This window comes from Streptomyces sp. NPDC002537, assembly GCF_053594975.1.
Genome location: NZ_JBSFWT010000005.1, coordinates 112,347 through 170,017, shown reverse-complemented (window position 1 = coordinate 170,017; position 57,671 = coordinate 112,347). Strand labels below are relative to the sequence as shown.

Annotated in this window: 45 protein-coding genes (2 of these 45 cut by a window edge); 26 read left to right on the top strand and 19 right to left on the bottom strand. The window is 72.7% G+C overall.

Going from position 1 to position 57,671, the window contains the following annotated elements; genetic code table 11:
* Window positions 1–1,991, bottom strand: the 5' portion of a protein-coding gene (locus ACWD4A_RS04270; RefSeq protein WP_451189317.1) for a PIG-L family deacetylase. It extends 148 nt beyond the left edge of the window; the window shows 1,991 of its 2,139 coding nt (coding positions 1–1,991); it begins with the start codon at window positions 1,989–1,991; its stop codon lies off the left edge, out of view.
* 237 nt (window positions 1,992–2,228) lie between these two features.
* On the opposite strand from ACWD4A_RS04270, the gene ACWD4A_RS04265 reads away from it, so the two are divergent.
* From ACWD4A_RS04265 to ACWD4A_RS04245, 5 genes are all read left to right on the top strand, one after another.
* The gene (locus ACWD4A_RS04265) at window positions 2,229–2,705 is read left to right on the top strand and encodes a cupin domain-containing protein (protein WP_451189314.1); all 477 of its coding nucleotides are present in this window, start codon (window positions 2,229–2,231) and stop codon (window positions 2,703–2,705) included.
* A gap of 58 nt (window positions 2,706–2,763) precedes the next feature.
* Window positions 2,764–3,744, top strand: coding sequence for a hypothetical protein (locus ACWD4A_RS04260; RefSeq protein WP_451189312.1), 981 nt, complete (start codon window positions 2,764–2,766; stop codon window positions 3,742–3,744).
* Complete coding sequence (locus ACWD4A_RS04255; RefSeq protein WP_451189309.1) at window positions 3,737–4,372, top strand: hypothetical protein; 636 nt, start codon at window positions 3,737–3,739, stop codon at window positions 4,370–4,372. The genes ACWD4A_RS04260 and ACWD4A_RS04255 overlap by 8 nt, the downstream gene beginning before the upstream one ends.
* Window positions 4,354–5,289 carry a hydroxymethylbilane synthase gene (hemC, locus tag ACWD4A_RS04250; protein ID WP_451189306.1) on the top strand — a complete coding sequence of 312 codons (936 nt, stop codon included), beginning with the start codon at window positions 4,354–4,356 and terminating at the stop codon, window positions 5,287–5,289. The genes ACWD4A_RS04255 and hemC overlap by 19 nt, the downstream gene beginning before the upstream one ends.
* A 170-nt stretch (window positions 5,290–5,459) precedes the next feature.
* Window positions 5,460–6,620: an alpha/beta hydrolase gene (locus tag ACWD4A_RS04245; RefSeq protein ID WP_451189303.1), complete on the top strand. Its 1,161-nt coding sequence runs from the start codon at window positions 5,460–5,462 to the stop codon at window positions 6,618–6,620.
* 122 nt (window positions 6,621–6,742) lie between these two features.
* On the opposite strand, the gene ACWD4A_RS04240 is transcribed toward ACWD4A_RS04245, so the two are convergent.
* Together ACWD4A_RS04240 and ACWD4A_RS04235 are read right to left on the bottom strand one after the other, a co-directional pair.
* Window positions 6,743–8,119 carry a M14 family zinc carboxypeptidase gene (locus ACWD4A_RS04240; RefSeq protein ID WP_451189299.1) on the bottom strand — a complete coding sequence of 459 codons (1,377 nt, stop codon included), beginning with the start codon at window positions 8,117–8,119 and terminating at the stop codon, window positions 6,743–6,745.
* A 126-nt stretch (window positions 8,120–8,245) separates the two neighbouring features.
* Window positions 8,246–8,563 carry an ArsR/SmtB family transcription factor gene (locus tag ACWD4A_RS04235; RefSeq protein ID WP_451189297.1) on the bottom strand — a complete coding sequence of 106 codons (318 nt, stop codon included), beginning with the start codon at window positions 8,561–8,563 and terminating at the stop codon, window positions 8,246–8,248.
* 109 nt (window positions 8,564–8,672) lie between these two features.
* On the opposite strand from ACWD4A_RS04235, the gene ACWD4A_RS04230 reads away from it, so the two are divergent.
* The 3 genes from ACWD4A_RS04230 to ACWD4A_RS04220 all read left to right on the top strand — a co-directional run bounded on the left by ACWD4A_RS04230 (window position 8,673) and on the right by ACWD4A_RS04220 (window position 11,812).
* On the top strand, window positions 8,673–9,404 hold the full coding sequence (locus ACWD4A_RS04230) for an SDR family oxidoreductase (RefSeq protein ID WP_451189295.1): 732 nt from the start codon (window positions 8,673–8,675) through the stop codon (window positions 9,402–9,404).
* 180 nt (window positions 9,405–9,584) lie between these two features.
* Window positions 9,585–10,121 (top strand): hypothetical protein, encoded by a 537-nt coding sequence (locus tag ACWD4A_RS04225; protein WP_451189293.1) that lies wholly within the window; start codon window positions 9,585–9,587, stop codon window positions 10,119–10,121.
* Window positions 10,122–10,252: 131 nt separating this feature from the next.
* Window positions 10,253–11,812 carry an alpha/beta hydrolase gene (locus ACWD4A_RS04220; RefSeq protein ID WP_451189291.1) on the top strand — a complete coding sequence of 520 codons (1,560 nt, stop codon included), beginning with the start codon at window positions 10,253–10,255 and terminating at the stop codon, window positions 11,810–11,812.
* A gap of 3 nt (window positions 11,813–11,815) precedes the next feature.
* Here the strand turns inward: ACWD4A_RS04220 and ACWD4A_RS04215 are convergent, their stop codons facing one another.
* Together ACWD4A_RS04215 and ACWD4A_RS04210 are read right to left on the bottom strand one after the other, a co-directional pair.
* Window positions 11,816–12,865 carry a polyprenyl synthetase family protein gene (locus ACWD4A_RS04215; RefSeq protein ID WP_451189289.1) on the bottom strand — a complete coding sequence of 350 codons (1,050 nt, stop codon included), beginning with the start codon at window positions 12,863–12,865 and terminating at the stop codon, window positions 11,816–11,818.
* Window positions 12,866–12,918: 53 nt separating this feature from the next.
* Complete coding sequence (locus ACWD4A_RS04210; RefSeq protein WP_451189287.1) at window positions 12,919–13,950, bottom strand: tetratricopeptide repeat protein; 1,032 nt, start codon at window positions 13,948–13,950, stop codon at window positions 12,919–12,921.
* A 371-nt stretch (window positions 13,951–14,321) separates the two neighbouring features.
* On the opposite strand from ACWD4A_RS04210, the gene ACWD4A_RS04205 reads away from it, so the two are divergent.
* Window positions 14,322–15,938 carry a phospholipase D-like domain-containing protein gene (locus ACWD4A_RS04205; RefSeq protein WP_451189285.1) on the top strand — a complete coding sequence of 539 codons (1,617 nt, stop codon included), beginning with the start codon at window positions 14,322–14,324 and terminating at the stop codon, window positions 15,936–15,938.
* A gap of 73 nt (window positions 15,939–16,011) precedes the next feature.
* On the opposite strand, the gene ACWD4A_RS04200 is transcribed toward ACWD4A_RS04205, so the two are convergent.
* Window positions 16,012–17,202 (bottom strand): serine hydrolase domain-containing protein, encoded by a 1,191-nt coding sequence (locus ACWD4A_RS04200; RefSeq protein ID WP_451189283.1) that lies wholly within the window; start codon window positions 17,200–17,202, stop codon window positions 16,012–16,014.
* 519 nt (window positions 17,203–17,721) lie between these two features.
* Between ACWD4A_RS04200 and ACWD4A_RS04195 the strand changes: the two genes are divergently transcribed.
* Both ACWD4A_RS04195 and ACWD4A_RS04190 read left to right on the top strand, forming a co-directional pair.
* Window positions 17,722–18,513: a phosphatase PAP2 family protein gene (locus ACWD4A_RS04195; RefSeq protein WP_451189281.1), complete on the top strand. Its 792-nt coding sequence runs from the start codon at window positions 17,722–17,724 to the stop codon at window positions 18,511–18,513.
* A gap of 159 nt (window positions 18,514–18,672) precedes the next feature.
* Window positions 18,673–19,860 (top strand): acyl-CoA dehydrogenase family protein, encoded by a 1,188-nt coding sequence (locus ACWD4A_RS04190; RefSeq protein WP_451189278.1) that lies wholly within the window; start codon window positions 18,673–18,675, stop codon window positions 19,858–19,860.
* Window positions 19,861–19,889: 29 nt separating this feature from the next.
* Here ACWD4A_RS04190 and ACWD4A_RS04185 read toward each other — a convergent pair whose 3' ends face one another.
* Window positions 19,890–20,678: a LysR family substrate-binding domain-containing protein gene (locus tag ACWD4A_RS04185; RefSeq protein ID WP_451189276.1), complete on the bottom strand. Its 789-nt coding sequence runs from the start codon at window positions 20,676–20,678 to the stop codon at window positions 19,890–19,892.
* A 58-nt stretch (window positions 20,679–20,736) separates the two neighbouring features.
* Between ACWD4A_RS04185 and ACWD4A_RS04180 the strand changes: the two genes are divergently transcribed.
* Complete coding sequence (locus tag ACWD4A_RS04180) at window positions 20,737–21,120, top strand: DUF5997 family protein (RefSeq protein ID WP_451189273.1); 384 nt, start codon at window positions 20,737–20,739, stop codon at window positions 21,118–21,120.
* 28 nt (window positions 21,121–21,148) lie between these two features.
* Here the strand turns inward: ACWD4A_RS04180 and ACWD4A_RS04175 are convergent, their stop codons facing one another.
* Window positions 21,149–22,090, bottom strand: a complete 942-nt coding sequence (locus tag ACWD4A_RS04175) for an alpha/beta fold hydrolase (protein ID WP_451189270.1) — start codon at window positions 22,088–22,090, stop codon at window positions 21,149–21,151.
* Window positions 22,091–22,249: 159 nt separating this feature from the next.
* Here ACWD4A_RS04175 and ACWD4A_RS04170 point away from each other — a divergent pair, with 159 nt between their 5' ends.
* From ACWD4A_RS04170 to ACWD4A_RS04140, 7 genes are all read left to right on the top strand, one after another.
* Window positions 22,250–28,159 carry an SDR family NAD(P)-dependent oxidoreductase gene (locus tag ACWD4A_RS04170; protein WP_451189266.1) on the top strand — a complete coding sequence of 1,970 codons (5,910 nt, stop codon included), beginning with the start codon at window positions 22,250–22,252 and terminating at the stop codon, window positions 28,157–28,159.
* A gap of 13 nt (window positions 28,160–28,172) precedes the next feature.
* Entirely contained in the window at window positions 28,173–30,098 is a 1,926-nt protein-coding gene (locus tag ACWD4A_RS04165; RefSeq protein WP_451189263.1) for a 3-hydroxyacyl-ACP dehydratase, read from the top strand.
* On the top strand, window positions 30,095–31,636 hold the full coding sequence (locus ACWD4A_RS04160; RefSeq protein WP_451189260.1) for a PfaD family polyunsaturated fatty acid/polyketide biosynthesis protein: 1,542 nt from the start codon (window positions 30,095–30,097) through the stop codon (window positions 31,634–31,636). The genes ACWD4A_RS04165 and ACWD4A_RS04160 overlap by 4 nt, the downstream gene beginning before the upstream one ends.
* Window positions 31,637–31,727: 91 nt before the next feature.
* The gene (locus tag ACWD4A_RS04155) at window positions 31,728–32,657 is read left to right on the top strand and encodes an oxygenase MpaB family protein (protein ID WP_451189257.1); all 930 of its coding nucleotides are present in this window, start codon (window positions 31,728–31,730) and stop codon (window positions 32,655–32,657) included.
* On the top strand, window positions 32,639–34,924 hold the full coding sequence (locus tag ACWD4A_RS04150; RefSeq protein ID WP_451189254.1) for a tetratricopeptide repeat protein: 2,286 nt from the start codon (window positions 32,639–32,641) through the stop codon (window positions 34,922–34,924). The genes ACWD4A_RS04155 and ACWD4A_RS04150 overlap by 19 nt, the downstream gene beginning before the upstream one ends.
* 75 nt (window positions 34,925–34,999) lie before the next feature.
* On the top strand, window positions 35,000–36,127 hold the full coding sequence (locus tag ACWD4A_RS04145; RefSeq protein WP_451189252.1) for an NAD(P)H-dependent flavin oxidoreductase: 1,128 nt from the start codon (window positions 35,000–35,002) through the stop codon (window positions 36,125–36,127).
* A 228-nt stretch (window positions 36,128–36,355) separates the two neighbouring features.
* Window positions 36,356–37,906 carry an acyl-CoA synthetase gene (locus ACWD4A_RS04140; RefSeq protein ID WP_451189249.1) on the top strand — a complete coding sequence of 517 codons (1,551 nt, stop codon included), beginning with the start codon at window positions 36,356–36,358 and terminating at the stop codon, window positions 37,904–37,906.
* On the opposite strand, the gene paaK is transcribed toward ACWD4A_RS04140, so the two are convergent.
* The 6 genes from paaK to ACWD4A_RS04110 all read right to left on the bottom strand — a co-directional run bounded on the left by paaK (window position 37,907) and on the right by ACWD4A_RS04110 (window position 47,851).
* Window positions 37,907–39,199: a phenylacetate--CoA ligase PaaK gene (paaK, locus tag ACWD4A_RS04135; RefSeq protein WP_451189355.1), complete on the bottom strand. Its 1,293-nt coding sequence runs from the start codon at window positions 39,197–39,199 to the stop codon at window positions 37,907–37,909.
* A gap of 72 nt (window positions 39,200–39,271) precedes the next feature.
* The gene (locus ACWD4A_RS04130; protein WP_451189245.1) at window positions 39,272–39,994 is read right to left on the bottom strand and encodes a hypothetical protein; all 723 of its coding nucleotides are present in this window, start codon (window positions 39,992–39,994) and stop codon (window positions 39,272–39,274) included.
* Window positions 39,991–41,850, bottom strand: a complete 1,860-nt coding sequence (locus ACWD4A_RS04125) for a hypothetical protein (protein ID WP_451189242.1) — start codon at window positions 41,848–41,850, stop codon at window positions 39,991–39,993. The genes ACWD4A_RS04130 and ACWD4A_RS04125 overlap by 4 nt, the downstream gene beginning before the upstream one ends.
* Window positions 41,851–43,851, bottom strand: coding sequence for a hypothetical protein (locus ACWD4A_RS04120; protein ID WP_451189239.1), 2,001 nt, complete (start codon window positions 43,849–43,851; stop codon window positions 41,851–41,853). It abuts the gene before it with no gap.
* Window positions 43,852–44,169: 318 nt separating this feature from the next.
* Entirely contained in the window at window positions 44,170–46,086 is a 1,917-nt protein-coding gene (locus tag ACWD4A_RS04115) for a phosphocholine-specific phospholipase C (RefSeq protein WP_451189236.1), read from the bottom strand.
* A 142-nt stretch (window positions 46,087–46,228) separates the two neighbouring features.
* Entirely contained in the window at window positions 46,229–47,851 is a 1,623-nt protein-coding gene (locus ACWD4A_RS04110) for an acyl-CoA synthetase (protein ID WP_451189233.1), read from the bottom strand.
* A gap of 174 nt (window positions 47,852–48,025) precedes the next feature.
* Here ACWD4A_RS04110 and ACWD4A_RS04105 point away from each other — a divergent pair, with 174 nt between their 5' ends.
* The 5 genes from ACWD4A_RS04105 (at window position 48,026) to ACWD4A_RS04085 (ending at window position 52,356) form a co-directional block, all read left to right on the top strand.
* Complete coding sequence (locus ACWD4A_RS04105; protein WP_451189231.1) at window positions 48,026–48,826, top strand: crotonase/enoyl-CoA hydratase family protein; 801 nt, start codon at window positions 48,026–48,028, stop codon at window positions 48,824–48,826.
* A 12-nt stretch (window positions 48,827–48,838) separates the two neighbouring features.
* Window positions 48,839–49,807 (top strand): Zn-ribbon domain-containing OB-fold protein, encoded by a 969-nt coding sequence (locus ACWD4A_RS04100; RefSeq protein ID WP_451189228.1) that lies wholly within the window; start codon window positions 48,839–48,841, stop codon window positions 49,805–49,807.
* Window positions 49,807–50,862 (top strand): lipid-transfer protein, encoded by a 1,056-nt coding sequence (locus tag ACWD4A_RS04095; RefSeq protein WP_451189225.1) that lies wholly within the window; start codon window positions 49,807–49,809, stop codon window positions 50,860–50,862. The genes ACWD4A_RS04100 and ACWD4A_RS04095 overlap by 1 nt, the downstream gene beginning before the upstream one ends.
* Window positions 50,859–52,025, top strand: coding sequence for a thiolase domain-containing protein (locus ACWD4A_RS04090; protein WP_451189222.1), 1,167 nt, complete (start codon window positions 50,859–50,861; stop codon window positions 52,023–52,025). The genes ACWD4A_RS04095 and ACWD4A_RS04090 overlap by 4 nt, the downstream gene beginning before the upstream one ends.
* A 76-nt stretch (window positions 52,026–52,101) precedes the next feature.
* Window positions 52,102–52,356: a DUF397 domain-containing protein gene (locus ACWD4A_RS04085; RefSeq protein WP_451189219.1), complete on the top strand. Its 255-nt coding sequence runs from the start codon at window positions 52,102–52,104 to the stop codon at window positions 52,354–52,356.
* A 142-nt stretch (window positions 52,357–52,498) separates the two neighbouring features.
* Here the strand turns inward: ACWD4A_RS04085 and ACWD4A_RS04080 are convergent, their stop codons facing one another.
* The 4 genes from ACWD4A_RS04080 to ACWD4A_RS04065 form a co-directional block, all read right to left on the bottom strand.
* Window positions 52,499–53,515 (bottom strand): isopenicillin N synthase family dioxygenase, encoded by a 1,017-nt coding sequence (locus ACWD4A_RS04080; protein ID WP_451189216.1) that lies wholly within the window; start codon window positions 53,513–53,515, stop codon window positions 52,499–52,501.
* Between the two features lie 162 nt (window positions 53,516–53,677).
* A complete protein-coding gene (locus tag ACWD4A_RS04075; RefSeq protein WP_451189352.1) occupies window positions 53,678–53,761 on the bottom strand; it encodes a putative leader peptide in 84 nt (27 codons plus the stop codon).
* A 157-nt stretch (window positions 53,762–53,918) separates the two neighbouring features.
* Window positions 53,919–54,314, bottom strand: a complete 396-nt coding sequence (locus tag ACWD4A_RS04070; RefSeq protein ID WP_451189349.1) for a rodlin — start codon at window positions 54,312–54,314, stop codon at window positions 53,919–53,921.
* A gap of 313 nt (window positions 54,315–54,627) precedes the next feature.
* Complete coding sequence (locus ACWD4A_RS04065; RefSeq protein WP_451189213.1) at window positions 54,628–55,107, bottom strand: DUF1453 domain-containing protein; 480 nt, start codon at window positions 55,105–55,107, stop codon at window positions 54,628–54,630.
* Window positions 55,108–55,177: 70 nt separating this feature from the next.
* Here ACWD4A_RS04065 and ACWD4A_RS04060 point away from each other — a divergent pair, with 70 nt between their 5' ends.
* Entirely contained in the window at window positions 55,178–55,783 is a 606-nt protein-coding gene (locus ACWD4A_RS04060; RefSeq protein WP_451189210.1) for a TetR/AcrR family transcriptional regulator, read from the top strand.
* Between the two features lie 280 nt (window positions 55,784–56,063).
* The gene (locus ACWD4A_RS04055; protein WP_451189208.1) at window positions 56,064–56,564 is read left to right on the top strand and encodes a hypothetical protein; all 501 of its coding nucleotides are present in this window, start codon (window positions 56,064–56,066) and stop codon (window positions 56,562–56,564) included.
* A gap of 75 nt (window positions 56,565–56,639) precedes the next feature.
* Here the strand turns inward: ACWD4A_RS04055 and ACWD4A_RS04050 are convergent, their stop codons facing one another.
* A protein-coding gene (locus tag ACWD4A_RS04050; protein ID WP_451189205.1) for an N-acetylmuramoyl-L-alanine amidase crosses the window boundary here: on the bottom strand, window positions 56,640–57,671 show its 3' portion. The gene runs 981 nt beyond the window's last position; only the last 1,032 of its 2,013 coding nucleotides appear in the window; the start codon falls outside the window, past its right edge; it ends in the stop codon at window positions 56,640–56,642.

Below are 57,671 nucleotides of genomic sequence, written 5' to 3'. Positions count from 1 at the left end.
TCGGTCACGCCCGCCGTGCCACGGTGCGGAATGCCCTCGTCCTGCCACGGGCCGGGCCGGCCGGAACCGGCCGACAGCCGGACGAGCCCCTTGCCGTCCCGGGCCGCGAGCACCGTCGTGTTCCCCGCCTGGGCGAGCGCGACCCGCCCGTAGCCGCTGATCGTGGGGCACTCCGCCGCGACCCGCCAGCTGTCGCCCTGCAGGTCGGCGACGACGATGCGGGAGGTGTCGGGCTGGCGCACGGCCACGCGCATGCCGCCGCCGGAGAGCGGGGCGAGCGTCAGCGGGCCGGTGGTGGCGGGCAGCCGGGTCGGCCCCGCCTGCTGCAGCGCGCCCGCGGAGCCCTGGGAGACCCAGTGGTGGACGGTCCTGGTGTCGGCGGCGACCAGGTGGATCCGGCCCTCGCCGTCGAGCGCGGCGTCGATGCCGTCCTGGATCTTCACGGGCGCACCGGCCGTCGGCAGCGGGGCCCAGCCCGACCAGTCCTTGCCGCCGGGGCCGCCGCGGAAGCTGATGCCGCCGTCCCAGTTGCGCACGAAGACGTGGACGGTGTCGTCCTTGGCGACGACGGCGACCGGGTAGCCGACCTCCATCGAGCGGCGCGGGTCGTCCTCGGGGGAGCCGAGGGACTGCCAGGGGCCGAAGGCCGGGGCGCCGCCGGGGCCCGTACCGGTCTGGAGCGCGGTGACGACCTCGCGCCGGTGGGCCTGGCCCTGCGCCGGGAGCACGGTGCGTATGGAGAACAGCTGCAGCTTGCCGTCCCCGTGCCGCACCGCCTGTATCTGGCCCTCCAGCATGGAGCCGCCCGCATTGGCCGGCGCGGACCAGATGCCGCTGCCCGCCGCGCGCTCGGTCCAGCACTGCGCGGCGCCGTCGAGGATGCCGAAGGCCGCGAGCCGGCCGTCGGGCAGCGGCTGCACCCAGCGCGTCGTACCGGGCGCGCGGTGGCGGCAGTTGCTCGACCAGCTGTGGTACTTGCCCGCGGAGCTCTTGCCGACCTTGCGGTCGCCGCAGCCCGCGGGGTCGCCGCAGCCCTTGCCGTCGCCCCAGCCGTAGATGTCGAGGAAGGTGACCTTGCGGTCGGTGGTGGCCGCGTCGAGGTTGCTGGTCAGCGTCCCGACCTCGTAGCCGAGGTAGCTCTCGACGGCGGTGGGCCGGGAGTGCTTGCGGCCCCAGTACTCGGCGAGCGCGGCCTGCGCGAAGAAGGCGGAGGTGGTGTGGTCCTGGTGGTCGTGGCTGTAGATCCCGTCCAGGACCGGCGGGACGTCGCGGTACTGCGGCTGCTTCGCCAGGTGCAGCGGGTTCGGGTCGAGGGTGCGGACCACGGTCGGCTGGTAGCGCTCGAAGACGGCGACGAGCGTGTCGATCAGCTGCTGGCGTCCGTACTGGAAGGTCCGCTTGACCGGGCCTCCCGCGGGCTGCAGCGTGGTCAGCCTCGGCGTCGCCCCGAGCCACAGGCCGCGCAGGCTGTCCTTGTGCGGGTTGCGCAGCGCCCGCGCCTCGATCAGCTCCACGAAGATCAGCTGGACGTGGGGCGCGGCACGCAGGGTCTGCAGCTCGACCTCGAAGCCGGGCAGGAGGCGGACCGTCTCCACGTCCCAGGGGCTGAGGGAGTTGCCGGTGGCCATCTGCGCGGTGGCCGCGCGGAAGCCGTTGACCCGGGCGCGGACGAACTCGGGCCGCTTCTCCGGCATGCGCTTGTAGCCGGGGGCGTCCGAGAGCGCGTTGCGGCCGTCCGACTCGCCGCCGGTGAGGCACACGGTGACGGCCGGGGCGCCGCTGACGATCGACTGCTCCAGCTCCGGGTTCATGAAGTAGAGCGAGTCGTCGGGGTGGGCGATGACATGGACGAACGACTCGGACGCCGACGCCTTCGCGGCGCGTACCGGGGCGCCCTCGTGGCCGTTCCGCTGGGTCTCGGGCGCGAACCACTGCCAGGCGCCCACCGCCCCCGCTCCCACGACGAGACCCCCGCCGGCCACCTGAAGCACGCGGCGGCGCGATATGTCCCCTGGCACAGGTCTCCCCCTGATTCTCCTGCGCCGAGCGCGCGCGATAGTCAAATGCTCAAGCAAAGCGGGTGATTCGAATAAATCACCCGCAGATCAAGGGTTCGATCCTATGAGTCGGCCTCTTCCGTTTCCCTGCTGTTGTGTAACAGCCATGCGTCGGCCGGATGTAGGTTGCCAGGCGGTTCCGCAACACGGCCGGGGGGAAGGGGTCCGGTCATGGCTGACATCTCCGAGCTCGTCGCGCTCCTCGACCTCCGGCCGCACCCCGAAGGCGGCTGGTACCGCGAGACCTGGCGCACCGAGGCCGAGGCACGCCCCGACGGCTACGGCGGTCCCAGGGCCTTCGCGACCGGCATCCACTACCTGCTGCACCCCGGCGAGACGTCCCGCTGGCACCGCGTCCGCTCGGACGAGCTCTGGCTGTGGCACTCGGGCGGGCCGCTGCGCATGCGCCTGGGCGGCCGGGGCGCGGCCCCGGACGAGGCGGACGGCGCCGAGGTGATCGTGGGGGCCGCGGTCGCCGAGGGGGAGCGGCCGCAGTTCCTCGTCCCCGGGGGCGTCTGGCAGGGCGCCGAGCCCGCCGGGGACGAGCCCGTGCTCGTGAGCTGCGTGGTCGCCCCGGGCTTCGACTTCGAGGACTTCGAGGACTCCGAGGGCCCCGAGGACGTCGGGAACTCCGCGGACCCCGCCTGACGGGGCCCGCCCGGACGCGCCCTGTTGTTCCGACATCATGTCGGTATCTACTCGGGTCATGAACGCAGTTGCCGGACGACCGTTGGCCACGCCCGGACCCGAGGGCGTCAACCCCTCCCGGGCGCGCCCGGCCGTACGTGATCTGTACGCACGGCCCGTCCTGGCCCCGGCCGACCTGAGCGCCCCGCTCCTCGTCCTCCCCGACGACCGCACCGGGGAGCAGCCGCTGCCCGGCGCGGTCCCGCTGTCCGCCGTCCCGGCCACCGTCGACCGATGGGCGCGCCTCGGCATCCGGGGCCTGAAGCTGTTCGCCCTCGGACACGACCGGGACGCCCGCGCCACAGGGGCGCTGGCCGCGGACAACCTCATGCTGCGCGGCATCGAGGCGGCGAAGCGGGCCGACCCGGGCATGGCCGTCACCACCGAGGTCTGCGGCTGCTCCTGGACCGACCACGGCCAGTGCGTGCTGCGCACCGACGCGGGCGGCATCGACCTGGACGGCACCTTCGACCTCATGCGGAGGATGGCCGTCCAGCATGCCGGGGCGGGTGCCGACGTGGTCTCGCCCACGGCGATGCTCGACGGCTCCGTGCGGGCCGTGCGGGCCGCGCTCGACGAGGCCGGGCTGCGGGACGTGGGCGTGAACCCCAATCTGGCCATCCACAGCGCGCTGTACGGCCCGTTCAAGGAACTGATGGGCACCGACCCACGGGCCGGGCACCGGCGCGGCCTCCAGCTCGAACCCGCCCGCGCCGACCGCGACACCCTGGTCCAGGCGCGCCGCTGGATCGCCGAGGGCGCCGACTCCCTGACCCTCCAGCCGGTGCTGACCGCCGTCGACGTACTGGCCCGGCTGCGCGCCGATCAAGAGGTGCCGCTGGTCGCCTACTCCACCTCCGGCGAACTGGCGGCCCTGCGGGCCCTCGGCACCGAGGGGACCGTCGAGTACCACGCCATGCTCAAGCGGACGGGCGCCGACCAGATCCTGACCTTCGCCGCCGAAGAGGTCGCCACCCACCTGGAGGGCCGCCGTGGATGACCGGCCCCGGTTCCGGCCGGCCGCCCTCGACGGCATCCTGGCCGATGCCGATGCCGATGCCGATGCCGATGCCGATGCCCTCGGCTTCGCCATGTCCCGCGAGGAGCGCACCGGTTCCCCGCCGGCCACCCCCGCCGCCTCGAAGCCCGGCGGACACACGGTGGAACCGGGCACCGGCCTCGGCGCCGGTGCCGCCAGGCTGCCGCACGGCATGGACGCCGACGCCCGCCCGGAGACCGTGGAACTCGACTCGGCCCGGCAGGAGATCGCCGCCGCGCACCCCGGCGGCGACGAACGCGTCACCTTCGTCCCCTCGGGCGCCGACGCCTGGCTCGACGGCTGCGCCGGGCCGCCCGTCCCCCTCGCGTACGCCGACTGCGGACCGGGCACGTTCCACCGCCTCGACGATCTCCTCCAACTCCTGGAGCCCGGCGGCCTGTACGCCGCCGCCGGCCTCTTGCAGCAGGCCACCCGGCCCGAGAGCCGCGGGCCGCGCGTCGCCGCGTCCCTCGCACACCTGCCCGAGAACGCCAATCTCCTTGCCACACCAGCCAGATGGGCGTCAGGACTGGCCGTCGGCACACGTGTCCGACGGTCTATCGTGGGCGCATGTCCGCCCCTGAACTGATCCGCATCGTCTCCCGCGACTCGCCCATGGCCCTGGCCCAGGTGGAGCGCGTCCGCGGGGAGCTGGCCGTGCTCCACCCCGGCATCCGCACCGACGTCGTCCCCGTCAGAACGACCGGCGACAAGTGGATGGGCGACCTCGCCCAGGTCGAGGGGAAGGGGGCGTTCACCAAGGAGGTCGACGCGGCCCTCCTCGCCGGGGAGGCCGACCTCGCGGTGCACTGCGTCAAGGACATCCCCGCCGACCGGCCCCTCCCCGCGGGCACGGCCTTCGCCGCGTTCCTCGCGCGCGACGACATCCGCGACGCGCTCGTCCACCCCGGCGGCCGCACCCTCGACGAACTGCCCGCGGGCACCCGGATCGGCACCTCCTCCGTGCGCCGCACCGCCCAGCTCGCCGCCTCCCACCCGCACCTCGACTGCGTACCGATCCGCGGCAACGCCAACAGGCGGCTGGAGAAGCTCGCCGCGGGCGAGGCCGACGCGCTGCTCCTCGCCGCCTCCGGCCTGGAACGCATCGGCCGCACGGACGCGATCGCCGAGATCCTCTCCGTCGACGTGATGTGCCCGCCGATCGGCGCGGGCATCCTCGCCCTCCAGTGCCGCGAGGGCGACACCGCGCTCATCGACACCGTCAGCGCCCTCGGCGACCCCGGCACCTACCGCGAGGCCACCGCGGAGCGGATGTTCCTGCACGTACTCCAGGGGCACTGCAACAGCCCCATCGCCGGGTACGCCAAGTCGGAGCGCGGCGGCGACCTGTCGCTGCGGGCCCGGGTGTTCACCCCGGACGGCAAGAAGGTCCTCAACGCCCACGAATGGGCCGGACCCCTCGACCCCGCCACCCTGGGCACCTCCGTGGCCGTCGCCCTGCTGCGCCAGGGGGCGCGCGAGCTGATCGACGGCATCGCGCACTGACCCGGCGCCGCGCGCCGGCCCGGCCGCCGCCGCGGTGATCATCCACCCCCTACCCAGGTATCACCCACGGGTTGGCTCCCCGGTGTGACGCCCGGCCACAAGATCCCTTCCTACGTTTCTCCTCGTCGGACCACAGGACGGTCGGACCACAGGACGAGGGAGAAACGAACATGCGCCGTCTCAAGCGCACGCTGGTCGCCGCCGCGCTGGCCACGACCGTGATCGCGGGCACGGCGGGCTGGGCGGGCGGCAGCGAGCAGACCGCGGTCACCGGCCCGCCGCCCGGTGCGGCGTCGTGGCGCGCGGACCACTCCCTCCAGCGTGAGCTGCCGGACCCGGCGACCGCCACGCCCGGCGAGGTCGCCGCGTTCTTCGCGTCGCTCGACGACTCCCGGCGGCACGACCTGGCTGCTCGGCACCCGCTCGTCGTGGGCAACCTCGACGGCGCCCCGGTCACCCTGCGGTACGAGGCCAACGCGCGGGCGATAGCGGACGAGCGGGCCGCCGCGCTGTCCCGCGCCGCCGACCGGGGGCACACGGACCGCGAACGGAAGGAAGCCCGCGAGCGCGCCGAACGCTGCGCGGACCTGCTCCGGCCGGGCCGCCAGATCCTCGCCTTCGACCCGCGCGGCCGCGGCCAGCTCGCCGAGGTGTACGGGGACTGGACCGCCGCCCGGCGCACCGCGGTGGTCGTCCCCGGCTCGGACATCGACCTCGCCTCCTTCGACCGCGCGAAGGACCCGTACGGCACCCCGGCGGGCATGGCGCGGTCGCTGCGCGCCGAGATGACGCGGCTGGCGCCGGGCACCCCCAACGCCGTGATCGCCTGGGCGGGTTACACCACCCCGGTCGGCGTCGGCGTCGACGCGGCCACCGGCAGGCTCGCCGAGGCGGGCGCCCCGCGCCTGGCGCGCCTCCTCGCCGGACTGAGCAGCCTCGCCGGGCCGGGCGGTGCGCACGCTCCCGCGGTGTTCTGCCACAGCTACGGCTCCGTCGTCTGCGGCCTGGCCGCCGACGGCCTCGGCGCCGACCGGGCCGCCGACCTCGTCGTGCTCGGCAGCCCCGGCATGCGCGCCGACTCCGCCGCCGGCCTGCACACCGGGGCCCGTGTCTGGGCGGTCCGCCGCAACGGCGCGGACTGGATCGGCAACGTCCCCAACGTGGAGCTCTTCGGCCTCGGCCACGGCGCGGACCCCACGTCGGCGGAGTTCGGTGCCCGCGTCGTGTCCTCCACCGGCTCCCACGGCCACTCCGGATACTTCGCCCCCGGTACGGAGTCGCTCCGCAATTCCGCGGAGATAGCCCTGGGGAAGTACGCGGAGGTGCGCTGAGCGGGCTTGGGGAAGTCCGTACGGTTCGGCAGCGTCCCGAAGGGGCGCGGGGAACTGCGCGACCAGTCACGACGCGCCCGCGGATGACTCGCCGGACTTCCAGCGGAGCGCTTGGGCGCCGGTCAGCGGCCGCTCTTCACGGTGTCCTCCGCCGACTTGTACGGTGCGGCGGCGTGCTGCGCGGCGTACATCAGGGCGGGCTTCAGCTTGGGCCAGAAGTAGCCGTCCTGGCAGGAGTACGCCGGGGTGAAGCCGTCGCAGCCGCGGCCGTCGCTGTCCCCGACCTCGATGGTGAAGCTGGCCAGCCCGAGCTTGTCGTACGTCCAGTCGTCGGTGCCGCCGGAGGCGTCGTAGAGGATCTCCCCGGCCTGCCCGGACTGGTATCCGGTGAGCGAGCCCATGCGGCCGGCCAGGGCGCGCAGCGCGGTGTCGTTCCCGCTGTGCACGCGGTGGTCGGACGCCCAGGGGAAGAGGACCATGCTGGCGTCGCTGTGGAGACTGATCATCATGCCCCGGGCGTCGGCGGGCGCGGGGTCGCTGTCGCCGGTGCCGGTGCGCACCGCGGGGAACAGCTGCCGGAAGAGGCCCTCCAGCCCGGAGTTCTCCGGTTCCGAGTCCGCGCCGGGCCCGAGGTAGACCTCGCTGCACGGCTGCGTCGAGGTGCCGAGGCCGCCCCAGTGGCTGCCCGCGTTGCGGTTGAGGTCGACGCCGATCTGCCCGCTCCAGCCGCACGAGGCGCCCTGCGCGTCGTCGGCGTTCTTGCGGTGCAGCACGGGGTTGTCGCCGCCCTGGGCGACGATGTCGACGCCGTCCGGGTTGGCGATCGGCACGACCCACATCTCGGTGGAGTCCATGAGCCTGGTGACGTCCGGGTCCTTGCCGTAGTCGTTCGTCAGCTCGTCGATCCAGCGCCAGGAGACCTCGCCGGTGGTGAGCTCGCGGGCGTGGATCTGGCTCATGAGGAAGAAGCGGGGCTTGGGCGAGTTCGGGGTCATCCGGCAGTCGCCCTGCTGCTTCCTGGTGATGCAGACGGCCTTGAGGTCGTGGCCTCCGGAGCCCTGCTGCTTGCGCCAGGACTGGCCGTAGGGGACGACGGTGGCCATGTCCGGGTGCTGGGCGGCCACTTGGTCGAGGTGCGCGTAGTGGGCGTCGACGGTGTGGTAGCCGCCGTAGTAGGTGCCCGCGTCGGAGGCGTGCGCCTCGGGGGTCGGTCTCGGCATCGTCCTGACGGCCGTCGGCGCGAAGCCGAGACGGCGCAGGCCCGCGCCGGTCGTCGGGTCGCCCATGACGAACAGGTCGTCGCCCTGCCGCCGTTCCAGCAGGTCGTACCCGGCGTCGATCAGCTTCTGGGCGTCCTGCCGGTCGTGTGCGGGGACCCGGTAGACGACGACCGTGTGCCGCGGGGTGGGGCCGGCGGCGGCCGACGGGGTGTGCGGGAGCGCGGTGGCGGCGAGGGCCAGGGCTCCGGCGGCGATGGCTGCCATGCGTATGCGGGACATGAGACGTCCTTCCGTGGGGGGAGAGACACATGCGCCGCGGGTGAGGATGGCATGCACACACCAAGAAGAGAAGGGGTTCGGGCCGTGAAGGGAAGGGGTTCGGACCGTCGTCGGCGGATCGGGAACCTACGCGCGCCGGGTGGGGGCGGTCGCCGCGAGCACCGCCTCCAGCAGCCCGGGGAAGCGCGCGTCGAGGTCGTCCCGCCGCAGCGAGATCGCCTTGGCGCGGCCCGCCTTGTGCTCGCGAGTGATCCCGGACTCCCGCAGCACCCGCCAGTGATGCGTCGCGGTGGCCTTGGTGACCTCCAGCGGCAGACTGCCGCAGGTGCGCTCGCCGGCCGACGCCGCGAGCTCCCGCACGATGCCCAGCCGTACGGGATTGCCGAGTGCCGCCAGTACGTCCTCGACGAGCAACTGGTCGCGGTCGGGGTGGTAGGTGCTCATGGGGCGATTGTACGAGGCGTCTCGTACCGTCCGTTTTGACCGGCCTGTCTGTTCGATTGTACGGTTTATTTCATACCTTCGTATCGAAGCTCTCCGGAAGGCCCCGCCCATGACCCCTGCATCCGACATACCCGATACATCTGACGCACCCGTCGCCATCGTCACCGCCGCGGCCTCCGGCATCGGCCGTGGCATCGCGACCGAGCTGGCCGCCGCCGGACACCGGCTCGCGCTCCTCGACATCGACGACGGCGTGCACGACCTCGCCCGCGAGCTCGGCGGCACGGCCGTGACCGGCTCGCTCACCGACCCCGACGACCTGGCCCGCCTCGTGCGCGAGACCCTCGGACACCACGGCCGCATCGACGCGGTCGTCAACGGCGCGGGCCACGCCCGCAACGCCGACCTCCTCGACGTCACCGACGAGGACTGGCACGACGGCCTCGACATGCTGCTGCTCAGTGTCGTCCGCATGGCCCGCCTCGTCACCCCGCACATGGAACGCGCGGGCGGCGGCGCGTTCGTCAACCTCTCCTCGTACACGGCCTTCGAGCCCCTGGGCGCGATCCCCGTCAACTCCGGCCTGCGTGCGGCACTCACCTCCTTCACCAAGCTCTACGCGGACCGCTACGCGGCCCGGGGCATCCGCATGAACAGCGTCATGCCCGGCTACGTCGACAGCCGGCCCGAGGACCCCGCCTTCCTCGCCCGCATCCCGGCGGGCCGCTACGCCACCGTCGAGGAGATCGGCAAACTCGCCGCGTTCCTCGTCTCCGACGCGGCCGCCTACATCAACGGCGAGTCCATCCGCATCGACGGCGGGGCGGCCCGGTCGCTCTGAGCCGCCGGAATTTCCGACGAGGCCCGGCCGGAGAAAGCCTTCGCCAAGTAGCGGATGCGCCCGGAGTGATGGATGTCCGGTTCTCGGCTGTGGGGGAGTGGTGAAGGTCGTACAGACTGCTCGCCCTGACACCTGTGAACGGCGCCGGACATCCACCCCACCACCCCGTGAGGATCCGCCATGCGCTCCGTCAAGCTCGCTTCGCTGGCCGGTGCGGCCGCTCTGGCCGCGACCGCGCTCCTGTCCGTCCCCGCCGCGCACGCCGCGGCCCCCGCCACCCACCCCGGGCTGACCTGGGCCAAGCTGGGCGACGGCCCCGACGGCACCGTGCACGTCGGCGGTCCGGGCGGCAGTGGCAGCAACCCCTACCAGGGCGACACCCCGGCGAGCGCCGTGCTCCCGGTGCTCTGCCTCAAGGTCGACGGCAGCCCCGTCCCCGACGGCATCACCCCCGGCTTCTACGACGGCTGGGCACAGGGCACCGTGGCCGCCAGCAGACCCGTACGTGGGTCGCGCCTCAACAGCAGGAACGCCGCGGACAGCGTCTGCCAGGCCGACTTCGGCGCGGGCTGGCGGATGGCCGAGTTCCACGACGGTCACTACGGCCCGGACCTCAACGCGACCGGCGGCTGGACCTTCTGGGCCTACGGCACCCTGCCCGCCAACACCCGCCTGTGGACCGCCATCGACGACCAGCGCGCCAACCCCTGGGACTGACCCCGAGGACCCTTGGAGGACCCTTAAGGGTATAGCTGGTGCCACCCCCGGAACGGATACCAGCGGGATCGACCGCCGCCTCCCCCGCACAGGAACATCAAGGGCGTAGGGAAAACGCCCCAGGAGGAACGATGTTCGAGTTCAGGAAGTCGCGGTGGACCCGCTCCGCCGTCACCGGAGCGGTGGCCACGGCGATCGCGGCCGCGGTGCTCCCGACGGCCACCGCGGTCGCGCGGGACCGGCCCGTGCCGGAGCGGTACGCCGCGCAGAAGCTCTCCTGGCGGCCCTGCGCGCCGGGCGCCTCGCTGGAGTGCGCCGAGATGAAGGTCCCGCGCGACTGGCATCACGTCGGCACCGGCGAGGACCTCACCATCGCCGTGTCCCGGCAGCCCGCGAGCGACCCGGCGCGACGGCGCGGCGTGCTGATGATGGCCGCGGGCGGTCCGGGCGGCAAGGGGCTCCAGCGCCCCGCGACCCTCGCCGGGAAGTCGCCCGCGATCGGCGCGGCCTACGACGTGGTCAGCTTCGACCAGCGCGGCGTCGGGCAGAGCTCGCGGGTGCGGTGCGAGACCGACGAGGAGTTCGGGAGCTACTGGGACGGCGACTCCCGCGACCGCTCGCCCGCCGCCGTCCGCCGCGAACTCGACAACGCCCGCAAGTTCGTGGACAGCTGCCGCGCCCGCAGCGGCGACCTCATGAACTACATCACCACCGACCAGACCGTGCGCGACATGGACCTCTACCGCGCCCTGCTCGGCGAGAAGAAGATCTCCTACTACGGGGGCTCCTACGCCACGGTGGTCGGCGCCTACTACGCGACGGAGTTCCCGCAGCGCGTCGAACGCGCCGTACTGGACAGCAACATAGACTTCTCCGGCACCTGGGAGGAGCACGAGAAGGGCCAGCCGCTCAGCTTCCAGCGCCGCTTCGACCAGGACTTCCTGCCCTGGCTCGCCAAGAACGACGACGTCTACCACTTCGGCCGCACCGCCGCCGAGGCCCGCGCGAAGTGGGAGAAGCTCCGCGGCACCCTCCGGGAACACCCCCTGCCCATCGCCGGCGGCAAGGTCCTCCTCGACCCCAACCGGCTCGACAGCGCCGCGATCGGCACGGTCTACGAAGGGGACAACTTCCCCGGCTTCGCGGCCACCCTCGCCACCCTCGACCACTGGGACCGGGCCACCCCCGCCGAGCGGGCCGTCGTCGACAAGGCCTACGGACAGTCCTCCAGCGCCGACTTCTTCGCCGAGTTCTTCTCGGTGACGTGCAGCGACACCCCCTGGAACCGCGACACCGACGCCTGGGCACGGCACGCGGCCAAGGACGCCGTGGCCTACCCGCTGGCCGGGGCCCGCGAGCTCACCTACACCGCGGTCTGCGCCGACTGGCCGAAAATCGACGCCCCGCGCGTCAAGGTCACGGGCAAGGGCCTCCCGCCGGTCCTGATGGTCAACGGCCTGCGCGACCCGGCCACGCACTACGAGGGCGCCCTGCGGGCGCACAAGGCGCTGCGCGGCTCCCGGCTCGTCACCGTCGACAGCGGTGACCACGTCCAGTACCAGAACGGCAACGCCTGCGTGGACCACGCGGTCGACGGCTACCTCCTCGACGGAACGCTGCCCGCGCACGACATCACCTGCGCGGGAAAGCCGCTGCCCGTGCCGCCCCCGGCCGGGACGGACCGGCGCTAGCGGTCACACCTGACGGTCCAGCAAGTACGTGGAGAGCGCGGCGAATTCATCCGCCGCGCTCTCCACGACCGCGACCGCGGCGAAGCGCTCGCGCGCGGCGGCCACGTGGCGGCGGGCCTCCGCCAGCGCGAACTCCCGCCCGCCCGCGGCCTCCACGAGCGCGGCCGCGCGCTCCGCGTCGGCGGCGGACAGCGGCCCCGGAGCGCCGAGCAGCCCCGCCAGCCGGTCGGCCGCCGCGCCGCCCGAGGCCAGGGCGGCGAGCACGGGCAGCGTCTTCTTCCGGCGGCGCAGATCGCTGTGGACCGGCTTGCCCGTCGTCAGCGGGTCGCCCCAGACGCCGAGCAGGTCGTCGACCGCCTGGAAGGCCGGCCCCAGCAGCCGCCCGGCCTCCGACAGCGCCCCCACCTCGCCCGGGGACGCCCCCGCGAGGACCGGGCCCAGGGCCGTCGCGCACGCCAGCAGCGACCCCGTCTTGCGGGCCGCCATCGCCCGGTACTCGGGCAGGCCCACCGCCTCCGGGCCCGTCCACGGCCGTGTCTCGAAGAGCAGGTCGTCGGCCTGGCCGTGGACCAGATCGCCCAGCGCCTCGGCGAGCAGGCCCACGGCCGGGCCGACGTGCCCGCCACCCGCCGCGGCCAGTGTGCGGACCCCGAGCGCGAACAGCGCGTCGCCCGCCAGGACCGCCGGGCCGGTGCCGAACGCCTTCCACGCGGTGTCCCGGTGCCGCCGCCGCTCGTCGCCGTCCATGATGTCGTCGTGGACGAGCGAGAAGACGTGGATCAGCTCGACGGCGACGGCCGCGGGCACCGCGAACCCGCCGGGCGCGCCCACCGCCTCCGTCGCGAGGACGGCGAGGGCCTGCCGCACCCCCTTGCCGCCGGAACCGGCGCACGGCGTGCCGTCGGCCTCGCACCAGCCGAAGGAGAACGACGCCATCCGGCGCGGTTCGGGATGCAGACTTCCCACGGCGGCTCTGAGCGCGGGTTCGACCAGGGCCCGGCTGCGCGCGAGGGCGCTGGGCGCGGTCGTCCGGAATCCGGCGTGCGTGGTCATCGAAACTCCTGTAATGGACCGGGTCGGGTGCGGCGGCGTGGCGGAACGGCGCGTCAGCAGACGGCCAGGACGCCCAGTTCGGCACGGGCCTTGTCGACCATGTCCCGGGCGTGGTGCAGCCCGATCCCGTCGAGCGTGCGGTGCAGCGCGTCGAGGTCGGCGGCGGTCTCGGCGCGGTCGCGGCCCAGCCGGGCACGGGCCTTGACCCACCCCAGCCGGGCGAGTGCCTCGCCCCGCGGCTCGCCCATGGCCCGGAACTCCTCCAGAGCGCCGCTGTAGCACGCCTCCGCCTCACCGTAACGGCCCGCCCGGAAAAGGACGTTGCCGCGCATCTTGTGGTTGTACGCCAGCGCGCCGACCAGCCGCATCCGCTCACAGGCGGCCTCCGCCTCGGACAGCAGCGCCAGCGCCCGCCCGGTGTCGCCCCGCAGCGACAGCACGTCCGCTATGCCCCGCAGCGCCCAGGCGCGGCCACGGGCGTCGTCCGCCCCGCCCGCTACCCCGGCGGCCTCCTCGAACATGGCCAGGGCGGTGTCGTACGAGCCGGTGTTGCGGTGCATCTGCGCGATGCCCTCCAGCGCCCACACCGTGTGCCGCGCCTCGCCGCGCCGCCGGGCCTCCGCCAGCAGCTTCTCGTGCAGTTCCGCCACGGCCTGGTAGTCGCCCTGGATGCGGCCCGTCTCCGCGAGCCCGGCGAGGGAGTAGCCGCGGGCCACGATGTCCCCGCCCCGCTCCGCGAGTTCGGCGGCCAGGGACAGCCACCGCCGGGCCAGCGCGAGGGCGCCCCGCTGCCGGGCCAGGGTGCCGCCGCTCCACACCGCCCACGCCATGGCCCCCTGGTCCCCGGCCGCCCGCGCCGACCGGTAGCTGGCCTTCCACGCCGCCTCCGCCTCCGCGGTCCGGCCCAGCCGCCGGTACGCCTCGGCGACGGCCAGCCCCGCGTGCGCCGACTCCAGTGCCGTGCCCGCCAGTTCGGCCTCACGACGTTGCTCCAGGGCCTTCGCCAGCACCTCTTCGAGCGAGGCGTTCACCGAGAGGTCGCCCAGGGAACCCCGGTATTCGGGTGCGAATGCCTTGCCGTACATGGTTGCCTCACTTCGGGGGTAGATCGACGGCGGTCACCGCCGCTGATCGAAAACGCTAGGTGCCCTCCGGGGCGCGGGAATCCATCCGGAAGCCCGTGTGCCGTACATCCGGAGACCGGTCGTCGAACGCCGTGTCATACGAGAGATGTACGAACACCCCGGAGAGAGCTGAGGGTTACCGGGGGTCGGGAGTGCGGCCGAAGGACGGAAGTCAAGAGACCGGGGCACGATTTCCGGACACCCCCGCAGGGGGTTGCGCCCCCTTCGCCGGTATGACCGGGCACCCCGTCCGACCTGGTAGCTTCAGAGAGCTGATCTTGAAGAGGCACCCGTCCCCGTCAGCGAAACCCACCCCTCGTGAAGGATGCGAAATGGCTCGCTCCCGCCGATTGAACCGCCGCCTCGCCGGCTCCGTGGCCACCACAGCCCTGGCGCTCGCCGTGCTGCCCGCCACCCCGGCCCTCGCCGACAGTTCGAGCACCCCGCACCTCGACGCCGTGGAACAGACGCTCCGTCAGGTCTCCCCGGGGCTCGAGGGCGACGTGTGGGAGCGGACCAGCGGCAACAAGCTCGACGCCTCCGCCGCCGACCCGACCGACTGGCTGCTCCAGACCCCCGGCTGCTGGGGCGACGACAAGTGCGCCGAACGCCCCGGCACCAAGCGGCTGCTCGCGAAGATGACCGAGAACATCTCCAAGGCGACGCGCACGGTCGACATATCCAGCCTGGCGCCGTTCCCCAACGGCGCGTTCCAGGACGCGATCGTCGCCGGCCTCAAGTCCTCCGCCGAGGCGGGCAACAAGCTGAAGGTCCGCATCCTCGTCGGGGCCGCGCCGATCTACCACATGAACGTGGTGCCCTCGAAGTACCGCGACGAGCTCAACGACAAGCTCGGCAAGGCCGCGGGCAACATCACGCTGAACGTCGCGTCGATGACCACGTCGAAGACCGCGTTCTCGTGGAACCACTCCAAGCTCCTGGTCGTCGACGGCCAGTCGGCCATCACCGGCGGCATCAACGGCTGGAAGGACGACTACGTCGACACGGCCCACCCGGTGTCGGACGTCGACCTCGCGCTCACCGGCCCCGCCGCCGGTTCCGCGGGCCGCTACCTGGACCAGCTCTGGTCCTGGACGTGCCAGAACAAGAGCAACATCGCGAGCGTCTGGTTCGCCTCCTCCAACGGCGCCGACTGCATGCCGACGCTGCAGAAGGACGCCAACCCCAAGGCGGTGCCCGCCACGGGGAACGTGCCCGTGATCGCCGTCGGCGGTCTCGGCGTCGGCATCAAGGACAAGGACGCCTCCTCGGCGTTCGGCCCGGACCTGCCGAGCTCCTCCGACACCAAGTGCGTGGTCGGCCTGCCCGACAAGACCAACGCCGACCGCGACTACGACACGGTCAACCCCGAGGAGAGCGCCCTGCGGGCGCTGATCGGCAGTGCCAGGAGCCACGTCGAGATCTCCCAGCAGGACCTCAACGCCACCTGCCCGCCCCTGCCCCGCTACGACGTCCGCGTCTACGACGCCCTCGCCGCGAAGATGGCCGCCGGGGTGAAGGTCCGCATCGTCGTCAGCGACCCCGCCAACCGCGGCGCGGTCGGCAGCGGCGGCTACTCGCAGATCAAGTCGCTGTCCGAGATCAGCGACGTGCTGCGCAACCGCCTGGCCCTGATCACCGGCGGCCAGCAGGGTGCCAAGGCCGCGATGTGCAGCAACCTCCAGCTCGCGACCGCCCGTAGCTCCGACAGTGCCAAGTGGGCCGACGGCAAGCCGTACGCGCAGCACCACAAGCTGGTCTCCGTGGACGACTCCGCCTTCTACATCGGCTCCAAGAACCTCTACCCCGCCTGGCTCCAGGACTTCGGCTACGTCGTCGAGAGCCCCGACGCGGCCAAGCAGCTGAACCAGAAGCTGCTCGCCCCGCAGTGGCAGTACTCGAAGGCGACCGCCACGTTCGACTACGAGCGCGGCGTCTGCCAGGGCTGACCCGGCCCGGGACGGAAACGAGGCTCCTGCCGGACATCCGGCAGGAGCCTCTTCGCGTCAGCGGGTCAGCGGGTCAGCGCATCGCGGCCAGGGCCGCCGCGTGCGACGGCGCCGTACCGGGCGCCTTGCCGCAGTACTCCGCCTCCAGCGGGTCGCCGAAGTCGCCCGCCCAGTCGCCGTTGAAGTTGAACGCGGCGGTGTGCCTGCCGTCCGCGGTGGCGGAGACCACCGACAGCGAACCGGGGACGCCGCCGTCGTGCGCCCAGATGTCCACCCCGCACGACAGCTTCAACCTGGCGACGCCGAGGCCGTAGGAGGCCCCGGACATCTCCTTGCCCGCTGGCACGGTGGTGAGCAACTCCCGCTGCTGCGGCTCCGGGAGGAGCTTTCCGCCGAGCAGTCCGCGATAGAAGCGGTTGAGGTCGCCCACGGTGGAGACCATCTCGCCCGCGGCGCCCGCCCACGACGGGTTGAAGTCGGTGACGTCGTGGATCCTCGCGTCCGGCGCGGGGTCCCGCAGCGTGCTGTACGCGCGCCCGTGCGGCGACGGCAGCCACGGGGAGGTGCCCGGGAGGGTGGTCGCCCGCATGCCCAGCGGCTTGAGGACGCGGCGCTCCATCTCGGTGGCGTACGGGTGCCCGGAGACCTTCTCCACGATCATCCCGGCGAGCACGTAGTTGGTGTTGGAGTAGCTCCAGTCCGTGCCCGGCCGGAACTTCGGCGCGTGGGACATCGCGATGTCGACCAGCTGTCGCGGGGTCTTCGTGTCGAACCGGTGCCGGTAGAAGTCGGTGGTCAGCGCCCTGCCCACGGCCGGGTCCTCGGTGTAGTTGAAGATCCCGCTGGTGTGGTTGAGCAACTGGCGGACGGTGATGTCGCGCCCGTCGTGGCCGTTGCCCCGCACCACGCCCGGCAGCCAGTGGTCGACCTTGTCGTCGAGCCGGAGCCTGCCCTCCGCCTCCTGCTGGAGGAGGACGACGGAGGTGAACGCCTTGGTGATGCTGCCGACCCGGAAGCGGTCCTGCGCCTTCCGCTGCCGGTGCGTCGTGCGGTCCGCGACCCCGGCGGCCCCCTGCCAGACCTCGCTCCCGTTCTCGGTCTGCCCCAGCACCCCGGGCACCCCGCTCCGCACCTGTGCCTCCATGGCGCTCTGCACGGCGGCGTGCGGATCGTGCGCCGAGGCGGACGAGGTGAGGACCGTCGCGGTCGCCGTGGCGGTGACCAGCGCGCCGACCAGTGCTCTTCGTACCGTACGTACCTTCATGCGGTGCAGCCTCTCCACTCCGGTTGGCGTGTACGGGAGGCAGGACTCCGTCAACACCCCGCGGGTTGAGCGGGGTTGACGGGCGGGGTCGGGATCAGGCCACCGGCGGGCGGCCGGGGAGGACGCCGTCGAGGATGTGCTCCACCCCCTGGGGGTAACCGGCCCGCGACTCCTGTCCCCCGCGCGGGCGCGGTACGGTCGCGACGACCTGCCCGGCCGTGTGGCACCGGCGGCGCCGCCGTCCGGTGGATCGTCCGCTGGGCCCGCAGCGCCTGCTCCCGGCCGAGCCCGCAGCGCACGAGGGCGTCGACGATCTCCTTCGGCAGCTCCGGGCGCGGCAGCCGGGGTTTCCGTTTCCGTATGCGTACGGCAACGCTCCGTATCGGCGATTCCCCGGGTGAGCGTCACGTGTAGCTTTGCCGTACAGCCGTGCCGAGGACCCCGCGCGGCACGTACTCGTCACCTGCCCGTGTACTGCCGTGCCGGTACCGCCCTACCGATACAAAGGACGCCCCACCCATGCCGTACGTGCGCCACTGGTTGCGCAACTCCATCCTGCTGTTCGCGCTCGCGATCACGCTGGGACTGGTCGCCGCGCACACCCATCTGATCCAGCCGCACGACCTGAAGCTGGACCGCACGATTCAGACGAACCTCCGCACCGGTTGGCTGAACCATGTGATGGAGGGGGTCAGCTATCTCGCCTCGCCCGTGGCCGGAGTCGTGATCCTCGCGGTCTGGAGCGGCTGGCTGCTCTTCTTCCGGCGGCGGCCGATGCGCGCGGTGGCCACGTTCCTCGTCGTCGCGATCGGCTGGAACAGCACCCAGGTCGCGAAGGCCGTCGTGGCCCGCCCCCGGCCGCCCCGGGAGTTCATGCTCGACCCCGAGATCGGCTCCAACAGCTTCCCCAGCGGCCACACCGCCTTCACCGTCGCGGCGGCGGTCGCCGCGTACTTCCTCTTCCGTGAGAGCCGCCACCGGAAGACGGTCGCGGTCTGCGGCGTCCTCGCCGTGCTGCTCGTGGCCTTCTCCCGGATGTACGTCGGTGCCCACTACCCGACGGACACCTTCGGCTCGGTGCTGATCGCCGGTTCCGCGATCCTCTTCGTGACCGGCGTCTGGCACGCCTGGCTGCTGCCCCGGCTGCACCGGCTGCCCCTGATGGAGCGCTACGGCCTCTCCCACGAGCTGGCGGAGCAGGACGCGGCGCACGGCCACCACGCCCACGGCGCGGTACCGGGCGCGCGCCGCCGCGCGGCCGGCCCGGCGGCCACGGGCGGGCGCCACCGCAAGCACGGCGCGCGGCGCTGACCCCGCCCCCGCACCGCACACACAGCGGGCCGGTCGCCTCCGGGCGGCCGGCCCGCTGTCGTTTCCGTCGTTTCCGCGCGGCCCTGCCTTCCGAATTCCTGTAACGGGTTCTACTGTGTGCGCCGTCACCGGCAGCGACGGCGAGACCCGGGAGGGCCCGTGGACCTCGAACAGACCCCGGCACAGCGGCGACTGCGCGCCGAACTGCGGGACTACTTCGCCGATCTGGTCCCGGACAACGCCTACGCCCGCCACACCGACCCCGTCCGGCAGAAGCGCTTCTACCGCGACACCATCCGCCGCCTCGGCGCCGACGGCCGCCTGGGCGTGGGGTGGCCGACGGAGTACGGGGGCGGCGGCATGACCCCCGTGGAGCAGTTCATCTTCTTCGACGAGGCCGCCCAGGCCGGGGTGCCGCTGCCGCTCATGGCGCTCAACACCGTCGGCCCGACGATCATGCAGTACGGCACCCCCGGGCAGAAGGCGTACTTCCTGCCCCGCATCCTCTCCGGGGAGATCGACTTCGCCATCGGCTACAGCGAGCCCGACGCGGGCACGGACCTCGCCTCGCTGAAGACCCGCGCGGTGCGCGACGGCGACGACTACGTCGTCAACGGGCGGAAGATCTGGACCACCAACGGCGACACCGCCGACTGGATCTGGCTCGCCGTGCGCACCGCGCCCGTCGAGGAGGGCGTCCCGCCGCACCGCGGCATCAGCATCCTCCTCGTGCCGACCACCGCCCCCGGCTACTCGTACACGCCCATCGACACGCTCGCCTCCCACGGCACCACCGCCGGCTACTACGACGACGTCCGCGTCCCCGTGCGCAACCGGGTCGGCGAGGAGAACAAGGGCTGGCGGCTGATCACCACCCAGCTCAACCACGAGCGCGTCACCCTGGCCGCCCACGGCACCACCGCCATCGGCGCCCTGCGCGACGTGCGGCGCTGGGCGGCGGACACCCGCCTGCCCGACGGCCGCCGCGTCATCGACCTCGGCTGGGTACGCACCCGCCTGGCCCGCGCCCACCTGCGGCTCGACGCGATGAGGCTGCTGAACTGGCAGATGGTCGACGCCCTGCAGCGCGGCACCCTCACCCCCCAGGACGCCTCGGCCGTCAAGGTCTACGGCTCCGAGACCCGCCGCGACGCATACGCCTGGCTCATGGAGGTACTGGCCGCGGCCGGCCCCCTCAAGGAGGGCTCGACCGGCGCGGCCCTCCACGGCGACCTCGAACGCGGCTACCGCAGTGCGGTCATCTTCACCTTCGGCGGCGGCAACAACGAGATCCAGCGGGAGATCATCTCCTGGATCGGCCTGGGCATGCCGAGGGTACGGCGCTGAGCGGACCCCTCCGCGGGCCCACCACCGGGCTACGAGCGGCGGCGGGGTTTGCCGCTCTTGGCGCCGCGCTTCGTGCCGCTCTTGGGGGTGCCGCCGGTGCGGGAGCCCTTGGCTGCCGTCTTGCCGGACGTCCTGCCCGCCGTGGGCTTCCGCTTCGCGCCTGTCTCCGGGCGCTTGGCCTTCGGCTGGGCCGGGGCGGTTTCGGGGCGGCGGCCGCGTGAGCTGTTGACCGTCCGGCCCCGGACGATCCCGATGAAGTCCTCCACCATGTCGGTGGTCGCGTCCTCGGGCCAGGACAGCGCCACCTGCGACTGGGGCACGTCCGTGAGCGGCCGGTAGGTGAGGTCCTTGCGGTGGTGCAGGCGGGCCAGCGACTGCGGGACGGCCAGCAGGCCGACCCCCGCCGCCACCAGCTCGATCGCGTCCGCGGTCGTGGCGGGGCGCTCGATCGCGGGCTTCCCCGGCGGCCGCTCCCAGCCGAGGGTGTCGTCCAGGGGGTGGAACACGACCTCGTCGGCCAGGTCCCCGGCGGACACCTCGTCGACCGCGGCCATGACGTGGTCCTTGGGGATCACGACCACCGTGGTCTCGGTGTAGAGGGGGATCGCGCTGAGGTCCGTCCGGTCGATCGGCAGCCGTACGAAACCCGCGTCGGCGCCGCGCTCGCGCAGCACACCGGGCGCCTCGGCGGCGGACACCGCGACGAGGTCCAGCGGGACGCCGGGCAGCCGCTCGTGCCAGATCCGCACCCACTTGGCGGGTGTCACGCCCGGTACATACGCGAGCCGGAACGAATGGGGTACTTCCGCGCCTGTCACTCGCCCAGGTTACCGGGCGTGGTCGGAGGTAGCGCACACGATCGATATCCTTGACCCCATGACGTCGCACCAGAGCACCCAGACCATGAAGCCCGCGACCGCGGCGAAGAAGTTGGGTGTGTACCTCGAAGCCACACCCTCGGAGTTCCGGGAGGGTGTGGTCACACGCGACGAACTGAACGCGCTGCAGGCCGACCCGCCCCAGTGGCTGCAGGAGCTGCGGCGCAACGGCCCGCACCCCCGTCCGGTGGTCGCGGCCAAGCTGGGCGTCTCCATCTCGGGCCTCGCCCGCGGAGGAGTCACCGAGGCCCTCACCACGGAGCAGATCGAGGAGCTGAAGAAGGAAGCTCCCGAGTGGCTGCAGAAGGAGCGCGCCACCCAGGCCGAGGTCCGCAAGGAAGCCGTGCGGATCAAGGAGAAGAACCAGGAGAAGAGCGCGTAGCTCCCGGAGCGCCCGCTCCGTACGCGCCTCAGCCGACCGCCCGGCCGTGGTCGGTGAGGACGAGGAAGTCCCGGATGTCCTCGACCAGTTGCCACGCCATGTCCTCCAGGACGTAGTGCCCGGCGTACGGGTAGAGGTGGAGCTCCGCCTGGGGCAGGCGCCGGGTCCACTCCGCGAGGACCAGGTCGTCGTAGAGGGGGTCGCGCATGCCCCAGCCCACGAACACGGGCAGCTGGGTGAAGGTGACCAGGGCCTCGCCGAGCCGCTGGGCGTGCGGCCACCCCGGGTCGGCCGGGCTCAGCGGGATGTCCCGCGCGAACCGTACGAGCGCGGGCCGGTCCCGCTGCCGCCGGTAGGGGGCCAGATAGGCCTCGTGGACGGGCCGCGGCAGCGGGCGCCGCGGGCCCTGCCGCAGGGCCAGCAGCGCCACCGCGTTGGACGCGTGCGCGATCCGGCCCACCGGCCCCCGCCGCAGCGCCCGCGCCGCCCACGGCAGCCGGTACCCCGGCGGCATGGGGAACGCGGCGGTGTTGAGCACGACGAGGCGGTCCACCACACCCGGGTTGAGATGGGCCCACCACATGCCGATGGGCCCGCCCCAGTCGTGCACGACCAGGGTCCAGCCGCGCCGCGGCGCGCCGTGTTCGGCTGTGAGGTGGTCCACGAGGCGGCCCAGGTCCTTCGCGCGGCTCTCGGCGAGCAGCTCCCCGTCCGGGTCGCGCGCCCGGTCCGACAGCCCCATCCCGCGCAGGTCGGGGACGACGCAGCGGTACCGCCCGCGCAGCCCGAGGACGAGGCGGCGCCACATATAGCTCCACGTCGGGCTGCCGTGCACCATCAGGACGGGGCTGCCCCGCCCCTCGTCCAGGAAGTGCTGGTGCCACGCGCCGTGGCTGAACCACCGCCCCTGGAAAGGGTAGTCCGGCAGGCGGCGGGCCTGCTCGGCGGAGAGGGGCGGCTGAGGGCTCACGGCGGAGCTCTGCCCACGCGGGGATCGCGATCTCGCCCGGACCCGGCCGAATCACCCGTGTAGGTGATGCCGTGTTCGAGGCGCGACGGAGGAGCCTGAAACGTGCGCGTCACGCGCCGCCCTTGTGCTCGGACGATGCTCGGACGATGGGGGCCGCCCATGCGAGACCGTGCTGCTGTCGACCGCCGGCTGGCCCGGGACCCCGTCGCGATCGTCGGGCTGGCGGCCCTGTTCCCCAAGGCGCCCGATCTGCGGGCGTTCTGGGACAACATCGTGGCGGGCCGTGACTGCACCGAGGACGTGCCCGGAGGCTGGTGGGACACCGGGCTCCACCACGAGCCCGACCCCTTCGCCGAGGACAAGACGTACTGCAGGCGCGGCGGCTTCCTGACGCCCGAGCTGTTCGACCCCGTCGAGTTCGGCATGCCGCCGAAGACCCTCGACTCCACGGGGCTGGTCCAGCTCCTCGGCCTCCGCGTCGCCAAGGACGTGCTGGCCGACGCGAGCCGGGGCCGGACGGACTGGCACGACCCGGCCCGGACCGGCGTGGTGCTCGGCGTGTGCGGCACCAACTCCACGCTCCTGCCGCTCGCCGCCCGCGTCACCGCCCGTGAGATGGCGCGGACGATGCTCGCCCACGGAGTGCCGCGGGAGCGCGTCGAGCAGATCGTCCGGGCACATCTGTCGGGGCTGCCGCCGTGGACGGAGGACTCCTTCCCCGGCGTCCTCGGCAACGTCGTCTCCGGGCGCGTCGCCAACCGGCTCGACCTCCGGGCGGCGAACCACACCGTGGACGCGGCATGCGCCAGTTCCCTCGCCGCCGTGCGCGGCGCCGTCGACGAACTCCTGGCCCGCCGCGCCGACGTGATGATCACGGGCGGGGCCGACGCCGACAACTCGGTCGTGTCCTTCCTCTGCTTCAGCAAGACACCCGCCCTGTCCCTGACGGGACGGGTCCGCCCGTTCGACGAAGCAGCCGACGGCACGCTGGTGGGGGAGGGCATCGGGATGCTGGCCCTCAAGCGCCTCGACGACGCGGAGCGGGACGGCGACCGCGTCTACGCGGTGCTGCGCGGGCTCGGCAGTTCGAGCGACGGTCAGGGGCAGAGCATCTACGCACCCTGCGGGGAAGGCCAGTTGACGGCGCTCCGGCGCGCCTACCACGACGCCGACTGCCCGCCGCCGTCCGTCGGGCTCGTCGAGGCCCACGGCACCGGCACCGCCGCGGGCGACGCCGTCGAACTGTCCGCGCTCGACCGGCTCATGGCGGGGGCCGACGAGCACCGCTTCGCCGCCCTCGGCAGCATCAAGTCGCAGATCGGCCACACCAAGGCGGCGGCGGGTGCCGCCGGGCTGATCAAGGCGGCCCTGGCCCTCCACCACCGCGTCCTGCCCCCCACCATCAACGTGGCCGTGCCGAGCGCACAGGCCGCCCGGGAGGACAGCGCCTTCTACCTGAACACCGTGGCGCGCCCCTGGCTCAGGAGCTCCTCCCGGCCGACGCGCAGGGCGGGCGTATCGGCCTTCGGGTTCGGCGGGGTGAACTACCACGCGGTCCTGGAGGAGGCCCCGCCCGGCACGGCCCCGCCGGAGCACGCGCTGCACCGCACCCCGCGCGCCGTCCTGTGGCACGCCGCGACCACCGAGGAGCTGAGGCGGCGCCTGGAGGAGGGCGCGGCACCCGACGAGGGGCCCGTCCCGGCCGGCCACGCGCGCCTGGGCTTCGTCGCCGACGGCGAGGAAGAGCACGGGGAACTGCTCGCCGCGGCGGTCGAGCGGCTCCGCCGGACACCGGACGAGGACGGCTGGGCGCACGCCCGGGGCATCCACTTCCGCCGCCGCGCGCTGCCTCCCGACGCCGCGGCGGGGGCACTCTTCTCCGGCCAGGGCGGCCAGTACACGGACATGGGCCGGCACGCCGCGCTGGCCGTCCCCGCCGTCCGGGCCGCGTTCGACGCCGCCAACGCCCTCTTCCCCGGCCCGGACAGCCTCGCCCGCGCCGTCTTCCCGCCTCCCGCCGCGGGGGACGACGGCGGACGCCTGCGCCGTACCGCCTACGCCCAGCCGGCGATCGGCGCGCTCTCCCGGGGCCAGTACGCCTTCCTGCGGGAACTGGGCTTCGCCCCCCGCGAGGCCCTCGGGCACAGCTTCGGCGAACTGACCGCCCTGTGGGCGGCCGGTGTGCTGGACGACGGGGCCTTCACCGCCCTGGCCCACGCCCGGGGACAGGCGATGCGCCTCGTACCGGGCCGTGACGCGGGCGCGATGGCCGTCGTGCGCGCGCCGCAGGAGACGCTGCCGCACCTGCTGGCCGCCCACCCGGAGCTGACGCTCTGCAACCGCAACGCCCCGGACGAGCACGTCGTCGGCGGCCCGGCCCCCGCCGTGGAGGAGTTCGTCCGGCACAGCGGTGCCACCGCGCGGCGGCTCCCCGTCGAGGCCGCCTTCCACACCGCCCATGTCGCGCACGCGGTGGAGGAGTTCGCGCGGGCCTGCGCGCAGGCATCCTTCGCGGCCCCGGCCCTCACCGTCCACGCGAACACCCCCGGAGCCGCCTACGGAGCGGACCCGGAGGGCAACCGCCGCACCCTCGTCGGCCAGCTGCGCAACCCCGTCGACTTCGCCGCCCGGCTGGAGGAGATGTACGCGGACGGGGTGCGCGTCTTCGTGGAGTTCGGCCCCGGAAGCACGCTCACCCGGCTCGTGGAACGCACGCTGGGGGACCGCGGCGTGGAGACGGTCGCCTGTGACGCCTGTCCCGGCGGCGACAGTTGCGCGGCACTGAAGCTGGCCGCGGTGCGCCTGGCCGTCCTGGGGCTGCCGCTGACCGGCATCAACCGCCACGACGCCCCACCGCCTCCCGGACGGCCCGCCCCGTCGAAGGCGGCCCGCACGCTGGAGGGCCCGCACTTCGCGACGCTGGCCCGCCGCCCGGCGTTCGAGGCACTGCTCGCCGACAGGGCCGCCACCGTACGGCCGTTGACGGCGGAGTCACCGGCCCCCGGCGTACCGCTGCCCACGGCCCGTACCGCGGAGGCCGATCCGCTGGCCGCGGCCGCGGCCGGGCATCTGGCCGCGCACACCCGCTATCTGGACGGGCAACTGCACGTGGCCCAGCAGCTCGCCGGGCTCCTCCAGCGGCACGACGGCGGCGCGGCGGTGGACCCCGAACTGGCCCGGATGGTCACCGCGGTCACCGAGCACAGCCTCGCCCTCGGCGAGGCGCACACCAAGGCGGGCGAGGTCGTCACCGAACTGCTGCGCCTGCCCACGGGGGTCGCCGGACCGGCGGCGGATGCCCGTCCCCCCGTCGCGGTGCCGCCGGAGGAGGACGTTCCGGAGGAGCGGTCCGCGCTCGCCGAGCTGTGGTCCGCCGGAACCGCGGCCACCGGGGACCGCGAGCCGCCCGGCGTCGGCGACCGCGGCCCCGGCGCTCCCGACGTCGACCTCGACGAACTCCAGCACGTGCTCCTGGAAGTGGCGGCGGAGAAGACCGGCTACCACATCGACATGATCGAGCCGGACATGCTCATCCAGGAGGACCTGGGCATCGACTCGCTCAAGCGCGTGGAGATCGGCGCGGAGATGTGGCGCCGCTTCCCGGGACTCGACCGGGCCGACATGTACCGCCTGGTGGAGGCACGGACGGTGCGCGAGCTGTCCGGGATGTTCCACGAGATCCTCGGCGCCTCATGGGCGCTGCCTCGGGCGTACAGGAAGCTGCGGACCGGCCGCGGCTTCGTCACGCTGAGGGAACTGCCCCACCCCGACGTGTGCGCCGGCATCTATCCGCCGCGGCCGCACGCCCTCCTGGTGGACGCCGGTGACGAACTGTCCGGCACGCTGGACGCGGCACTGCGCGCGGAAGGCTGGCGCACCAGCCACCTGCGCCTGCCCGCCACCGGCGCGACGGTTCGGGAAGAGCCGGACGGTCCGGTGCCGCTGGCCGACCGGAGCGAAGCCGCGCTGACGGCGGGCCTGGAGAAGCTGTTGTCCCGGGACGGCCGCCCGGATCTGTGCGTGCTGTCCGTCGGCCGCTCCTCCTGCTCCGGCGCGGACGAGGTGATCGAGCGGCTCAAGCACGCGGTCATGGTCGCCAAGCACCTCTGCCCCGTCCTGTCGGAGACCGCGGCCCAGGGTCACCGGGCGGCGTTCGTGACGGTGACCGAGCTGGACGGGGCGCTCGGCCACGAAGGGGCGGGCGGCGATCCGGCCCTCGCCTTCGCGGGCGGGCTCGGGGGACTGGTCAAGACCGTCGCGCTGGAGGCGCCCGCGCTGTTCTGCCGCGCCCTGGACTTCGCTCCCGGGACGGACCCGCGGCGCGTGGCGGAGGCGTTCACCGCGGAGATCGCCGACCTGGCGACCGACCTGCTCGAAGTGGGCCGGGACGCGACACGGCGCCGCGCACCCCACGTGAGCGAGACCCCGCCCGCGGCCGAACCGGAGGAGGCCGGCCAACTCGGCGGGAAAGACCTGCTGTTGGTCACCGGGGGAGCGTCCGGCATCACGTCCTGGTGCGTGTCCGCGCTGGCCGACCGGTACCGGTGCGGCTTCCTGCTGCTGGGCCGCACCCCGCTCACCGGGCAGGGCGAGAACGGCCCCCGGCGGCAGAACGTCCACGCCGTCCTGACGGAACTGCGCGCGCGGGGCATCGACGCCGAGTACGTGAGCGCGGACATCCGCGACGCCGCGGCGACGGCCACAGCCCTGACCCCCTACGCGGCACGGATCACCGGCGTGCTGCACGGCGCGGGCGTGCTCGGCGACCGGCCGCTCGCGGAGATGACCCCGGAGTCCGTCGGCCCCGTCGTGGACACCAAGGCGGGCGGCCTGAGCCACGTCCTCGACGCGCTCCCGGCCGAACGCCTGCGGCACTTGGTGCTGTTCTCCTCCGTGGCCGGTGTCTGGGGCAACCCCCGGCAGAGCGACTACGCCCTCGCCAACGAGGCGGTCGTGCGCTTCGGCCGCGCCTTCCGGGCGGCCCACCCGGGGTGCAGGGTGCTGTCCGTCGCCTGGAGCCCCTGGGCGGGCGGCATGGCGGCCCGGATGAGGGAGGTCTTCGAGATCCTGGGCGTCCCCGTGCTGACCCGCGAGGCCGGGTGCGAGCACCTCCTGGAGCTGATGGGCGGAGGCGCCGGGGGGACGACGGGGGCGGCGGTCGTCGGCCCGCTCGAACCCATGGTGAAGAGGTCCGTGCGCCTGCCCAGGGCCGGGGCCACCGCGCGCCGCACGCTGACCGGCCACACCGACGAGCCGGTGCTGCGCGACCACTGCTTCGCCGGGGTCCCCGTCCTGCCCATGACGGCAGTGCTGGGAACGGCCCTGCACACGGTCGAACGGGCCCTCGGCGGCGCCGAAACGGTCGTCGAATGCCGGGACTTCCGCATCACCCGCGGCATCGCGTTCCCGCCCGGCCACCCGGACCGGGTACTGCTGCGCCTCGCCCCGGAGCCGGGGCCGGGCGGAGAGGACGACACGGCCCGGGTGTCGGTGTACGCCGACGACCCCGAGCGGACCTGCCACGCCGAGGCTCTCGTCCGCTGGAGCACCGCCGTGCCGACGGCACCCCGGATCGAACTTCCTCCGTACACGCTCGACGACACCTCGCACCCCGGCTATGCGGAAGGGCTGCTGTTCCACGGGCCGACGCTCGCGGGCCTGCGCAACGTCCTGGAGGAGCACGACGACCGCCTCGTCGTCGTCGCGAAGATGCCCGCCCCGCCACTCGCGCACGGCGCGTACGCGGCCCGCCTCCACAGCCCGGCGCTCGCCGATCTGCTGCTCCAGAGCGCCCTGATCACCCTGCGCCGCGACCCCCGGGACGGCCGCTGGCCGATACCCGTCGCCGTCGGGCGCGTGGAACTGTTCTCCCCTCTGCCCGACGACGCGCCGTTCGTCGTCCGCACCGACGTCCGGAAGCGGGGGCCCGGTGTGTTCTCGGACGTCGACATCACGGCGTGCGCGCCGGACGGGCGGGTGCACCAGAGGTGGAGCGGCGTGAGGATGCTCTGGGCGGAGCTGGGCGACGTCGTCCATGCCGCCCGCGGCCCCTTCGACGCCCGGGACTGAGCGGAGCGGGACGGTGGAAGAGGCTGCGGAAGAACTCTCCTTCGAAGGGCTCCCGTTGGCCGGGCCCACGCCCGCCGGCCCGCTCGCCTCCGCGCCCGCCAGGATCGCCGGACAGGTGCAGCGGGCCCACGCCTCCGTACTCGAAGCGCACCGGGCCATCGCCGTCCGGCTCCTCTCCCGGGCCGTTCCGCCGGAAGCGTCCGCGCCGCCCGGACGTCCGGTGACACCCCCTGACCCCCGCCCCCTCGCGCGGACCCCGGTCCGCCACCTGACCGCGGCCGACCTCGACGCCCTGGCCCGCGGGGACATCGCGGAGGTCCTCGGCGCGGCTTTCGACCAGAGCGGACTCCCCGACACCGTACGCCCCGCCCGCTGGACGGCCCGGCAGCTGCGGGACGTCACCGTCGTCGACCCCCGTGGCGGGCGGCACGCGCAGGGGCGGCTGCGGGCGGCCGCGCGGCTGGAGCGGGGACCGGGGGCCCTGGCCTCGGCGGTCAGGGAGGCCCTGCGGGCCTACGCCTTCCACCAGGGCCTCCACCTGTGCGTGCTGGGCGCCCGGCTGGTGCCGCTGCCCGAGGGGGCCGAAGTCGTCGACGGGGAAGCGCCGTCCGGGACGGAGCTGCTCCTCGACATCGAGGTGCGGCAGGTGGGCATGGTCCCCCGGCCGTACATGGTCGCCGACTGCCGCGCCACCTCGGGCGGGCACCCGGTGGCCCGGCTGAGCGATGTCGGTATCGCGCTCCACGAGACACCGGGCACCGACCTGTCCGTGGCGGGGGAGGGCGGCCGCTGCCGCAAGGCCGCGAGCGGCGCGCGGACCGTCGGCCACGAACTGCACATGGCCCACGCAGCGGAGGGGGACTCCGCCCTGCTGAGCCCGCGGGTCGCCGCCGCTGGGGTCACCGCGCCCGTCCGCCCCCGCCTGCCCCGCGGTGACCTGCTGATGCTGGCCCGCGTCGTCGAGATGTGCGACACGTGGCGGGAGTACGCACCGGGCAGCGCGGCCACCTTCGAGTACGACGTGCCCGAGGACCCCTGGTACGTCCGCGAGAACCACGGCAGCATGCCGCAACTCGCCTTCATGGAAGCCGCGTTGCAGGCCGGGGGAGCGTTCGGCGGGATGCTCGGCGGCCTGGGCGAGCACCCCGGCCAGGGCTTCTCCTGCCGCAATCTGGAGGGCTCCGCCCGCCTGCTGCGCCCGCTCGACCCGCGCGGGACGACCATCGAGCAGCACGTCTCCCTCCGCTCGCACTCGCCCCTGCCGGGCGGCTTCCTGCACCGCTACGGCTTCGAACTCCGCTGCGGCGGCGAGCCCTTCTACTCCGGCGAGACCGTCCACGGCTACCTCACCGCCGAACTCCTCGCCCAGCAGAAGGGCCTGGACGGCGGCCGGTACGTACCACCCTGGCTGGACCGGCAGCCCGCCGCACCGGCCGGCCTCCTGCGCCTCGACCTGCGGGGCGACGCACGCCTGGGCAGCGGCCGCCTGGCCCTGCTGGAGGACACCGTCGTCGTCCCCGGCGGCGGCACGCACCGCGCGGGCTACGTCCTGACCGACAAGCCGGTCCGCCCCGACGACTGGTTCTTCGACCACCACTTCTTCCACGACCCCGTCATGCCGGGTTCCGCCGGGGTGCAGATGCTCCACCAGGCCGTCCACGCCTACGCCCTGCACACCGGCCTCACCCGCCACCTGCGCCGCCCCGTCTGCCGCGTCGCGGCCGGCGAGGAACTGCGCTGGTCCTACCGCGGCCAGATCCTGCGCCACCACCGGCGGGTGCGCGGCGAGGTCCACATCCGCGCCGTCCGCCGGGACGGCGACCGCCTGACGCTGTGCGCCGACGGCAGCGTCTGGCGCGACGACCTGCGCATCTACCGGGTCGACAACATCGCCGTCGAGATCAGCGAGGCGGCCGGCCGGAAGGAGCCGACGTCATGACCCCGCGCCACGACCCGGACGGAGTGTACGCGACGCTCGCCGCGCTCGACCGGCCCTGCCACATCCTCGGCAGCGCGGGACGCGTGGGCGCCACCCACCAGCCGCCCGCGAGCGGCGCGACGCTGCTCGCCTCCGTCGGCCCGCTGCCGCCCGAGCGGCTCGGCTCGGCCGCCTTCCGGGCCCGGCACGGCGTCCGCTACGCCTACATGGCGGGCTCCATGGCCGGGGGCATCGCCTCCGAGGAACTCGTCATCGCACTGGCCCGCGCCGGACACCTCGCCTCCTTCGGCGCCGCCGGGCTCCCCCCACCGCGCATCGCCCGCGCCCTGGAACGCCTGGAGCGCGAACTGGGGCGCGCGGCCACCCCGTACGCCTGCAACCTGATCCACAGCCCCATGGCACCCGCCATGGAACGCCACTGCGTCGACCTGTGCCTGCGGTACGCCGTCCGCTGCGTCGAGGCGTCCGCCTTCGTCCGGCTCACCCCCGACCTGGTGCGCTACCGCCTGGCCGGGCTGCGCCCCGACGCGGCCACCGGCGCGCGGGCCGGGAACCGGCTGATCGCCAAGGTCTCCCGGCCGGAGACCGCCGAGCCGTTCCTGCGCCCGGCGCCCCGGGAGCTCGTCGCCGACCTCGCCGACCGCGGCCTGATCACCCCGGAACAGGCGGACCTGGCACGCCACGTCCCGATGGCCGACGACATCACCGTGGAGGCCGACTCCGGCGGGCACACGGACCGCCGCCCCCTCGCCGTACTGCTGCCCGTCGTCGAGCGGCTGCGCGACCGCGTCACCCGTGAGAGCGGCCGGCCCTGGTCCGTGGGCGTCGGGGCGGCGGGCGGCATCGGCAGCCCCCAGGCCGCGATGGCCGCCTTCGCCCTGGGCGCCGACTACATCGTCACCGGCTCCGTCAACCAGGCCACCCTCGAAGCGGGCACCTCGCCCGGCGTCAAGGCCCTGCTCGCGCAGGCGGGCATCGCCGACTGCGTCATGGCACCCTCGGCGGACATGTTCGAACAGGGCGTGCAGGTGCAGGTCCTGGGCCGGGGCACCATGTTCGGCGGCCACGCCGCCCGCCTGTACCGCCTCTACCGCGACCACGAGGCCCTGGACGACATCCCCGCCGCGGAGCTCGGCCACCTCGAACGGCGCCTGCTGCGCCGCCCCTTGGCGGACGTGTGGCGGGAGACCGCCGGCTACCTCGGCGAACACGATCCGGACGGGCTCCGCCGCGCCGAGCGCGACCCCCGGCACCGCATGGCGATGCTCTTCCGCTGGTATCTCGCCATGGCCTCACGCTGGGCCGTCTCCGGGGACGACGAGCGGCGCGGCGACTGGCAGATCTGGTGCGGCCCCGCCATGGGCGCCTTCAACGCCTGGACCGCGGGCAGCGCTCTGGCCGACCCCGCCCGCCGTACGGTCACCGCCGTCGCCGGCCACCTGATGACCGCCACCGCCTTCCACGCCCGCACCGCCCAACTGCGCCTCTCCGGCCTGCGGCTGCCGCCCGCCTGCGCCGCGTACCGGCTGCCCGCGTGAGCCGGAGGGAATTTGGCGCGACACCAGGTCACGGACCCACCCGGGCGCCACGTAACGTAAGGAGTCCCACCAGGCCCACGGAGGTGTGCCCATGCCGCAAGCCGACCCCGGTCTCTTCGGACCCTCCTCCGTGGCCTGGCAGTTGCACGGCGACCCGATGATGTGGATCGCCGGGGTCCGCGCGCTGTGGCTCCAGGCGCTGCACCCGAGGGCGGTGCGCGGGGTCACCCAGAATTCAGACTTCAGACAGGACTCCTGGGGCCGGCTGCGGCGGACCGCGAACTTCGTGGGCACCACCATCTACGGGACCACGGAGGCCGCCGAGTGCGCGGGCGCGGCCGTGCGCGGGATCCACCGGCGGCTGTCGGCCGTCGATCCGGACACCGGCGAGCGCTACGGCGTCGACGACCCGGAGCTGCTGCTGTGGGTGCACTGCGCCGAGGTCGACTCCTACCTCCAGGTCGTCCGCCGCTCCGGCATCGCGCTCACCGGCGCCCAGGCCGACGCGTTCCTGGCCGAACACCGCGTCTCCGCCCGCCTCGTGGGCCTCGACCCCGACAGCGTCCCCGCCACGACAGAAGAGATGGCGGCGTACTTCGAGAAGACGCTGCCCACCCTGGCCCTCACCCCCGAGGCCCGGGAAGTGGACGCGTTCCTGCGGCGGCCCCCGGTGCGCCCCCTGCTGGTACCGGCGCGCGAACTGTTGTGGGGGCGCGTGGTGGCGCACCTCGCGTACGGGGCGCTCCCCGTCTGGGCGCACGAGCTCTACGGGCGCCCCGCTCCGCCCGGCCCGGCCGTCACCCGCCACCTGCGCCTCGCGGGTACCGTACTGCGCGGAATTCCCTCCACTGTGCGGTGGCAACTTCCGCCCAAGCACATTCTCGGGGCGGTGGGCAGGCTGGGGCCCGGTACCCGTCCTTCCTCCTCCCGGCTGCAAAGACGGGCCGCCATACTGGACGGGCCGGGAGGGGCACAGCGACGCGACGGGGGCGGCGGCGAGGGATGGCGGAATCCAGGCTGATCCAGGGCCGGTACCTGCTGCTCGACCGGATCGGGCGGGGCGGCATGGGCGAGGTGTGGCGGGCCCGGGACGAATCGCTCGGGCGGCAGGTGGCCGTCAAGTGCCTCAAGCCGATGGGGCCGCAGCACGAGCCGTCGTATCTGCGGGTGCTGCGCGAGCGGTTCCGGCGCGAGGCGCGGGTCGCGGCGGGGCTCCAGCACCGCGGCATCACCGTGATCCATGACTTCGGCGAGTCCGACGGGGTGCTGTTCCTGGTCATGGAACTGCTCGACGGCCGCAACCTCAGCGAGCTCCTGGAGGACAACAAGCAGCACCCGCTGCCCGTGCCGGAGGTGATCGGGATCGCCGAACAGGTCGCCGCCGCCCTCGCCCACACCCACCGGCAGGGCGTGGTGCACCGTGACCTCAAGCCCGCCAACATCATGCGGCTAACCGACGGCACCGTGAAGATATGCGACTTCGGCATCGCCCGCCTCGGGCACGACATCGGCTTCTCCTCCCGCCTCACCGGTACCGGCATCGCCATGGGCACCCCCCACTACATGTCGCCCGAGCAGATCGGTGGCGGGCAGGTCGACCACCGCAGCGACCTCTACTCGCTGGGCTGCGTGCTGTACGAGATCGCCACCGGCGTGCCGCCGTTCGACATGGACGACGCGTGGGCCGTCCTCGTCGGCCACCGCGACACCCCGCCCACGCCGCTGCGCGAACTCCGGCCCGAACTGCCCGAGGCGTTCGAGCGGATCGTCCTCGACCTGCTCGCCAAGGCCCCGGACAGCCGCCCGCCCGACGCGGGCGTCCTCCACGAACGGCTGCTGGAGCTCGCCCTGGCCGGGCACACCGGCGCCGGGCCCCGCACGCTCCCCGAACTCCGGCCGCGGCCCCTCCGGGCCTCGGTGCGGCTGCCCGAACCACCCCGGCTGCCCGGCTGGGCGCGGAACATGACCACCGGCTCCAAGGCGACCGGCCCGGGGCTCCTGCCCGACCCGCCGCCCGACCCCGCCGCGTCGCTCACCGGCATGTGGACCGGCCCCGCGGCCGGGGACGGCGGCGGCGCGGGGGAGAGCGCCGCGGCGGGGGAGGGCGCCGCCACCGCGCCCGAACCGTCCCCGGAGCTCGTCGCCGGCCTCATGACCCGCCATCAGGAGGCCCTGCGGCTCGGCAGGCTGGGCCGCTGGACCGAGTCCGGCGCGGCGCACCACGACGTCGCGGCCGAGCGCGAGCGCGTCCTCGGCGCCGACCACCCGGACACGCTCGCCAGCCGCTACGAGGCCGCGTTCACCCTCAGCAGGCAGGGCCGCCCGGCCGACGCGCTGCGCGAGTACGCCCGCGCCGCCGCCGGACGGGAGCGCGTCCTGGGCCCCGACCACCCGGACACGCTCGCCGCCCGCCAGGAGACCGCGTACGTCCTCGGGCAGCTCGGCAGGCACTTCGAGGCCCACGAGGTCTACGCCGCCGTGCTCGCCGCCCGGGAGCGCACCATGGGCCCCGACCACCCCGACACCCTGCGCTGCCGCCACAACCTCGCCTTCAACCTGGGCCGGCTGGGGCGTCCGGAGGAGTCGTACCGCATGGCCCGCGAGGTCGCGGACGCCCGCGCCCGGGTGCTGGGCGCGAGCCACCCCGACACCCTCGTCACCCGCTACGAGGTCGGCTACGCCCTCGGCCAGCTGAACCGCTGGACCGAAGCGCTGCGCACCTACCGCGAGGTGGCCGCCGCACGGCAGCGCACGCTCGGCGCCGAGCACCCCGACACGCTCGCCGCCCGCTACGAGGCCGGGATCTGCCTGGGCCGCCTGGGGCGCAGCACGGAGGCGCTGCACCTCTTCCGCGAACTCGTGGACGAGCGCACCCAGGCACAGGGCGAGGAACACCCCGACACCCTGCGCGCCCGGCACTGCCTGGGCGTCAACCTGGGGCGGCTCGGGCGCTGGGAGGAGGCGCTCGCCGAGGCCCGCGACGTCTGCGCGATCCGCGAGCGGATGCTGGGCGGCGACCATCCCGAGACCCTGGTGAGCCGCCGGGAGATCGCGGTCGCCCTCGGCTGGCTCGGGCGCTGGACCGAGGCCCTCGCCCGCTACCGCGAGGTCGCCCAGGCCCGTCAGCGGGTGCTGGGCGCCGACCACCCCGACGCGCTCACCAGCCGCAACGACGAGGCCCACTGCCTGGAGCAGCTCGGCCGCTCCACCGAGGCCGTCGAGCTCTACCGCCAGGTCGCGGCGCTGCGCCGGACCCGTGCCACACGGGGGCAGCAGCAGGGGAGATGAGCCGCCCCGCAATTATCTGACGATGCATCAGAAAACCTCTTCCCTCGACCGGCCCGCTGCGGCATCCTGCCGCCCATGCGGACGGAGCTGAGCCAGCGCCTGGGAATCGAGCACGCCGTCTTCGGCTTCACCCCCTTCCCCGCGGTGGCCGCGGCCATCACCCGCGCCGGGGGGCTCGGCGTGCTCGGCGCCGTACGCTACGCCGACCCCGGCGCGCTGAGGCGCGACCTCGACTGGCTGGCGGAACACACCGACGGCAAGCCGTACGGGCTCGACGTCGTCATGCCCGCGAAGAAGGTCGAGGGGGTGACCGAGGCGGACGTCGAAGCCATGATCCCGGACGGCCACCGGCGCTTCGTCGCCGAGACCCTCGCCCGGCACGGCGTCCCCGAACTCGCCGAGGGCGAGCGCTCCGGATGGCGGATCACCGGCTGGATGGAGGAGGTCGCCCGCGCCCAGCTCGACGTCGCCTTCGACTACCCCCTCGCGCTGCTCGCCAACGCCCTCGGCGCGCCGCCCGCCGACGTCGTCCGGCGCGCCCACGACCGCGACGTCCTCGTCGCGGCCCTCGCCGGGAGCGCCCGCCACGCGGTCCGGCACCGGGACGCGGGCGTCGACGTCGTCGTCGCCCAGGGGTACGAGGCGGGCGGCCACACCGGCGAGATCGCGACCATGGTGCTCACCCCGGAGGTCGTACGCGCCGTCGACCCGCTGCCCGTGCTGGCCGCCGGTGGCATCGGCAGCGGCGAACAGATCGCCGCGGGCCTCGCGCTCGGCGCGCAAGGGGTGTGGCTGGGCTCCCTCTGGCTCACCACGGAGGAGGCCGGCCTGCGTTCACCCGCGCTGGTCGCCAAGCTCCTCGCCGCCGGATCGGGCGACACGGTCCGCTCCCGGGCCCTCACCGGGAAACCGGCCCGCCAGTTGCGCACCGCCTGGACCGACGCGTGGGACGCCCCCGACGGCCCCGGCCCCCTGCCGATGCCCCTCCAGGGCCTGCTCGTCGCGGAGGCCCTCTCCCGCATCCAGAAGTACGAGGCCGAGCCGCTGCTCGGGACGCCGGTCGGACAGATCGTGGGCCGGATGAACGAGTGCCGCAGCGTCCGCGCCGTCTTCGACGACCTGACATCGGATTTCGAGCGGGCGGTCACCCGCCTGACCCGCATCGCCGCCCCGGACCCGGTCCCCGAACGCCAGCAGGGCTGAATGCGCCCGCAGCTTGCGGACCACGGCCCGCGAAATCCAGCCCGTCCGGCGTTCGAGGACGCGGCCGCAGGCGGCGAACAGGCCCGCAAGTCTCGGACCACAGTCCGCACATCCAGCCCGTCCGGCGATTGAGGACGCGGCCGCAGGCCGCTCCCGCCGCAGGCGGCAAACCGGCCCGCAGCCGGAGAAGCACGGAGAAGCACGGAGGAACCACGGAGGAGCACCCACATGCCGCACCCACCCAAAGGTTTCTGGGCCCAAGCCACCGCCGACCCCGACCGCACCGTACTGATCACCCCCACCGGACAACAGCGCACCGCCGGTCAACTCCACGCGAAAGCCAACCAATTGGTGAGAGGCCTCCGCGCCGCCGGACTCCGCCGGGGCGACTCCTTCGCCACCGTCCTCCCCAACGGTGAGGAACTCCTCACCGCCTGGCTCGCCGCCACCCAGGCCGGTCTCTACCTCGTCCCCGTCAACCACCACCTCGTCGTACCCGAAGTCGCCTGGATCGTCGCCGACTCCGGCGCCAAGGCGCTCATCGCGCACGAGCGGTTTGCCGCCACCGCGAGCGCCGCCGCCGACGAGGCGGGGCTCCCGGCCGCCGGCCGCCACGCCGTGGGGGACATCCCGGGCTTCCGCCCGTACGAGGGACTGCTCGCGGACCGCCCCGGCAGCCCACCCCCCGACCGCACGCTCGGCTGGGTCATGAACTACACCTCCGGCACCACCGGCAGGCCCCGCGGCATCCGCCGCCCCCTCCCCGGAAGGCCGCCCGAGGAGTTCCACCTCGGCGGATTCCTCGGCATCTTCGGCATCAAGCCGTTCGACGGCAACACCCACCTGGTGTGCTCGCCGCTCTACCACACGGCCGTCCTCCAGTTCGCGGGCGCGTCCCTGCACCTCGGGCACCGGCTGGTGGTGATGGACAAATGGACGCCCGAAGAGATGCTGCGCCTCATCGAGACCCACCGCTGCACCCACACGCACATGGTCCCCACTCAATTCCAGAGGCTGTTGGGGCTGCCCGAGCGCATACGGGCCGCGTACGACGTCTCGTCCATGCGGCACGCCGTCCATGGGGCCGCGCCCTGCCCCGAGCACGTCAAGCGGGCCATGATCGCCTGGTGGGGGAGCTGCGTCGAGGAGTACTACGCGGCCAGCGAGGGCGGCGGCGCCTTCGCCACCGCCGAGGAGTGGCTGAAGAGGCCCGGCACGGTCGGCCGGGCCTGGCCCATCAGCGAACTCGCCGTCTTCGACGACGAAGGCCGCCGCCTGCCCGCCGGCCGGCTCGGCACCGTCTACATGAAGATGACCACCGGCGGCTTCGCGTACCACAAGGACGACGGCAAGACCCGCGGGAACCGCATCGGCGACTTCTTCACCGTCGGCGACCTCGGGCTCCTGGACGAGGACGGCTACCTCTTCCTCCGCGACCGCAAGATCGACCTGATCATCTCCGGCGGGGTCAACATCTACCCCGCCGAGATCGAGTCCGTGCTCCTCGCCCACCCCGCCGTCGCCGACGCCGCGGTCTTCGGCGTCCCGCACGACGACTGGGGCGAGGAGGTGCGCGCCGTCGTCGAGCCCGCCGACGGACACGCCCCGGGCGAGCGCCTGGCCGGCGAACTCCTCGCCCACTGCGCGCACCACCTGGCGGGCTACAAACGCCCCAAGTCCCTGGAGTTCATCGCCACGATGCCCCGGGACCCCAACGGCAAGCTCTACAAACGACGGCTGCGGGAACCGTACTGGCAGGGCCGGGGACGCGCGATGTGATCACCGTCCGCGGGCCCGCTCGTCCACGACCCGGCTGAGCTTGCCCGCCGACCGTTCGAGGGTGCCCGGGTCCACGATCTCGGCGCCGACCGTGACACCGATACCGTCCTTCACCCGGCGGACGATCTCCCGCGCGGCCACCGCCCGTTGCTCCGCCGTCGCGTCCGGCCGCGCCTCCGCCCGCACCGTGAGCCGGTCCGACCGTCCCTCGCGGGTCAGCCGCAGCCGGAAGTGCGGGGCCACGCCCGGCACGGCCAGCACGATCTCCTCCACCTCGCCCGGGAAGAGGTTGACGCCCCGGAGGATGATCAGGTCGTCGCTGCGCCCGGTGATCCGCTCCATCCGCCGGAAGACCCCGGCCGTGCCCGGCAGCAGCCGGGTGAGGTCACGGGTGCGGTAGCGGACGACCGGCATGGCCTCCTTGGTGAGCGAGGTGAGCACCAGCTCGCCGCGCTCGCCCTCCGGCAGCACCACGCCCGTGACGGGGTCCACGATCTCCGGGTAGAAGTGGTCCTCCCAGAGGTGCGGCCCGTCCTTCGTCCCCACGTACTCCTGTGCCACGCCCGGCCCCATGACCTCGGACAGCCCGTATATGTCCACCGCGTCGAGCGCGAACCTCTCCTCGATCTCCCGGCGCATCCCCTCGGTCCACGGCTCCGCCCCGAGGATGCCGATCCGCGGCGAGGCGGAACGGGGGTCGACGCCCTGGCGCTCGAACTCGTCCAGCAGCGTGAGCATGAACGAGGGCGTCGCCATGACGACCTCCGGACGGAGGTCCCGGATCAGCCGGACCTGACGCGCCGTCATCCCGCCCGACGCGGGGATCACCGTGCAGCCGAGCCGCTCGGCACCGTAGTGCGCCCCCAGCCCGCCGGTGAACAGCCCGTATCCGTACGACACATGCACCTTCTGGCCGGGCCTGACCCCCGCCGCCCGCAGCGAGCGCGCCACGACCTCCGCCCAAGTGTCGAGGTCCCGCCGGGTGTAGCCGACGACGGTCGGCGTCCCCGTCGTACCGCTGGACGCGTGGATGCGGCACAGCGCCGACTCCGGCACGGCGAGCATCCCGAAGGGGTGGTTCTCGCGGAGATCGGCCTTCGTGGTGAACGGGAACCGCGCGAGATCGGCGAGCGTACGGCAGTCCTCGGGGCGGACGGCGGTGGCGTCGAAGGCGCGCCGGTAGAAGGGGACGCGGTCGTAGACGCGCCGCAGGGTGCCGCGCAGGCGCGCGAGTTGCAGCCCTCCGAGCTCGGCCCGTGACATCCGCTCCGCTGCCTCCGCCATAGCCGGGATCTTCCCCAGCCCCGCCCCTCCCCGAAACCGGCGCGTTCGGATCACGCGCCCGGCGCCGGAGCCCGGAACGGCTCAGAACTCGATCTCGAGGTCGACGTTGCCCCGGACCCTGATCTTCTTCCGTTCCGTGCCGGGGAATTGTCTGCCGTCGTCCCTCTTTTTCTTGATGGAGAACTTGTCGCCGACCCTGTCCCACTGACTGATCTTGAACTGGGGGATCTCGTACTTGTCGATCATGTCGGTCTCCAGGCCCCGGAGGACGGTGATCGCATCGTTCTTGCTGTGGGTCCTCAGATAGGTGTCGAGGTTCCCGTCGAGGGCCTTCAGCCGGTTGAACCGGTCCTTCGTGATGATCGGTTCACAGCCGGATTCGAACTTGTCCTCGGGGTCGTCGCTCCGGTTCTCCTTCTTCGGTCCGACGAACGCGTTTCCCGGGGCCGTACCGTAGATCAGGGTGAAGTTGTCCCACCCTTCCCCGGGAATCGACTTCTTCGGATCGTGCGTGTAGGTGGGGAGTTGTCGGAGCAGCGCGATGATGTTATCGCGGTCCCAGTCGGTCAGGGTCGTTCGGTAGTCGGGAAACCTGGCGGCCATGCGGTCGGCCATCCGCTTGACTTCGGCGATGCGATCCGGATATTCGATCAAATCGTTCCAGAAGGCGGCCAACTTGTGGTACGGAACAACGTGATGCCACACCAGCTCGATGCCGTCGTACCTTTCGAGGGGCGGATAGGGAGGAATCCGCGAGCCTTTCTTCATGGACAGGTCGCGCGCTTCCCTCTTGGAACCGATCATGTCCTTCTCCTTCGGCTCTTCGCCATGGGCAGGGCGAAGATGTGCAGTGCCCCATTGCCGCAGGAAGCGATCCAGGGGCCGGTCCGGCTGATGTCTCCGTTCTGTACGGTGACCCGGTAGCGGAACCGGGCCGGGAAGCCGGGGGCGTCGGGGAAGACGATCCAGCGGCGGGCCCGGTGGTCCTTGTCGCCCTGCCACCGGAATTCGGCGCAGTGCGTTCCGTCAGGATTTCCCGACGCGTCCAGCGCTTCGAGACGGACCCGCACCGTCTCGTTCTTTCCGACTCTCCGGTGGAGGAGGATCGGATGGACATCGAGATGCCGCACCATGGTGACCGATACATCGATCGCGGCGTCGTTGAGCAGCGCGCCGTTCGGGCCCGGGTCGATGTCGATCTCCTCTGCGTCGTTCTGCACGACGCAGAGTTCGCCGCTCGCCTCCGCCCCGGGCCGCAGTTGCACCCGGCGTTTGACGAAGGTCCGGTCCGAGGTCCAGTCCGGCGGTGGGTCGGCGATCTCGTCCTTGGACTTCTGGGTGGTGCGGTAGACCCATGTCCCGGGTTCTCCGCCGGCGCCCGACGGGCGGGGGAAGGCCCGGCCCTCCCAGAGGATCTTTCCGGTGGTGTCCGGGTAGCCGCAGCAGGCCGAGACGGAGGCGACGGCCGGGTTGTCGTGGGCGATGACCGGCCGGAAGACCCGTTGCAGGGTGTGGGCCGTGTCATCGGGATAGTGGCTGAAGAAATAGGTGGCGGGCTCGGCGCGGATCTCCTCGAACTCCGTGGAGAAACGGGTCGAGACACCGATCGGCCGGAGATAGCGGAAAGCGCCCTCGGCGACGCTGTTCAGCTCTGGGTCGGGCGGATCGGCCGGCGCGACCCGCCAACTGGTGCCCCAGGGGTTCGGCGGCCCGTCCGCGTCGGTGGCCAGGGCCGTGGGCGCATGGCCCGCCCCCTCCAGCACGGCGGCGCGGGCGAGTTCGAGGAACCGGCCGTCCGCGCAGCCGGAGTGCCGGAGCAGATTCCGCACGAATCTGCTGTCGTCCGGCACGGTGTGGTCGGGGACGCAGTCGACCGTGAGATCACCCGCCGTACGCAGTCGCTCCAGGGCGCTTCCGATCCGGTCGAGGGTGATGTCCCGGTCGGCGCCCCTGGTCTCCTTCAGGAGCTCCGCGCGGACCGCGGGCCAGTTCCCACGCAGGGAGAAGCTGTCGGTGGGGGCGATGAATTCGATGCCCAAAGTGCGGTTCACTGTGAGGGGTTCGGCGTTCTCCACGACCGCCCGGTGGAACAGCTCCGTGTAGTGCTTTCCCATCAGCGTGGTGTACGTACGGCGGTCCTGCACGGTGATCGGCCCGGTGTCGGCGCCCTGCTTCTCGCAGTACCAGGGATCGGCACCGGTCAACCGGCGGACGACATGCTGGGATTTCACCCCCGTTCCGGAGAGCGTGGTGTGGGTGAAATGGAAGGTCAGCGGAATGTAGGCCTCCGACCACCAGGACGCCGTCCCCCAATAGGGGTCCGATATGGTGGAGTCCATATAGAGCTTGTGGGTGGCGTTGTTGATGATCTCCTTCGGGATGTCGGCGGCGAGAGTGAACCGCACCGTTCCGCAGACGTCCTCCTGCGCTCTGCCACCCAGCCGGGCGTAGCGGGTGAAGGAGAAGTCGTACGGGCGCGGACCGGTGCCGTCCTTACGGGCCAGGTACAGCCGGTCGAGCATCCAGTAGAAGGTGGACACCTGGCAGCTCGATGTCCGCGTCGAATTCAGCACATCGGGATAGAAGACGAAGCGGTAGCCGTCGGTTTCGACGGTCCGTGCGCCGTCGACCTCGGTCGGCCCGCCCTGCCACTCCTCCACCTACTTCCGGCCCTTGAACCTGAACGTCACGCCCTGACCGTTCTTCTTGGGGATGACGGCCGCCAGCGTCGCCGTATTGGTGAACTTGTAGGCGGTCTCCCACTCCGAGCCCTCGTCGACATCGGTCACCTTGATCTTGTAGCGGAACCGCTTCCCGGTCCCGGGGGCCGGGCACACCACCCACCTGCGCGCGGTGTGGATGTTCGCCGGCTCGCAGAGGAAGTTCGCGGGGTCCCGGCCGACCGGCTTGTCGTCCTTGTCCACCGGTTCCAGGGTGAGTTCGGCGAACTGGTCGGCGGTGAGCCGGCCCATGAACCGGACGGTGACCGACATCAGCCTGTTGGACTCGGCCCTGACTTCGACGTCCTGGTTGAGGGGGGTGCCGTTCTCGCCCGGGTCGATCCTGAGTTCCGACTGGCCGCTGTCCAGCTGGGTGACGACGAACTGGTCGTTCGGGTCGGGCTCCTCGAAATGGATCACCCGCTTGACGAAGCTCCGGTCCGGTTCCCAGCCCGGGGGAGGGTTGACGACATCCTCCTTGCCCTTCTGGACGGTGCGGTAGACCCAGTGCTCCAGCGTCTCGTTCGGGGCCGGGCGGGTGAACACATGGGAATCCCAGAGGAGTTCACCCTTGACGTTCGGATAGCCGATCTGCACGGAGAGGCTGTTGTAGACGCCGGTGTTCCAGGCCGCGATCGGGATGCACACCCTGGCCAGCTTCTTCGGCCAGTCGTCCAGATAGACGACGGGGAAGTACTTCTTCTCCGCCTCGGCTCCCCCGGTCGCCATCTCCTGGAGCATGCCGTCCAGCGAGCTGGAGACCACATGCTTCTGGAAGTGGGAGAACTGGGTCTCCTCCCGATAGCTCAGCGTGAGCGTGGTCTCCTCGTACCCGGACTTGAGCGCCAGGGAGAAACCCCAGGGGCTGGCCCCCGACCCGGAGGACGAGGCTTCCGCGGCCGACTCCTTCACGGGGGCCGGCTCGAAGATGACACGCTGTGCCTCCTGCATGAATTTGTCGAGCAGCAGGTCGGACTTTTCTCTGAGGTAGTCGTCGATCTTGTCCGACCCCGGGAAGTTGCCGGCCGGGGTGATCTTGACTTCGATGTCGCCTGTTTTCCGGAGTTCGTCGAACCGCAGCTTGATGTCGGCCGTGGCCCAGAAGCCATGCGCGTTGGCATGCGTGGAGAAGTGGTGGTAGATGCTCTTCCACGCTCCCGAGATCTCCAGCTTGACCTTGGGTGTCCACATCTGGATCTGCATGACGGAACTGGCGAAGATGGGGCTCGTCGTGCTCCCTTTGAACCCCTGGTGGAGGATCTGCGCGGGATAGCTGCCGACCAGCGCCGAGAAGGCGTGCTCGGCCGCGGGGTCGATCGAGCCCGCTCCGGCGCCCTGGAGAACCCAGTACCAGTTGCCGATGTCGCCGTCCCGCTGGGGTGTGCCCTTCACCATTTTGTCGCGGTTCTTCTTCCCCAGATACCCGGAGGTACGCAGCTTGAGGGCACCGCTCTTCTCCTTCTCGTAGTACTTGTAACCCTCCGCTGTGAGCTTGGTGTTGGAGATCGAGGTGGTGTTGGACATCAGGAGCACGGGTGTGAAGAGGGGCGTGATTCCCTTGTGGTCCCAGAGCCCATGGGAGTGGCCCTTGGTCGCCTCGACGACCTTCTGCTGGGCTTCGGTCATCGCCGCCGCGGGGATCCTTCCGGTGGTGGTGAGACTGAGCAGCCCGCCCACGCTCTCCTTCGTCGCTTCCTTCTTCTCCTTCTTCTCGTCGCTCGCCACCCCGCCCACGAAGCGCAGCAGGCTGAACTTGAAGTCGCCGGTCTCGCCGTCTCGCCGGGCGATGGACAGCTGGCTGGGGACCCAGTAGAAGACGGGGCTCTTGCCTTCCTTGACCAAGTCGTAGTTGTTGGCATCCGGGTAGAAGCTGACGCTGTAGCCCTGGGCGGTCATGGTCTGAATTCCGCCGGCCATCGTGGGGCCGATGGGGTCCGTCATGGAGAAACACCTCACACCTGTCATGTGACAGTCCACAGGAACATCCGAAACGGAACGCCACAGCGCGAGGAGAAACGGCAGACGAAAGAGACTCGCGGAATTTCGGGCGAGGTCGGATAGGAAGATCGTGACAAGGGTGAGTGACGACCGCAACCCGGAGAGTGAGCCATGGAGGCATTGGCGACTGCGTGTGACGGCGGACTCTCGGGGTTCAGGACGGTGATCCCCCGCCACACCCGTCCGCGCCACACCCGTCCGTGCGCCGCCCGGACCCGCCGAGGACCGGGCGGCGCCCCGGCCCCGCCGGGCCGGCCGGTGTCAGGCGAAGACCCGCCCTGCGAAGCGCCGTTCGAAGCCGTCGCCCGCGTCGGCCGTGACGGTCACGTCGTACGCACCCGACGAGGGGACGGCGAGCGTCAGCTCGGTGCGGTCGCCCGCCGCGACAGCGGCGGTCGTGCCGTCCGAGACGGTGAAGGTGACACGGGTGCCCCCGCCGTTGGTCAGGAGGAGCCGCAAGCCCTGCGCGGAGGCCGTCACGGACGCCTCGGGGTGCGCCTTCGCGGCGTCGGACCAGGTGCGGACGTCGCCCTTGAAGCCGCGGAGGTAGCCGTCGGGGCCGTGCAGGTCGACGTCGTACTTGCCGCCGCCGTAGGTGAGGGCGCTGAAGTAGTCGCTCGCGCCGCCGCCCACGGGGACGGTGTAGTGCCAGGCCTCGTAGGCCCGGTGGTTGACGGTGTAGGCGCTGAACCCGGCGCCCAGGGTGCCGGTGTTGACGACCTTGAACCAGAGGCGGTGGGTGGCGGTGTCGGTCCAGGACGTGGTGTCGAAGCCGTAGCCGGTCGGCCGGGCCGGGCGGGTGCCCTCCTCCTGGCCGGGACGCTGCGCGGAGGCGGGCGGCTTGGCCTCGGGCAGCGAGTGCTGCCGGTCGCAGGCCGCGACGAGGGCCGTGGTGTCCGGCAGGGCGGGGAAGGAGGCGTCCTTCGAGGCGAAGTCGAAGGCGCTCATCAGGTCGCCGCACACCGTGCGCCGCCAGGCGGAGATGTTGGGCTCCTTGACGCCCGTCCAGTTCTCCAGGAAGCGCAGCGGCGAGGTGTGGTCGAGCACCTCGGAGTGGACGTACCCGCCCCGGCTCCAGGGGGAGATCACGGTCATCGGGACGCGGGGCCCGAGGCCGATGGGCGAGCCCCCGATGAACTCGTCCGGCGTGCCGGACGGCGGCACCGGCGGGGCGACGTGGTCGAAGAAGCCGTCGTTCTCGTCGAAGTTCAGGAAGACGACGGTCTTCGCCCAGACCTCGGGGTGCGCGGCCAGCGACTCCAGGACGTACTTCGCGGTGTAGTCGGCGCCGTACGCGGGCGGGTAGGCCGGGTGCTCGGACTGCCGCTCGGGGGCGACGACCCAGCTCACGGCGGGCAGCGTGCCGTTCGCGACGTCCTGGCCGAAGGCGTCGGCGGAGCGCCGCTGCATGCCGTTGACGAAGAGCGGGGAGTCGGGCTTGGCGCTCTTGAACTGGTTGAACCAAGCGAGCGGGTTGTCGTCGTAGTTGTCCTGCTGCTGGTAGACCCGCCAGGAGATCCCGGCGGCCTCCAGCCGCTCGGGGTAGGTGGTCCAGCCGTAGCCCTTCTCGGAGTTGTCGGTGACCGGGCCGCCCTGTCTGCCGCCCGGGTCGATCATCCCCGTCCACTGGTAGAGCCGGTTGGGGTTGGTCGGCCCCTGCACGGAACAGAAGTACTGGTCGCAGATGGTGAACGCCTCGGCGAGCGCGAACTGGAACGGGATGTCGGAGCGCTGGTAGTAGCCCATGGTCCAGGCGCTCTTGGCGGGTATCCAGTTGTTGTACCGGCCGCCGTTCCAGGCGCTGTGCGTCCCGGACCAGCCGTGGTCCAGGTCGCGGACCCGCTGGGCGTCGGTGGCGGCCGTGTCCAGGTGCCAGGGCGTCAGCACACCGCCGCCGAGCGGCCCGAGCGAGGTCTGGCGCAGGACGTCGGAGCCGTTGGGGAAGCGCAGCAGCGAACGGTCCGCGAAGCCCCGCACGCCCTTGAGGGTCCCGAAGTAGTGGTCGAAGGAGCGGTTCTCCTGCATAAAGATCACCACATGCTCGACATCGTCCAGCGTGCCGGACGGCGAACTCGCGGCCATCGCCTGCTGGATCGGGAGCGGCAGGGCGCCGAACGCGGCGGCGGCACCGGTGCCGGCGGCCGCGCCGAGGAAACCACGACGGGACAAGGGGGTCATTGCGGACTCCTGGGGCCGGGGACGAGGAGGGGACGCGCCGATTGAAGGCCCGCGCGGCCACCGGCGCCCCAACGCGCGCGGAGTGCCCCGTGTCCACCGGGCGCACAGGAGATGTCCCGCGTCTCAAGACCTGGCAAAGGCGCTACGGGCCGCCGTCGCCGGACGCCACGGCCCGCGCCCAGCGGTAGTCCGCCTTGCCGCTGGGGGACCGCTCGATGCGGTCGGTGAGCACGACGCTGCGGGGCACCTTGTATCCGGCCAGCCGGGCGCGGCAGTGGGCCTGCAGCATGTCGAGGGTGAGCGGCCCCGCGCCGGGCCGGGGCTGGACGACCGCGGCGACACGATGCCCCCAGCGGGCGTCGGGGACGCCCGTGACCAGCACGTCGTACACGTCGGGGTGGGCCTTGAGGGCCTCCTCGACCTCCTCCGGATACACCTTCTCGCCACCGGTGTTGATGCACTGCGAGCCACGCCCCAGGACGGTGACCACACCGTCCGCGCCGACGGTCGCCATGTCCCCGAGCAGGACCCACCGTTCGCCCCGCGCGTGGAAGAACGTCTCCGCCGTCTTCACGGGGTCGTTGTAGTAGCCGAGCGGCACATGGCCGCGCTGGGCGACGCGCCCCACCGCCCCGGGTGCCACCGGCGCGCGCGTCACCGGATCGACCACGGCCGTGCGGTCGTTGACGCGCATGCGGAGGCCCCGGCCGCGGCCGTCCGTGGCGGTGCCGTTGAAGCCGGACTCCGACGAGCCGAAGTTGTTCAGCAGTGCCACATGCGGCAGGAGCGCCGTGAACTGCGCCCGCACGGTGTCCGAGAGGACGGCCCCCGAGCTGCTCACGCTGAACAGCGACGAGCAGTCGGTGCCCCGCAGCGGCCCCGCCAGTGCCTCCACCAGGGGCCGCAGCATCGCGTCACCGACCAGCGAGACACAGGTGACCCGCTCCTTCGCGACGGTGCGCAGCACCTCCTCCGGCACGTACTTGCGGTGCAGGACGACCTTCTGGCCGAAGTGGAAGGCGATGAACGCGGTGAGCGTGGACGTGCCGTGCATCAGCGGCGCGGTGGGGAAGAAGACGAGCCCCTCGCCGCCCGCCGCGACCCGCTCGGCGAGCTCCTCCGGCCGGCGCACCGGCTCGCCCGTCGGCGCACCGCCGCCGAGCCCGGAGAAGAAGAGGTCCTCCTGCCGCCACAGCACGCCCTTGGGCATCCCGGTGGTGCCCCCGGTGTAGATGATGATCCGGTCGTCGCCGGAGCGCGCCCCGAAGTCGCGCCCCGGAACGCCGGACGCCTCGGCGTCCGCGAAGGGGACGGGCCGGACACGGGGTTCGGGCGCGCCCTCGGGAGGGTCGCCGACCCGGACGAGGTAGCGGAGCCGGTCCGCCCGGGGGAGCGCGGCGGCCACCCGCGCGGTGAACTCCGCGTCGAAGACCAGCGCCGCCAGGTCGGCGTCCCGGTAGAGATAGGCCAGCTCCTCCGCCACATAGCGGTAGTTGACGTTGACGGGCACGGCCCGGAGCTTCAGGCACGCCAGGAGGGTCTGCAGATACTCGACCCCGTTGTAGAGGTGGAGCCCCACGTGCTCGCCGGGCCGGACGCCGCTGTCGCGGAGGTGATGGGCCAGCCGGTCGGCCGCCGCGTCGAGCCCCGCGTACGTCAGCCGCCGCTCGGCACCGCTCCCGGGGTGCTCGACGTGGACCAGGGCCTCGCGTCCGGGCACCGTGTCGACGACCGACTCGAAGAGGTCGGCGAGGTTCATCTCCATGCGTTCTCCTGCCCCTCGGCGCGCGGCCACGGCGTCCCGGCGGTCATTAGAGCGCCGGGGGGAACGGGTGGGAAGGGGAACCGGCCCATCAATCTGACGGGAAGTCAGAAAACTCTTGAAGTGCGGCCCCGCCTCCGCCACCCTGTTCTGCGTCGCCGGACAGGAGGACACCTCATGGGCGGGACCGCACACCTGAAGGTCGAACGCGTCGGAGCCACGCTGCTGCTCACCCTCGACCGGCCCGAGGCCAGGAACGCCCTCTCCCTGCCGATGCTGGTCGGGCTCCACGACGGCTGGGCGGAGGCGGACGAGGACGACGACATCCGCTCCGTCGTCCTCACCGGCGCGGGCGGGGCCTTCTGCTCCGGCATGGACCTCAAGGCGCTCGCCGGGCGGACCGCGGCCGACGATACCTTCCGGGACCGGCTGAAGGCGGACCCCGACCTGCACTGGAAGGCCATGCTCCGCCATTACCGCCCGCGCAAACCCGTCATCGCCGCCGTCGAGGGCCCCTGTGTCGCCGGGGGCACCGAGATCCTCCAGGGCACCGACATCCGCGTCGCGGGCGAGAGCGCCACCTTCGGCCTCTTCGAAGTGCGCCGCGGGCTCTTCCCCGTCGGCGGCTCCACCGTCCGCCTCACCCGCCAGATCCCCCGCACCCACGCCCTGGAGATGCTGCTCACCGGCCGCCCGTACACCGCCCGCGAGGCCGAGCGCATCGGACTCGTCGGCCGCGTCGTGCCCGACGGCACGGCCCTGGCCGCGGCCCTGGAGACCGCCGAGACCGTCAACGCCAACGGGCCGCTGGCCGTCGAGGCCGTCAAGGCGTGCGTCTACGACACCGAGGGGCTCGGCGAACGGGAGGCCCTCGCGCTCGAACTCGAACGCGGCATGCGCGTCTTCGACACCGCCGACGCGAAGGAAGGCACCCGCGCCTTCGCGGAGAAGCGCCCGCCCGTCTTCCGCCGCGCCTGACCAGGGGGAGCCATGTCCGAGATCCTCACCGCCCCCCTCGTCGTCGAATTCCCCTTCACCCGCTCCCTCGGACCCGTCCAGAGCGCCTTCCTCACCGGACTGCGCGAACGCGTCGTCCTCGGCGTCCGCGCCACCGACGGACGCGTCCTCGTCCCGCCCGTCGAATACGACCCGTTCACCGCCGCCGAGATCCGCGAACTCGTCGAGGTCGCCGCCACCGGCACCGTCACCACCTGGGCCTGGAACCCCGCCCCCGGCCCGCGACAGCCCCTGCCCACCCCCTTCGCCTGGGTCCTCGTCCGCCTCGACGGGGCCGACACCGCCCTGCTCCACGCCCTCGACGCCCCCGGCCCCGACGCCGTACGCACCGGCATGCGCGTCCGCGTCCGCTGGGCCCCCGACCGCACCGGAGCGATCACCGACATCGCCTGCTTCGAACCGTACGCGGGCGACGAACGGGACCGCGCGACACCGCACACGACATCGCATACGACGCCGCACACAGGGGAGTTCGACGACCCCGTCACCGGCATCACCACCCCCGCCCGCCTCGACTACACCTACGCCCCCGGCCGTGCCCAGAGCCGCCATCTGGCCGCGCTCGCCCGGCACCGCATCACCGGCGAACGCTGCCCGGTCTGCCGCCGCGTCTGCGTACCGCCCCGCGGCGCCTGCCCGGCCTGCGGCGTCGCCACCGAGGAAGAGGTCGAGGTCGGCCCGCGCGGCACCGTCACCACCTTCTGCGTCGTCAACATCAAGGCCAGGAACGCCGCGATCGACGTCCCGTACGTCTACGCCCACATCGCCCTCGACGGCGCCGACCTCGCCCTCCACGGGCGCGTCGCCGGCCTCCCGTACGACCAGGTGCGCATGGGCCTGCGCGTCGAGCCCGTATGGACCGAGGGCGCCCGCCACCCCGACCACTACCGGCCGACCGGCGAACCCGACGCCGCCTACGACACGTACAGGGAGCTGCTCTGATGCGCTGCCCCCGCGATGTGGCGATCGTCGCCTTCGCCCAGACCACCCACCGGCGCTCCTCGGAGGACGTGTCCGAGACCGAGATGCTCCTGCCCGTCCTGCGCGAGGTGCTCGACCGGACCGGACTCGCCCCGGGAGAGGCCGGCTTCACCTGCTCCGGTTCGAGCGACTACCTCGCCGGCCGCCCCTTCTCCTTCACCATGACCCTCGACGCGGTCGGCGCCTGGCCGCCCGTGGCGGAGTCCCACGTGGAGACGGACGGCGCCTGGGCGCTGTACGAGGCATGGGTCGAACTCCTCACCGGCGGCGCCGACACCGCCCTCGTCCACGCCTGCGGCAAGTCCTCCGCGGGCGACCTCGACGCCGTCCTCACCCGGCAGCTCGACCCCTACTGCGCCGCCCCGCTCTGGCCGGACCCCACCGCCCTCGCCGCACTCCAGGCACAGGCCCTCATCGACGCGGGCGAGTCCGACGAACAGGCACTCGCCGCCATCGCCGACCGCAACCGCACCGCCGCCCGCGCCAACCCGTACGCCCAGCTCCGCGGCCCCGTCCCGATGGGCGGCCGCCGCGTGGGCCCCCTGCGCACCGGCGACTGCCCGCCCGTCGGCGACGGCGCCGCCGCGGTCGTCCTCGCCGCCGGGGACACCGCCCGCCGCATGTGCGAACGGCCCGCCTGGATCCGCGGTCTCGACCACCGGATCGACCCCCAGGGCCTCGGCCTGCGCGACCTCACCGACGCGCCCTCCGCCCGGCTCGCCGCCGAACACGCCGGAGCCTTCGACGCATCCGTCGACACCGCGGAGATCCACGCGCCCTTCACCGCGCAGGAAGTGATCCTGCGCAAGGCCCTCCGCCTCGGCGACGACGTGACGGTCAACCCCTCCGGCGGCGCCCTGGCCGCGAACCCGGTCATGGCGACGGGCCTGATCCGCTTCGGCGAGGCCGCCGCCCGCATCCACCGCGGCGAGTCCCACCGGGCGCTCGCCCACGCGACCTCCGGACCCTGCCTCCAGCAGAACCTCGTCGGCGTGCTCGAAGGGGAGGGCCGATGACCGGCGAACCCGTGGCCGTCGTCGGCATCGGGCAGACGAAGCACGCGGCCGCCCGCAAGGACGTGTCGCTCGCCGGGCTCGTCCGCGAGGCCGCCCTGCGCGCCCTCGCCGACGCCGAACTGACCTGGGCCGACATCGACGCCGTCGTCCTCGGCAAGGCGCCCGACTTCTTCGAGGGCGTGATGATGCCCGAGCTCTACCTCGCCGACGCGCTCGGCGCCGTCGGCAAACCCCTCATGCGCGTGCACACCGCCGGATCGGTCGGCGGCTCCACCGCCCTCGTCGCCGCCAACCTCATCGCCTCCCGCGTCCAACGGACCGTCCTGGCCGTCGCGTTCGAGAAGCAGTCCGAGTCGAACGCCATGTGGGGCCTGTCCCTGCCCGTCCCCTTCCAGCAGCCCCTGCTGGCCGGCGCGGGCGGCTTCTTCGCCCCGCACGTACGGGCCTACATGAGGCGTACCGGGGCCCCCGGGTCCGTCGGCGCGCTCGTCGCCTACAAGGACCGCCGCAACGCCCTCAAGAACCCCTGCGCCCACCTCCACGAACACGACATCACCCTGGAACGGGTACAGGCGTCGCCCATGCTGTGGGACCCGATCCGCTACTCCGAGACCTGCCCGTCCTCCGACGGCGCCTGCGCGCTGGTCCTCACCGGCCGTGGCGGCGCGGCCCGCGCCCCGTACCCGCCCGCCTGGATGCACGGCGGCGCCATGCGCAGCGAACCCACCCTCTTCCCGGGCAAGGACTTCGTCTCGCCCCGCGCGGGCCGCGACTGCGCCGCGGCCGTCTACCGCCGGGCGGGCATCACCGACCCGCGCCGCGAGATCGACGTGGCCGAACTGTACGTCCCCTTCAGCTGGTACGAGCCGATGTGGCTGGAGAACCTCGGCTTCGCGGCCGAGGGGGAGGGCTGGAAGCTCACCGCCTCCGGCGCCACCGGACTCGACGGCGACCTTCCGGTGAACCCCTCCGGCGGGGTGCTCTCCACCAACCCCATCGGCGCCTCCGGCATGCTGCGCTTCGCCGAGGCCGCCCTCCAGGTGCGCGGCCGGGCGGGCGAGCACCAGGTCGACGGCGCCCGCAAGGCCCTCGGCCACGCGTACGGCGGGGGAGCGCAGTTCTTCGCCATGTGGCTGGTGGGGAGCGAGCCGCCCGACGGCTGAGGCCGGGCGCGGCCTGTCCGGCGCCCGCCGTGCTCGCTAGGGTGGGCCGCGACGACGACCGGGAGGAGCCACGGACGTGGCGAAGAGCACGAGGGAACGACCGGAACACGCTGTCAGGCCGGAGCTCGACCTCGCCAACGCCGCGTGGCAGCCGGGCAGTCGCGGTATCGGCGACGTCCAGATCGCTTTCGTCGAGGGCTTCATCGCCATGCGGCGCGGCCGGGCGCCGGGCGGCCCGGCCGTGGTCTTCACCCCGATGGAATGGCGAGCCTTCGTCCGCAGCGCCCGAATCGGCCGCTTCGACCACCCCCGCCCCCGGCCGTTCCCGTAACGCCGGACGGGCTGGACGGGGTGCCCGATCCAGCCCGTCCTGGGGGCACCTCCCGGCGTTAGCTGGGGGAGTTTGAGGACGCGCCCGAAGGCGCTCCCGCCGCAGGCGGCAAACGGCCCGCGGCCGAAGTGGAAGGGAACGGTCACCCCACCGGCGAGCCCTCCGCCAGGAGCCCGGCGTGGAAGCGCCGCGCCACCCCGGGATGCGCCCGCAGCCACCCCTTGATCTCATTGCGCCCGTACTCCGCGTACAACGGATTGGCGGAGTCCTGTGTGACCCCGGGCGCCCGGTCCGCGTACGGGAACGGCACGGGCTCGATCCGCGCGTCCAGCCGCGGGTTGTAGAAGAACGGCACGGAGTAGCGCTCCCGGTTCCCGGGCGGGCTCACCACACGGTGGTTGGTCGCCTTGAGGTAGCCGTTGGTCGCCACCTCCAGCAGCTCGCCGAGGTTGATCACGAACGCCCCCGGCATGGGCGGCACATCGCGGAACACCCCGTCGGCGCCCTCCACTTGGAGCCCCCCGACCTCGTCCTGGAGCAGCAGGGTCAGGAAGCCGTAGTCCTTGTGCGCGCCGACGCCCTGCGCCGCGCCATCGGGCGCGCTGCCGGGGTAGCGGACGAGCTTCAGGTGCAGGTGGGGGCGCTCGGCGAAGGCCTCGTCGTAGAAGGCGGGCGGGGCGCCGATCGCGGCCAGCAGCTCGTGCAGCAGCCGCTCGGCGACCGAGCTCAGCCGGTCGATCCAGTGCAGGGCGGCGGTCCGCAGCTCGGGCAGGGCGGCGGGCCACTGGTTCGGCCCTTCCAGCCACCAGTAGCCGGGCTCGTCCCCGGTGGGTATGCGGGGCGCGCGCTCGGCGCCTATGTCGATCTGGTCCCGCCAGTCCTGGCTGCCGCCGGTCCGCTCGTCACCGATCCGGGTGTAGCCGCGGAAATGGGGCGAGTTGAGGTTGCTGACGGCCAGCCGCTCCTCCTCGGGGAGGGCGAAGAACGCCCGCAGCGTGCGCATCAGTTCGGCGGTCTCGGACTCGGTGATCCCATGCCCGGTCAGGTGGAAGAAGCCCACGTCGCGGGCGGCGGCGTGCAGCGTCTCGTGGAAGACGGCGCGGTCGGCGGCGTCGCCCGAGGCGGCGGAGAGGTCGATGACGGGAAGCTTGTTGCTCATGAGGACATCCACTTGCGTGAAGGCCCGGTACGTACGGCGGTACGCCGGACGGCCGCGCGGCCGCCGCGGAGTACGCGGACAGGGCAGGCGGGGGGACCGGGAAGCGGCAGGAAGAAAGAAAGCAGGCCACGGCCCGGTAAAGCGGGCTGGGCGGGAGGAAGGTCAGCCGTAACGGCGACAGGACATGCTCGTGACGCGGAGGAGGTCCACGTGGCGGCGTTTCACGAGCATGGTCACGTTGCCCATCGTATACGACGCTGTAACAAACGGGCCGGGGCCGTCCGGCGGGCCGGGCAAAGGGGGACACAGGCCCATCCCTGCCCCAGTGGGCACAAGGGAAATCCCCCTTCCCCGGGGCCTTCGCGCCCGGGGAAGGGGGATCTCGGTCGAGCGGTCGCCGCTGTCAGCGGCCGTTGCCCGAACCGTTGCCCGACAGGATCGGGATCTCGTCGAGGATGTGCGACAGCTGCGCGTCGCCATCGTTGATCGTCGAGTTGTCGGTGCACTGCTGCTGGTTCTGCTGGGTGAGGATCGGAACGTCCTGGACACCGACGTTGATCAGTGCGATGAGCGACTGGAGGCCGATCTTGCCGATACCGAGACACGGCTTGTTGAGCGTGCCCTGGATCAGGCTCATCTGCGGGCTCTGCTCACCGCCGGTCTTGGTGTTGCCGTAACCGGTCTTGGAAGCGTTGCCGTTCCAGACGTCGCCGTCGTTGCCGATCGCCATCGCGGGGGCGGCGACGGTGCCGACCGCTGAAGCCGTCAGAGCGGCTGTGGCGAGAACCTTCTTGAGCACGTCCGTGCCTTTCGATTGCGCCTTCTCGGGAAGTGTCCTGAGTAACTCGACCTCATTTGCAGAGGTTTCGGACATTCACTCATTTGCGCCATCAGGCCGTCGGTCCGGAAATGCCGGGAGTGTCGCCGCTGTTCCAGGCAAAACCTCCGCTAATGGAATGCATTTGAGCGATGGCGGCGGAACAGTCCGCATATGCCTGGTAGCGTGCTGCGCGCGGCGGGTCTTCGGCCGTCAGCCCGCCCGGACGGCGCCCCCACAAGCCACGTCCGGGCGGGCTTTTGTGTCCGGGTGTGGCTTGTGGGGGGGGGCGCGATCACGTGCGTTTGCGCTCCGGTGCGAACGGCACCCCGCTCAGCAGCCCGCGCAGACCGACCGCCAGCGCCTCGCCGAGGAAGCTGACGCCGATGCTCAATTGGGTCGGCCGCGCCTCCTTGTGCATCCCCGCCTTGGCGGCGAGCAGCCCGAATCCGGCCATGACCAGGAACGAGACCACGAGGACGAGGAAGGTCCGTGCGGTGTAGCGCTGCCACAGCACCCCCTCCTTCTCGAACACGGCGATCGCGGAGCCGCGGAGCGCCCCGAACGCCACACCCAGGACGGCGCCCGCGCCCGCCCAGACGAAGTCCGTCCCTGTCAGCCCGTGGGCCTTGGTCAGGGATATGACGCCGATGCCGGTCAGGACGACCGGGGGTATCAGGAGGTCGCGGGCGTTGAGGGGCTCCCCCCGCAGTCGCTTGATCACCACGCCGATCGCCACCACGGCGATGATCCCCCCGAGCAGCCAGCCGTTCACTTCCCGCCCCCGTCTTTTTAGCTTGTGTGTGCCAAAAAGATATTAGCTTGACCGTGCTATAAAGGCCAGCATGCCGAAGATCGTCGACCCCGGGGCCCGCCGCCGCGCCGTGGCGGAGGCCGTGCTCCGCGTCGTGGGCAGGGACGGCCTGGACGCCGCCTCGCTGCGCAACGTCGCCGACGAGGCCGGGCTCGCCATCGGGTCCGTCCGCCACTACTTCACCGACCACGACGAGATGGTCATCTTCGCCATGGGGGAGCTCGCCGACCGTGTCGAGCGGCGCGTCCGGGCCCACGCGGACCGCATCCTCGCCGCGGCGCCGGCCGACCGCCGCGGCCCGGCCGAGGAACTGCTCACCGAGTTCCTGCCGCTCGACGAGGCGCGCCGCGAGGAGGCGGCGCTGTGGATCGCCTTCACCACCGCGGCCCGCACCCGGCCCGGACTCCGGCCGCGGGCCGTCGAGACGCAGGCGAACATGCTCGTCCTCCTGGACCGCGTCGTCCGCGGCGGGCAGGAGTCCGGCACCCTGCGGGCCGATCTCGACGTCGAGCTGGAGAGCCTGCGGCTCGCGGCCCTCGTCGACGGGCTCACGCTGCAGGCGGTGCTCGAGCCCCAGCGGCTGGCGGCGGATGTTCTTCTGCGGGTGCTGCGGCGTCATTTGGACGGGTTGAGGTAGGGCTCCGTCCGGGAGGTGCCCCCAGCGGCGGGAGCGCCCTGCTGGGGGTCCCCCCGGACGAAGTCTGGGGGAGCGTCCTCAATCGCCGGACGGGCTGGTTTCGCGGACCGTGGCGCTGAGTCCGCAGGCCCGTAGGCCCGGAACCACTTGCCGCGCAATTCAGCCCGTCCGGCGATTGAGGACACCGCGCGGAGCGCGGTCGGGGGACCGGGGGTCTTCCCAGGGTCACCACCGGGGGTCCACGACACGCGGCACGGCCCGCGGCACGTACCATGAGGGCATGTCGTTCCTCCGCCGCCGCAGCGCCGCCACGCCCACCGGGCCGGACTTCGACGTCCTCGCCATGGACCCGGGTGACTGGCCCGGCGATCTCGGAGCCGGTCTGCTGCCCGCGCCCGATGGCAGCTGTCAGGGCGTCTTCCTCCGCTACGACCTCTTCGGCGGGCGCGGCCCGGCGATGATCATCGGCAATCTGCCCGAGGGTTCCCCCGCCCGGGAGCTCGGCGAGGGCCAGGTGCCCTTCGAGGTGGCGCAGCTGCTGGTGGCCCTCGGCAACGACGAGCCGGTGCACGTGCTGGAGACCGAGGACATCCCGGTCATGCACGAGGACAACCTCCTGATCGTGCGGCGCCTGAAGTGCTCCGAAGGCCGCATCTCCTGCACCCAGTTCGACCGCAGCGACGGCGTCCTCGTCACCATCGCCAGCTGGGACCGCCCCATCACCGACGAGCTCTACCAGCTGCTCAAGCCGCTGCCCGCGGAGATGTTCCAGCAGGTCTGACCCCGTCGGACGCCCCGTCAGCACACAGGAGCCCGGTACGGAACCCCGTACCGGGCTCTTCGCCGTCCCGCGCCGTCAGCGGTTGGACGGCCGTACGGTCACGTCGGCGGCCTTGACGAAGGCCACCCGGTGGCCGAACTGGATCTCGTAGTACATGTCCTTGCCCCGTATCACCCGGTGACCCGCGGGGTCGAAGGTCTTCGACCACAGATACGCGCTCGGCGCCACCCCGCCCAGTACGTACGCCTGCCCCGCGAGCAGCTTGTACGGCAGCGGTGTCACGTCCTGCACCGGCACACCCGTCGGATACGCCGTCTTCTCCGGATAGGCCCGCCCGTACACCGGGACCTCGTTCGCCCCCGGCCTCGGAGTGACCACCCGGCCAAAGGCGTTGACCGCGGTGGGCTGCCACCAAGGGTTGCGGAACCAGGCCTTCTGTCCCAGGTACCAGATCGCGGTCCACGGACCGTGGCGGTCGGCGATCGCGAACTGCTGGCCGGTGGACGCGCGGGCACCCAGGTCGTTGACGTCGGTCGTCGACACCCCGCCGCCCGGGTGCAGCCCGACGTCCTTCACCAGCGGGGCCCGTTCACTCGGCGCGGAGTAGAGCCGGACCGCGCCCGAACCGTGCGGGTCACAGGGCTTGCCCGGCTCCACGCAGCCGGTGTACGGCACCTTGTTGGCCTCGTAGTCGGGCCGGATGGTGACCAGCCCTCCGAACAGGCCGCCCGTCGGCCGGAAGGGCCTGTCCAGCAGCTCGAAGTAGTGCTCCCAGTCCCAGAAGGGGCCGGGGTCGGTGTGCATCCCCCTGATCGTCCCCGGGGTCGTGCCCGGCACGTTGTCGTGCCCCAGGATGTGCTGCCGGTCCAGGGGAACATCCAGCTTGTCGGCCAGATAACCCACCAGCCGGGCGGACGTACGGTACATCTCCTCCGTGTACCAGGCGTCCGGCTGGGCGAGGAAGCCCTCGTGCTCGATCCCGACCGACGTCGAGTTCACGTACCAGTTGCCCGCGTGCCAGGCCACGTCCTTCGTCGGAACGTGCTGGGCGATGTGCCCGTCCGCCGAGCGCACGGTGTAGTTCCAGGAGACGTACGTGGGGTCCTT

Coding starts and splice junctions, on each gene's coding strand:
- ACWD4A_RS04265 (WP_451189314.1), top strand. CDS start 2,229: ATGGCTGACATCTCCGAGCTCGTCGCGCTCCTCGACCTCCGGCCGCAC.
- ACWD4A_RS04260 (WP_451189312.1), top strand. CDS start 2,764: ATGAACGCAGTTGCCGGACGACCGTTGGCCACGCCCGGACCCGAGGGC.
- hemC (WP_451189306.1), top strand. CDS start 4,354: ATGTCCGCCCCTGAACTGATCCGCATCGTCTCCCGCGACTCGCCCATG.
- ACWD4A_RS04245 (WP_451189303.1), top strand. CDS start 5,460: ATGCGCCGTCTCAAGCGCACGCTGGTCGCCGCCGCGCTGGCCACGACC.
- ACWD4A_RS04240 (WP_451189299.1), bottom strand. CDS start 8,119: ATGTCCCGCATACGCATGGCAGCCATCGCCGCCGGAGCCCTGGCCCTC.
- ACWD4A_RS04235 (WP_451189297.1), bottom strand. CDS start 8,563: ATGAGCACCTACCACCCCGACCGCGACCAGTTGCTCGTCGAGGACGTA.
- ACWD4A_RS04230 (WP_451189295.1), top strand. CDS start 8,673: ATGACCCCTGCATCCGACATACCCGATACATCTGACGCACCCGTCGCC.
- ACWD4A_RS04225 (WP_451189293.1), top strand. CDS start 9,585: ATGCGCTCCGTCAAGCTCGCTTCGCTGGCCGGTGCGGCCGCTCTGGCC.
- ACWD4A_RS04220 (WP_451189291.1), top strand. CDS start 10,253: ATGTTCGAGTTCAGGAAGTCGCGGTGGACCCGCTCCGCCGTCACCGGA.
- ACWD4A_RS04215 (WP_451189289.1), bottom strand. CDS start 12,865: ATGACCACGCACGCCGGATTCCGGACGACCGCGCCCAGCGCCCTCGCG.
- ACWD4A_RS04210 (WP_451189287.1), bottom strand. CDS start 13,950: ATGTACGGCAAGGCATTCGCACCCGAATACCGGGGTTCCCTGGGCGAC.
- ACWD4A_RS04205 (WP_451189285.1), top strand. CDS start 14,322: ATGGCTCGCTCCCGCCGATTGAACCGCCGCCTCGCCGGCTCCGTGGCC.
- ACWD4A_RS04200 (WP_451189283.1), bottom strand. CDS start 17,202: ATGAAGGTACGTACGGTACGAAGAGCACTGGTCGGCGCGCTGGTCACC.
- ACWD4A_RS04195 (WP_451189281.1), top strand. CDS start 17,722: ATGCCGTACGTGCGCCACTGGTTGCGCAACTCCATCCTGCTGTTCGCG.
- ACWD4A_RS04180 (WP_451189273.1), top strand. CDS start 20,737: ATGACGTCGCACCAGAGCACCCAGACCATGAAGCCCGCGACCGCGGCG.
- ACWD4A_RS04170 (WP_451189266.1), top strand. CDS start 22,250: ATGCGAGACCGTGCTGCTGTCGACCGCCGGCTGGCCCGGGACCCCGTC.
- ACWD4A_RS04160 (WP_451189260.1), top strand. CDS start 30,095: ATGACCCCGCGCCACGACCCGGACGGAGTGTACGCGACGCTCGCCGCG.
- ACWD4A_RS04155 (WP_451189257.1), top strand. CDS start 31,728: ATGCCGCAAGCCGACCCCGGTCTCTTCGGACCCTCCTCCGTGGCCTGG.
- ACWD4A_RS04150 (WP_451189254.1), top strand. CDS start 32,639: ATGGCGGAATCCAGGCTGATCCAGGGCCGGTACCTGCTGCTCGACCGG.
- ACWD4A_RS04145 (WP_451189252.1), top strand. CDS start 35,000: ATGCGGACGGAGCTGAGCCAGCGCCTGGGAATCGAGCACGCCGTCTTC.
- ACWD4A_RS04140 (WP_451189249.1), top strand. CDS start 36,356: ATGCCGCACCCACCCAAAGGTTTCTGGGCCCAAGCCACCGCCGACCCC.
- ACWD4A_RS04130 (WP_451189245.1), bottom strand. CDS start 39,994: ATGATCGGTTCCAAGAGGGAAGCGCGCGACCTGTCCATGAAGAAAGGC.
- ACWD4A_RS04120 (WP_451189239.1), bottom strand. CDS start 43,851: ATGACGGACCCCATCGGCCCCACGATGGCCGGCGGAATTCAGACCATG.
- ACWD4A_RS04115 (WP_451189236.1), bottom strand. CDS start 46,086: ATGACCCCCTTGTCCCGTCGTGGTTTCCTCGGCGCGGCCGCCGGCACC.
- ACWD4A_RS04110 (WP_451189233.1), bottom strand. CDS start 47,851: ATGGAGATGAACCTCGCCGACCTCTTCGAGTCGGTCGTCGACACGGTG.
- ACWD4A_RS04105 (WP_451189231.1), top strand. CDS start 48,026: ATGGGCGGGACCGCACACCTGAAGGTCGAACGCGTCGGAGCCACGCTG.
- ACWD4A_RS04100 (WP_451189228.1), top strand. CDS start 48,839: ATGTCCGAGATCCTCACCGCCCCCCTCGTCGTCGAATTCCCCTTCACC.
- ACWD4A_RS04095 (WP_451189225.1), top strand. CDS start 49,807: ATGCGCTGCCCCCGCGATGTGGCGATCGTCGCCTTCGCCCAGACCACC.
- ACWD4A_RS04090 (WP_451189222.1), top strand. CDS start 50,859: ATGACCGGCGAACCCGTGGCCGTCGTCGGCATCGGGCAGACGAAGCAC.
- ACWD4A_RS04080 (WP_451189216.1), bottom strand. CDS start 53,515: ATGAGCAACAAGCTTCCCGTCATCGACCTCTCCGCCGCCTCGGGCGAC.
- ACWD4A_RS04075 (WP_451189352.1), bottom strand. CDS start 53,761: ATGGGCAACGTGACCATGCTCGTGAAACGCCGCCACGTGGACCTCCTC.
- ACWD4A_RS04060 (WP_451189210.1), top strand. CDS start 55,178: ATGCCGAAGATCGTCGACCCCGGGGCCCGCCGCCGCGCCGTGGCGGAG.
- ACWD4A_RS04055 (WP_451189208.1), top strand. CDS start 56,064: ATGTCGTTCCTCCGCCGCCGCAGCGCCGCCACGCCCACCGGGCCGGAC.